The organism is Bartonella sp. OT172YNZD (assembly GCF_042193725.1).
Taxonomy (GTDB): Bacteria; Pseudomonadota; Alphaproteobacteria; order Rhizobiales; family Rhizobiaceae; genus Bartonella; species Bartonella grahamii_A.
Genome location: NZ_JBHILZ010000008.1, coordinates 57,672 through 115,342, shown reverse-complemented (window position 1 = coordinate 115,342; position 57,671 = coordinate 57,672). Strand labels below are relative to the sequence as shown.

The 57,671-nt window shown below is 36.3% G+C and carries 47 protein-coding genes (2 of these 47 cut by a window edge); 19 read left to right on the top strand and 28 right to left on the bottom strand.

Going from position 1 to position 57,671, the window contains the following annotated elements; translation table 11 throughout:
• Positions 1-1,108: the 5' portion of a S9 family peptidase gene (locus ACFIJS_RS05085; protein ID WP_375650433.1), read on the bottom strand. The gene continues 986 nt to the left of window position 1, outside the view; the window shows 1,108 of its 2,094 coding nt (coding positions 1-1,108); the start codon lies at positions 1,106-1,108; the stop codon falls past the left edge of the window.
• Positions 1,109-1,950: 842 nt separating this feature from the next.
• On the opposite strand from ACFIJS_RS05085, the gene ACFIJS_RS05080 reads away from it, so the two are divergent.
• Complete coding sequence (locus ACFIJS_RS05080; protein WP_375650432.1) at positions 1,951-2,388, top strand: MucR family transcriptional regulator; 438 nt, start codon at positions 1,951-1,953, stop codon at positions 2,386-2,388.
• 98 nt (positions 2,389-2,486) lie between these two features.
• On the opposite strand, the gene ACFIJS_RS05075 is transcribed toward ACFIJS_RS05080, so the two are convergent.
• Together ACFIJS_RS05075 and ACFIJS_RS05070 are read right to left on the bottom strand one after the other, a co-directional pair.
• Positions 2,487-2,897, bottom strand: a complete 411-nt coding sequence (locus tag ACFIJS_RS05075) for a SufE family protein (RefSeq protein WP_273724544.1) — start codon at positions 2,895-2,897, stop codon at positions 2,487-2,489.
• A 165-nt stretch (positions 2,898-3,062) separates the two neighbouring features.
• Complete coding sequence (locus ACFIJS_RS05070) at positions 3,063-3,380, bottom strand: DUF5330 domain-containing protein (RefSeq protein ID WP_375650431.1); 318 nt, start codon at positions 3,378-3,380, stop codon at positions 3,063-3,065.
• Between the two features lie 1,081 nt (positions 3,381-4,461).
• Here ACFIJS_RS05070 and ACFIJS_RS05065 point away from each other — a divergent pair.
• Positions 4,462-5,295 carry a peptidoglycan-binding domain-containing protein gene (locus ACFIJS_RS05065; protein WP_375650429.1) on the top strand — a complete coding sequence of 278 codons (834 nt, stop codon included), beginning with the start codon at positions 4,462-4,464 and terminating at the stop codon, positions 5,293-5,295.
• 1,763 nt (positions 5,296-7,058) lie between these two features.
• Here the strand turns inward: ACFIJS_RS05065 and ppdK are convergent.
• From ppdK to ACFIJS_RS05050, 3 genes are all read right to left on the bottom strand, one after another.
• Positions 7,059-9,725 (bottom strand): pyruvate, phosphate dikinase, encoded by a 2,667-nt coding sequence (gene ppdK / locus ACFIJS_RS05060; protein ID WP_375650428.1) that lies wholly within the window; start codon positions 9,723-9,725, stop codon positions 7,059-7,061.
• Positions 9,726-9,903: 178 nt separating this feature from the next.
• The gene (locus tag ACFIJS_RS05055; protein ID WP_375650427.1) at positions 9,904-10,560 is read right to left on the bottom strand and encodes a DsbA family protein; all 657 of its coding nucleotides are present in this window, start codon (positions 10,558-10,560) and stop codon (positions 9,904-9,906) included.
• Between the two features lie 82 nt (positions 10,561-10,642).
• A complete protein-coding gene (locus ACFIJS_RS05050; RefSeq protein ID WP_375650425.1) occupies positions 10,643-11,143 on the bottom strand; it encodes a DUF721 domain-containing protein in 501 nt (166 codons plus the stop codon).
• Between the two features lie 142 nt (positions 11,144-11,285).
• Here ACFIJS_RS05050 and mutY point away from each other — a divergent pair, with 142 nt between their 5' ends.
• Positions 11,286-12,344, top strand: a complete 1,059-nt coding sequence (mutY, locus tag ACFIJS_RS05045; RefSeq protein ID WP_375650424.1) for an A/G-specific adenine glycosylase — start codon at positions 11,286-11,288, stop codon at positions 12,342-12,344.
• A gap of 724 nt (positions 12,345-13,068) precedes the next feature.
• On the opposite strand, the gene ACFIJS_RS05040 is transcribed toward mutY, so the two are convergent.
• Positions 13,069-14,157 carry a site-specific DNA-methyltransferase gene (locus ACFIJS_RS05040; protein ID WP_375650442.1) on the bottom strand — a complete coding sequence of 363 codons (1,089 nt, stop codon included), beginning with the start codon at positions 14,155-14,157 and terminating at the stop codon, positions 13,069-13,071.
• Between the two features lie 371 nt (positions 14,158-14,528).
• On the opposite strand from ACFIJS_RS05040, the gene ACFIJS_RS05035 reads away from it, so the two are divergent.
• From ACFIJS_RS05035 to ACFIJS_RS05005, 7 genes are all read left to right on the top strand, one after another.
• Positions 14,529-15,224 (top strand): HAD family hydrolase, encoded by a 696-nt coding sequence (locus tag ACFIJS_RS05035; protein WP_375650423.1) that lies wholly within the window; start codon positions 14,529-14,531, stop codon positions 15,222-15,224.
• Positions 15,225-17,073: 1,849 nt separating this feature from the next.
• Positions 17,074-17,430: a hypothetical protein gene (locus ACFIJS_RS05030; RefSeq protein WP_375650421.1), complete on the top strand. Its 357-nt coding sequence runs from the start codon at positions 17,074-17,076 to the stop codon at positions 17,428-17,430.
• Between the two features lie 179 nt (positions 17,431-17,609).
• A complete protein-coding gene (locus ACFIJS_RS05025; protein ID WP_375650420.1) occupies positions 17,610-17,957 on the top strand; it encodes a hypothetical protein in 348 nt (115 codons plus the stop codon).
• A gap of 206 nt (positions 17,958-18,163) precedes the next feature.
• The gene (locus tag ACFIJS_RS05020; RefSeq protein WP_375650419.1) at positions 18,164-18,529 is read left to right on the top strand and encodes a hypothetical protein; all 366 of its coding nucleotides are present in this window, start codon (positions 18,164-18,166) and stop codon (positions 18,527-18,529) included.
• Positions 18,530-19,124: 595 nt separating this feature from the next.
• Positions 19,125-20,522 (top strand): threonine synthase, encoded by a 1,398-nt coding sequence (thrC, locus tag ACFIJS_RS05015; protein WP_375650418.1) that lies wholly within the window; start codon positions 19,125-19,127, stop codon positions 20,520-20,522.
• A gap of 83 nt (positions 20,523-20,605) precedes the next feature.
• Positions 20,606-21,880: a M16 family metallopeptidase gene (locus ACFIJS_RS05010; RefSeq protein ID WP_375650416.1), complete on the top strand. Its 1,275-nt coding sequence runs from the start codon at positions 20,606-20,608 to the stop codon at positions 21,878-21,880.
• Between the two features lie 400 nt (positions 21,881-22,280).
• Positions 22,281-25,166, top strand: a complete 2,886-nt coding sequence (locus ACFIJS_RS05005; protein WP_375650415.1) for an EAL domain-containing protein — start codon at positions 22,281-22,283, stop codon at positions 25,164-25,166.
• A 41-nt stretch (positions 25,167-25,207) separates the two neighbouring features.
• Here ACFIJS_RS05005 and ACFIJS_RS05000 read toward each other — a convergent pair whose 3' ends face one another.
• Positions 25,208-25,792, bottom strand: a complete 585-nt coding sequence (locus ACFIJS_RS05000) for a YqgE/AlgH family protein (protein WP_375650413.1) — start codon at positions 25,790-25,792, stop codon at positions 25,208-25,210.
• 71 nt (positions 25,793-25,863) lie between these two features.
• Between ACFIJS_RS05000 and ACFIJS_RS04995 the strand changes: the two genes are divergently transcribed.
• On the top strand, positions 25,864-26,742 hold the full coding sequence (locus tag ACFIJS_RS04995; RefSeq protein ID WP_375650412.1) for a protein-disulfide reductase DsbD domain-containing protein: 879 nt from the start codon (positions 25,864-25,866) through the stop codon (positions 26,740-26,742).
• Between the two features lie 27 nt (positions 26,743-26,769).
• On the opposite strand, the gene rnhA is transcribed toward ACFIJS_RS04995, so the two are convergent.
• The 4 genes from rnhA to cyoE all read right to left on the bottom strand — a co-directional run bounded on the left by rnhA (position 26,770) and on the right by cyoE (position 30,366).
• The gene (rnhA, locus tag ACFIJS_RS04990; protein WP_375650411.1) at positions 26,770-27,237 is read right to left on the bottom strand and encodes a ribonuclease HI; all 468 of its coding nucleotides are present in this window, start codon (positions 27,235-27,237) and stop codon (positions 26,770-26,772) included.
• A gap of 5 nt (positions 27,238-27,242) precedes the next feature.
• Positions 27,243-28,202, bottom strand: coding sequence for a homoserine kinase (locus ACFIJS_RS04985; protein ID WP_375650409.1), 960 nt, complete (start codon positions 28,200-28,202; stop codon positions 27,243-27,245).
• Positions 28,202-29,248 (bottom strand): 4-hydroxy-3-methylbut-2-enyl diphosphate reductase, encoded by a 1,047-nt coding sequence (ispH, locus tag ACFIJS_RS04980; protein ID WP_375650408.1) that lies wholly within the window; start codon positions 29,246-29,248, stop codon positions 28,202-28,204. Before ispH ends, ACFIJS_RS04985 begins: the two co-directional genes overlap by 1 nt.
• Before the next feature lie 182 nt (positions 29,249-29,430).
• Entirely contained in the window at positions 29,431-30,366 is a 936-nt protein-coding gene (gene cyoE, locus ACFIJS_RS04975; RefSeq protein WP_375650407.1) for a heme o synthase, read from the bottom strand.
• Between the two features lie 310 nt (positions 30,367-30,676).
• Between cyoE and ACFIJS_RS04970 the strand changes: the two genes are divergently transcribed.
• Both ACFIJS_RS04970 and tldD read left to right on the top strand, forming a co-directional pair.
• A complete protein-coding gene (locus ACFIJS_RS04970; RefSeq protein WP_375650406.1) occupies positions 30,677-31,252 on the top strand; it encodes an invasion associated locus B family protein in 576 nt (191 codons plus the stop codon).
• A 110-nt stretch (positions 31,253-31,362) separates the two neighbouring features.
• Positions 31,363-32,787, top strand: a complete 1,425-nt coding sequence (gene tldD, locus ACFIJS_RS04965) for a metalloprotease TldD (protein WP_375650405.1) — start codon at positions 31,363-31,365, stop codon at positions 32,785-32,787.
• A 547-nt stretch (positions 32,788-33,334) separates the two neighbouring features.
• Here the strand turns inward: tldD and ACFIJS_RS04960 are convergent.
• The 8 genes from ACFIJS_RS04960 to ACFIJS_RS04925 form a co-directional block, all read right to left on the bottom strand.
• A complete protein-coding gene (locus ACFIJS_RS04960) occupies positions 33,335-34,357 on the bottom strand; it encodes a class I SAM-dependent RNA methyltransferase (RefSeq protein WP_375650404.1) in 1,023 nt (340 codons plus the stop codon).
• A 228-nt stretch (positions 34,358-34,585) separates the two neighbouring features.
• Positions 34,586-35,329: a TlyA family RNA methyltransferase gene (locus ACFIJS_RS04955; RefSeq protein ID WP_375650402.1), complete on the bottom strand. Its 744-nt coding sequence runs from the start codon at positions 35,327-35,329 to the stop codon at positions 34,586-34,588.
• A 16-nt stretch (positions 35,330-35,345) separates the two neighbouring features.
• Positions 35,346-37,253 (bottom strand): 1-deoxy-D-xylulose-5-phosphate synthase, encoded by a 1,908-nt coding sequence (dxs, locus tag ACFIJS_RS04950; RefSeq protein ID WP_375650401.1) that lies wholly within the window; start codon positions 37,251-37,253, stop codon positions 35,346-35,348.
• A gap of 234 nt (positions 37,254-37,487) precedes the next feature.
• The gene (locus tag ACFIJS_RS04945) at positions 37,488-37,742 is read right to left on the bottom strand and encodes an exodeoxyribonuclease VII small subunit (RefSeq protein WP_375650400.1); all 255 of its coding nucleotides are present in this window, start codon (positions 37,740-37,742) and stop codon (positions 37,488-37,490) included.
• Between the two features lie 7 nt (positions 37,743-37,749).
• Positions 37,750-38,853, bottom strand: coding sequence for a 3,4-dihydroxy-2-butanone-4-phosphate synthase (ribB, locus tag ACFIJS_RS04940; protein ID WP_375650398.1), 1,104 nt, complete (start codon positions 38,851-38,853; stop codon positions 37,750-37,752).
• 15 nt (positions 38,854-38,868) lie between these two features.
• Positions 38,869-39,957: a chorismate synthase gene (gene aroC, locus ACFIJS_RS04935; RefSeq protein ID WP_375650397.1), complete on the bottom strand. Its 1,089-nt coding sequence runs from the start codon at positions 39,955-39,957 to the stop codon at positions 38,869-38,871.
• Positions 39,958-40,105: 148 nt separating this feature from the next.
• On the bottom strand, positions 40,106-40,924 hold the full coding sequence (gene fabI, locus ACFIJS_RS04930; RefSeq protein WP_375650441.1) for an enoyl-ACP reductase FabI: 819 nt from the start codon (positions 40,922-40,924) through the stop codon (positions 40,106-40,108).
• Positions 40,925-41,052: 128 nt separating this feature from the next.
• Complete coding sequence (locus tag ACFIJS_RS04925) at positions 41,053-41,955, bottom strand: DnaJ C-terminal domain-containing protein (protein WP_375650396.1); 903 nt, start codon at positions 41,953-41,955, stop codon at positions 41,053-41,055.
• Positions 41,956-42,270: 315 nt separating this feature from the next.
• Between ACFIJS_RS04925 and pdxH the strand changes: the two genes are divergently transcribed.
• Positions 42,271-42,894, top strand: coding sequence for a pyridoxamine 5'-phosphate oxidase (pdxH, locus tag ACFIJS_RS04920; protein ID WP_375650394.1), 624 nt, complete (start codon positions 42,271-42,273; stop codon positions 42,892-42,894).
• A gap of 236 nt (positions 42,895-43,130) precedes the next feature.
• Here pdxH and ubiA read toward each other — a convergent pair whose 3' ends face one another.
• Positions 43,131-44,135: a 4-hydroxybenzoate octaprenyltransferase gene (gene ubiA, locus ACFIJS_RS04915; RefSeq protein ID WP_375650393.1), complete on the bottom strand. Its 1,005-nt coding sequence runs from the start codon at positions 44,133-44,135 to the stop codon at positions 43,131-43,133.
• Positions 44,136-44,225: 90 nt separating this feature from the next.
• Here ubiA and purD point away from each other — a divergent pair, with 90 nt between their 5' ends.
• Positions 44,226-45,500 carry a phosphoribosylamine--glycine ligase gene (gene purD / locus ACFIJS_RS04910; RefSeq protein WP_375650392.1) on the top strand — a complete coding sequence of 425 codons (1,275 nt, stop codon included), beginning with the start codon at positions 44,226-44,228 and terminating at the stop codon, positions 45,498-45,500.
• 848 nt (positions 45,501-46,348) lie between these two features.
• On the opposite strand, the gene ACFIJS_RS04905 is transcribed toward purD, so the two are convergent.
• The 7 genes from ACFIJS_RS04905 to ACFIJS_RS04875 all read right to left on the bottom strand — a co-directional run bounded on the left by ACFIJS_RS04905 (position 46,349) and on the right by ACFIJS_RS04875 (position 53,292).
• Entirely contained in the window at positions 46,349-46,876 is a 528-nt protein-coding gene (locus tag ACFIJS_RS04905) for a DUF6101 family protein (protein WP_375650390.1), read from the bottom strand.
• Positions 46,877-47,020: 144 nt separating this feature from the next.
• Positions 47,021-48,430, bottom strand: a complete 1,410-nt coding sequence (locus ACFIJS_RS04900; RefSeq protein ID WP_375650389.1) for an FAD-binding oxidoreductase — start codon at positions 48,428-48,430, stop codon at positions 47,021-47,023.
• 2 nt (positions 48,431-48,432) lie between these two features.
• Positions 48,433-49,395, bottom strand: a complete 963-nt coding sequence (locus tag ACFIJS_RS04895) for an L-threonylcarbamoyladenylate synthase (RefSeq protein WP_375650388.1) — start codon at positions 49,393-49,395, stop codon at positions 48,433-48,435.
• The gene (locus ACFIJS_RS04890) at positions 49,392-50,066 is read right to left on the bottom strand and encodes a ribonuclease HII (protein ID WP_375650386.1); all 675 of its coding nucleotides are present in this window, start codon (positions 50,064-50,066) and stop codon (positions 49,392-49,394) included. Before ACFIJS_RS04890 ends, ACFIJS_RS04895 begins: the two co-directional genes overlap by 4 nt.
• A gap of 250 nt (positions 50,067-50,316) precedes the next feature.
• Positions 50,317-51,225 carry a 4-(cytidine 5'-diphospho)-2-C-methyl-D-erythritol kinase gene (locus ACFIJS_RS04885; RefSeq protein WP_375650385.1) on the bottom strand — a complete coding sequence of 303 codons (909 nt, stop codon included), beginning with the start codon at positions 51,223-51,225 and terminating at the stop codon, positions 50,317-50,319.
• A gap of 238 nt (positions 51,226-51,463) precedes the next feature.
• On the bottom strand, positions 51,464-52,312 hold the full coding sequence (locus ACFIJS_RS04880; RefSeq protein WP_375650384.1) for a S49 family peptidase: 849 nt from the start codon (positions 52,310-52,312) through the stop codon (positions 51,464-51,466).
• Between the two features lie 191 nt (positions 52,313-52,503).
• A complete protein-coding gene (locus ACFIJS_RS04875; protein ID WP_375650383.1) occupies positions 52,504-53,292 on the bottom strand; it encodes a tRNA1(Val) (adenine(37)-N6)-methyltransferase in 789 nt (262 codons plus the stop codon).
• A 180-nt stretch (positions 53,293-53,472) separates the two neighbouring features.
• Between ACFIJS_RS04875 and ACFIJS_RS04870 the strand changes: the two genes are divergently transcribed.
• The 4 genes from ACFIJS_RS04870 to glyS form a co-directional block, all read left to right on the top strand.
• Complete coding sequence (locus tag ACFIJS_RS04870) at positions 53,473-54,549, top strand: polyprenyl synthetase family protein (protein ID WP_375650381.1); 1,077 nt, start codon at positions 53,473-53,475, stop codon at positions 54,547-54,549.
• Between the two features lie 95 nt (positions 54,550-54,644).
• Positions 54,645-56,336 carry a tetratricopeptide repeat protein gene (locus tag ACFIJS_RS04865; protein ID WP_375650380.1) on the top strand — a complete coding sequence of 564 codons (1,692 nt, stop codon included), beginning with the start codon at positions 54,645-54,647 and terminating at the stop codon, positions 56,334-56,336.
• A gap of 95 nt (positions 56,337-56,431) precedes the next feature.
• The gene (locus ACFIJS_RS04860; RefSeq protein ID WP_375650378.1) at positions 56,432-57,373 is read left to right on the top strand and encodes a glycine--tRNA ligase subunit alpha; all 942 of its coding nucleotides are present in this window, start codon (positions 56,432-56,434) and stop codon (positions 57,371-57,373) included.
• A protein-coding gene (glyS, locus tag ACFIJS_RS04855) for a glycine--tRNA ligase subunit beta (RefSeq protein ID WP_375650377.1) crosses the window boundary here: on the top strand, positions 57,373-57,671 show its beginning. 1,924 nt of this gene lie beyond the right edge of the window; the window shows 299 of its 2,223 coding nt (coding positions 1-299); the start codon lies at positions 57,373-57,375; its stop codon lies off the right edge, out of view. The genes ACFIJS_RS04860 and glyS overlap by 1 nt, the downstream gene beginning before the upstream one ends.

Sequence of the window (57,671 nt, the reverse complement as noted above, 5' to 3'; positions counted from 1 at the left end):
TAAAAGCAATGGAATTAACTTGTTTAGTGGTACGTTCCATTACTTTTATACGTGGAAGCCCCTCAAAATATTCGATCCAGACAAGAAAATCTTGATAAGCATCATGGGATAATATTAGGCACCCAAGCTGATGTGGGACAAACTCAGACCAATTTTCTGATTGTGGTGATGTATATGGCGCTACCATAATTTTGAAATCTTTTGCATTATCTAGATTGGTCAGAATATAAAAGACATCACCACCTTCTGTAAGTGAGTATTCAATACCTTTTTGTCGTTTCCGTACACATTGGGGAGTAGTAAAAGGTGCCTCAGCAGGAATCAACCAGATCTCTGATGTTTCATGATCATGGATATTAATATAAATAATATCATTAAGCTTAGAGCCGCTTACATCTAAAAAAAAACCTGGATTATCTTCGTGAAAAATAAGCTTATCTTGTGATTGATCAGTGTTTAATCGGTGATAATAGAGCTCTGAAGGTCGGTGATTTTTATCCATCTTAGTATAGAAAAAACCTTCAGATCTAGCATCCCATACAATTTGACCAGATGTATCAGTAATTGTGTCCATACAGTCAGACAATGTCTCAAAATTACGAATTTTAACTGTATAGAATTCTGAGCCTTTGTCATCATAGGTCCATACCACATGTATATGGTCAGGAGATTCTTGAACTGAACCAAATTTGAAATATTCTTTGCCTTCTGCCAAGACATCACCATTAAGGTAAACGTTTTTTTCTCCGCCATTCCTTGGTGTCCGAAAATAATGTGGTTGTTGACCTCCGGTAACATAAGAGAATCCGTAAGCAAAAGGACCATGTTTTATAGGAACAGAACTATCATTCTCTTGGATCCTGTTTTTCATTTCGGTAAAAAGCAAATCTCGGAATGGTTTTGTATCAGCCATTTGAGCTGATTGATAAGCATTTTCTTTTTCAAGATAATGTCGAATATTTGGATCAAGACAGTTAGGATTTTTAAAAACATCTTGCCAGTTAGACGCACGTAGCCAATGATAGGGGTCATCACGAAAAATACCATGATATATTTCCTTATGAGTGATTCTAGACGCTTTAGGAGGAGTTATAGAAGTACGGGTCATACACAATCCTATATTAAAATATGTTAACAGCTTCGTTTATATGTTAGAATCACAATTATTGATGCAAGTGTAAAAATCTATAAGTTCTATTCACTTGCAAAAATAGCGCCATGATAATTTTTAAAACTAATACCTTTCTGTTCATTACATATCACAGCTATTGTTTTCTAGGGGAACAATACCACTTTTACAATGAAAGTGACTGGTAAGACAATTAAACTATGAAAAAAAGAATTGATTTTTTTTGAAACAGTATAATCGTATAATTTTATAGAACGGTATAAATATATCTAAATTATTGTCATTCCCATATAAAAAAATAAAAATATTCTATGTCGTTTTAATGAATAGTTTTATATTATAAATAATACTATTATGTAATAATATATTATGTTTTTTATTATTAAATTTAATAAAATAAATAATAAAAATAAATTTAAAATTTATTAAAGAAACTTACTAAATTATAAGTATTAAAAACAAAAAATAATAATTTATATATTATTTTTTATAATTAATAATTTTATTTTTACGTTCTCAAAAAAAATAAATAAATTTTATCCTATATTTTTTATATTTATGATGTATTGTATATTATGTATGATATGTTATAGGATAAAATATATTTTACTATATAATAACTTCGTTTTTCTTATTGTATATTATGACAAAAAAAGGGTATTTATTTGATTTTTTTGTGTTTTGGCAGTTTTATAGAATAATTGAATTGACAAAAAAGATTTTTGTACAATATGAAACTCATGTGCATGAGATCTTTATATCATGAGTATATGCACTATATCTCGATTTTGAATTACTCAATTAAATTAAAGGAAACAAGAATGGAACATCGTGCAGTCTTAGAGACTGAAAGCAATTTAATTATTACATTGGTTGCTGATATTGTTGCTGCCTACGTGAGTAATAATTCTATTCGACCGACTGAAGTGCCAAGTTTAATTGCTGATGTCCATGCTGCTTTTCGTAAGGCAGGAAATCTAGAGTTAACAGAAGTCGAAGTTGAAAAACAAAGGCCTGCCGTTAATCCAAAGCGTTCAGTATTTCCTGATTATCTCATTTGCCTTGAAGATGGAAAGAAATTTAAATCTCTAAAGCGTCATCTCATGACACATTATGGAATGTTGCCAGAGGAATATCGTGAAAAATGGCAGTTAGATAGTTCTTATCCTATGGTGGCGCCTAATTATGCAAAAACACGATCAGCTTTAGCCAAAGAAATGGGTCTTGGACGCAAAAGCAAACGGAAAAAAACTAAATAATCTTATTTTGTGAAAAAATGGTTTCGCGTATAAAGTTGATTTTATTATACATGTTTTGTGTGAAACTTTTGTATATATAGCAATTTCTACCAAGGGGATTATATATAGCTTTCGTTACGAATCCGTTTAATCATTGATTTTAGACCATTTGATCGTTGTGGCGTAAGATTTTCATTTAAACCAAGTTTTTCAAAGAGCTCTTGGGCATCAGAGTTGCGAATTTCAGAAGCTTTTTTGCCTGAATAAAAAGCAAGAAGTATATAAATGAGTCCACGCACAATATGAGCATCGGAATCACCTTGAAACGTCAATATTGGATCTTCTGAGTTATTACGTGAAGATAAAAGCCACACTTGGCTAACACAACCAGGAACTTTATGAGCATCGTTTCGAGCGCTTTCCGGAAAAGGTGGCAATTCATGGCCAAGCTCAATGACATAACGATAACGATCTTCCCAATTATCCAAAAGCGAAAAGTTCTCTATGATATTACCGATTGTTTCCGCCATTATTTTAGTCCTGTTTCGTTTGAATAATCATTCTTGAATACACTTATAAAAAATAAATATTTATTTTCCTAACATAAATAACACGAAGAACGTTAAAAATCCTTATTTCAAGATAACATTGTATGGTTTTGTAAGAACTCTTGTATTTTGATTTTGTAAGAAACATTAAGGGAAGTCTCTGATATTATTTTTGTCCCCTAAGATGTTTCCTAAATATTCATAAGCAGCTCTTGCACCATAATATGCGCGTTCACCAAGTGAACTTAAAAAAGATTTTCCTACTTTGCAGGCTTCTATATTACGGTCACAAAATGCTCCTAAGTCATTTAAAGCTTCTTTAAAAGCAATAATCGCATCGCTCGTTGTTATCTCATTATTTTGAGGGCTAGAAGAATGGTTACTGCTTTGATTTGCTACAAAAAATGAAATAATGACAAAAATAAAAAATAAAAAAAATGATAATTTGATTAAAAAATGTATCATGGGCAATCAATGTACCACAGTGGTAAATACAATAAAAGAAGCATTTTATACACTGTTTCTTTATAAAAAATTTATAAAATGTGCTTTTTATAAAATTGAGTATTCATTTATTCGATCTATATCATTGGCTTTTTTATAAATATGGCACAATGCCGCTGTACAAAATGGGATACATTGTCTGTTCAGTAAAAAATTAACATCCCAATTATACACTTATAAGCTGATTATATTAATGGACATACTATGATAAAAAATGAGAGATATAATCATGATCGTGCATAAAAGTTAGGAAATGTACAACTCACATTTGTAACCTTCTATTCCACAAGAAAGTGTAGCGATAAGATAAGGATTAAACAAAGAGTTCAATCTCTTTTTCGTATTGTGTACATACTTATTTTAAATAATAACTCACCGTCTTATTTTAGTTGAAAAAGCTAAAAAAGTCAAACTCTATTATTCTGACTTTAGTGTCGATAAAGTATTTATATTATCTATAAAATTTTTACTGAAACGTCATGAAAATGATCAACATGTCGATAAAAATATTAAAAAAATAGATGCATCTCTTATGATTAAATCACAAGCCAATTTTTTTCTATAACATTATAAACATCAATTTAATTGATACTTATGAAAATTATTGAATAGAAGAAATTTATACAAAAATATAATAATATTAAGAGATAATTATTATTACCAAACCGTTTATGAATAAGTAACCCTCTACATGTAACTTACAAAGAATAGGTAATGATTGTTATCTTTTTAGCGTTATAGGAAAATATTTTCAATTTTATTTTAAATAATAGGTAAACATATGCACCAAAAATGATCTTAAATGTTAATTATTTGGTGCTTTCTTTGTACATATTGAAGATTTGTAAAAAATGAAATGAATAAAAGTTGACAAGAACTCTTGTTGATTTATCAAGTTATAAATTGATATAATGGAGCTGCGCATTTTAGGAGTTTGAAAGGAAAAAGTAACAATGTCTAACGCACTTCCCTCTGACTGGAAGTGAGAAATAATTTATACTTGTTTCTTTGTAAAGAATAAACGCAACTGAAAATAAAAGTAATGACAACAAAACGAAAGAAATCCCAAAAAAAAACTGTAAAACACCGTAAATACTATAGTAGTATTGTTATAACACTTCTTCTGATAATTTTTCATTTTATTTTTTGGATAGCAAAAACTCTTTATTTCTATACACAAAAAAATACTTTATTTTTTGTTGGATCTCTTATTTTTAGCATTAGTTTTTTATTTATTTCATTTAATGCTTTATTTTCGCAAATGACACCGCATCAACATATTTTAACTCAAATGAAATCTTCCTCCGTTCAAAGTATAGGGAAGAGCTCTACTTTATCGGAAAAAAAAGCAAAATCACAAGAACTCTCTCGTGTAACTTCTGTATATTCTCCAAGTCATCACCACACAAATTCACCTTTACCCCCTCAATCAGCAAGCATGCTGGAAAAGCAAAAAGAACTAGCAAAATTACGACTTTATGATGGACCTTTAGATGGATTGGAAGGACCTAAAACACGCCGAGCCATTACTTTATGGAAACAACAAACTGCTCAGAAAATGCAAAAGAATGTTCTATCTAATCCTGCAACAGATGAAATTGCAATATTAATTAAGCAGAGCGAAATAGAAACAACAAATACAAAAAATATGACACACTTAAAAGAAGCTATTTTAGAGCCTTCTGTTGAAGATATTATACAAGTGCAAAAAGCTTTACATATTTTTGGGAATGAGGAGGTTATCGTCACAGGAATAGAAGATCAAAAGACGATAGAAGCCTTAAAACAGTTTCAACAAATGTTTGATCTTCCTGTAACAGGTAAAATTAATCACACAATTTTAATGAAAATGCGTGAAATTGGTTTATTAAATTGAAGCTAATCATCTATACTATAAAAATAATCTCTTAATTTATAATGATAGTTCATCTTTCGCTTGTTTAATGCTCCCCAAACATTCCTTCATCTCAAGCCCTCTTATATCCAATTAATCAGAATGGTTTTCTTACACATTACATATTGAGCCATACAATTTGCTGTAAGAAAACCACAACCGATTGCAGAAAAAAGAAATATTGCAAAATAGCAACCACGCTTGTTCTAGCATTTTTATTGCTTCTGATGATAAAAGGACACGAAATTTTGTTGTAGTATCACGTAAACCTTTCATATTCTCGAGCTACGAATTGTCCATATATTATCGTCAATTTGATCTTTATAAATATGACGCAAAGAATTTGTGCAAACACCTGTAAGGATAAGTAGATGTAAAGCTAGTTGTGTTATGGTTGTTGTTTCGCAAAGTGTCTGATAAAAACCGGCACTTCTCTCCAATCTATTGCTGGAAAGTTTTGTGTTTTATGACGTTGTTTTCCTAAGAGAGCGTGTGCTCTTGGTGTTGCCTATAAATCAACATCCAAACCTAACGCAGCAGTATGTTTGAAACAAATGTTAAGACACTTTAGTACTTTCTCAGCTGTTATAGCTTGTGTATGCCGAATAGAAGCAAGGATATTGCGCATCTCTGTTTGTATAATCTCTAAAACAGGGAGACAACCTAATTTGAGAAGAATATGAAGTTTTAAGGGTAGAAACCTGTTTTCATCCTTGCCATTTCCTTTTAATCTAGCTTTACGACTTTCAAAGACATCTAAAGCAATGTCTTTAAAAGAATGGAGATTACCTATTGTATCATGCTTTTATTTAACACTTGTCTTTTTTGGCTCACGCCCCCTCACGTAAAACAAAATATCCCAAACGGAATATACTTGGATTGCCATTCACAGGTTTTCTTAAAAAAACATCTCTTAAAGAACCCAAGCCCATTTCGCAACAACGCCTGTGAATAATAATAGCAGCCCCACTTGTGCACTATCATCTTTACGCTTGTGAAGAAGCAAGCTAGCACCATTAAACCACTGTACCTACCTTCAATTTGTGATAGCTCTTGACACTTGAGACGATTCATAAGAAGCATATCCTTACTTTATTTTTTTATCCACAGACGCTAATTCCGCCTGTAACATACAAAAAACATGGTTTTGATTGATTCATTATCAAAGAAGTTGAAATAAGAAAATCTTATGATATTTGCAGCTTTCGTTCAATATGAGAAATAAAAAATTATCATTATAAATCAATATATTGTATAACTTTGATATTCCTTCATAAATGTAAAGATGGTAGCGCATAGTGAAGTTTATAAACTTTAGGAAAATTTTAATAAACTTACGAGGATTTTTAAATAATCCCCATTCCACGAATGTCAATGTAAAATGAGGCATCCACTGAGAGATGTCTATCTCAAACAGCATGATGTGCCAAAAAATGCATTTGTTTGGAGCATTCTATTTTGCGTGAGGAGTTCATTTCTCTATAAAAAAGCAAACGCATAAATTGACTGCACAATAAAACGTTTCTCTCTATCAAGAGGTTTGTTAATAGAAAGTGTATTAATAATACATCTTTGTCTATCCTGCCTTATATTTTCTCTCATAAACCTCTCAAAAAAACACTTTCTCGCATAACATAACTTACCGTGCATTTTAGAAGCACTTTTATTTCCTTTATTAAAGAAAATAAAAGAATATATAAAAATTTATTTCAGTAATAACTATACAACAAGAAAATATTAACCCATTATATCCTTTTTGCTATCGCGGCTTGGGCTGCTGCTAAACGAGCAATTGGTACTCGAAAAGGAGAACACGAAACATAATCTAAGTTATTTTCTTCGCATAAAGCAATAGAGGCAGGATCGCCCCCATGTTCACCGCAAATTCCCAATTTTATTTTTGAGCGCTTTGAGCGTCCACGCTGTGCAGCAATGTTAATAAGTTCTCCTACTCCATCACGGTCAATAGTCATGAAAGGATCTTGCTCTAAAAGACCTTTTTGAAAATAGGTTGCCAAAAAAGGAGCAGAATCATCACGGGAAATTCCAAAAGTGGTTTGTGTCAAATCGTTTGTTCCAAATGAAAAAAATTCAGCAGTTTCAGCAATTTCATCTGCTCGAAGCGCTGCCCTTGGAAGCTCAATCATCGTTCCAACCATATATTGAATAGTGCTTCCCTTTTCTTTCATCACTTCCTTAGCAACCTGATCAATACGCGCTTTTACAAAATCGAGTTCAGATTTAAGCGCAACCAGTGGCACCATAATTTCAAGCATAACAGAAGATCCAGATTTTTGGGCAGCTTCTGCTGCTGCTTCAAAAATCGCCCGCGCTTGCATTTCTGCAATTTCAGGATAAGTAATAGCTAAACGGCATCCGCGTAATCCAAGCATAGGATTAAATTCGTGCAACTGCTGAGCACGTTCAGCAAGCACTTCAGCAGAAACACCCATAGCTGTTGCAACATCAAGAATTTCTGCTTTCGTTTTAGGCAAAAATTCATGTAATGGTGGATCTAGCAAGCGGATAGTAACAGGTAAACCACACATAATTTCAAATAATTCACTAAAATCTGAACGCTGCATTGGCAAAAGCTTATCTAGTGCTTTACGACGACCACTTTCATCATGACTTAAAATCATTTCACGCATAGCAACGATACGTTCATCAGAAAAAAACATATGCTCCGTACGGCAAAGACCTATACCTTCAGCCCCAAAAGAGCGCCCCATACGGGCATCAGATGGTGTATCAGCATTAGCGCGAACTCTTATACGTCGCATCCCATCAGCCCATTCCATTAATTTTGCAAAATCTCCGCAAAGCTGAGGCTGCAACATTGCAACTTTCCCTTTGAAAATTTCTCCACTTCCACCATCAAGTGTGATAACATCACCTTTTTTAAAACTTTCTCCTGAAGCAAACAGCGTATTTGTATTATAATCAATCCGCACACTGCCAGCACCAGAAATACATGGTTTCCCCATCCCCCGCGCAACAACAGCAGCGTGACTTGTCATACCGCCACGCGTTGTTAAAATTCCTTCTGCAGCATGCATACCATGAATATCTTCTGGACTTGTTTCTACACGGACCAAAATAACCTTGCGACCTTCCGCCGACACAGTTTCTGCCTCTTCTGAAGTAAAAACAATTTCACCAGTTGCGGCTCCAGGAGAAGCAGGTAAACCACGTCCTATAACAAAACGTTCTGCTTTGGGATCAAGTGTTGGATGCAAAAGTTGGTCCAGCGACTTTGCATCAATACGCATCACAGCCTCTTCCTGGTTTATTAACCCCTCCTCAACCATTTCAATTGCCATCTTGAGAGCCGCACGAGCCGTGCGTTTTCCTGAACGAGTCTGAAGCATCCATAATTTACCTTTTTCAATGGTAAATTCGAGATCTTGCATATCCCGATAATGCTGCTCAAGCTTCTGCGCGATCTGACATAATTTCAAAAAAGCCTCAGGCATAATTCTTTCTAACGACGGTCTATTTGAACCAGCAACAATACGCGCATTTTCTGTAATATTTTGAGGCGTTCGAATGCCCGCCACAACATCTTCCCCTTGCGCATTAACTAAAAATTCACCATAAAGTTCTTTTCTCCCTGTCGATGGATTGCGTGTAAAAGCAACACCTGTTGCCGAATCTTCACCCATGTTGCCAAAAACCATAGCTTGCACATTAACTGCCGTTCCCCAACTTTCAGGAATACTATGTAAACGGCGATAAGTAACTGCACGTGCTGTCATCCAACTTGAAAAAACGGCTCCAATTGCTCCCCATAACTGCTGCTCAGGATTTTGAGGAAAAGGTTTTCCTAATTTTTCTTCAACATATGCTTTATAAGAAGTAATAATATTCTTCCAATCATCTGCTGTCATTTCTGTATCAATAGTGTAACCATTGCGTACTTTTGCTTCATCAAGAATCTCTTCAAAATACGAATGATCTAACCCCAAAACAACGTTAGAATACATTTGGATAAAACGCCGATAACTATCATAAGCAAAACGTTCATTATTAGCTTGTAAAGCAATGGCTTTTACAGTCTCATCATTCATGCCAAGGTTAAGCACTGTATCCATCATTCCTGGCATAGAAGCCCTAGCCCCTGAACGAACAGACAGCAAAAGTGGCTTTTGCTCACTCCCAAATTCACGTCCTGTTTGTTCACCAACGCGTCTTAGTGCTTGCTTAACAGATTCCTGTAGCTCTTCTGGATATGATTTGTCATGGGCATAATAAAAATTACAAACTTCTGTTGTCAGCGTAAATCCGGGTGGTACGGGCAAACCAAGATTACTCATTTCTGCCAAATTAGCTCCTTTACCTCCGAGAAGGTTACGCTCACTTGCACTTCCTTCTGCCTTTCCATCTCCAAAACTATAAACCCATTTTTTCATTATACAAATCCTCCCATATCAGCATCAAAATATCATTCAACCTAGGCTTACTTAAAAGCAATGATTTGATTCAAAATCGGCTCAACAAAAAATATCGCTTCATAAATGCACAGTATTAATCCTTCCAAAAGAGATAATGACCAAAAGTATCACTATCCATCTTCTGGAAGATTAAGATTCAGTTTTTAAGAAAACTATCAATCACCGAAAAAAATTCTTCTACTTTCATGGCACCTTCATATTTACTACCATTAATAAAGAAAGTAGGCGTTGCTGTAACACCCAGTTTTTTACCACGCTCAAAGGATGCATTCACTTCATCTAAAATAGCTTGATTTTTCAAACATGCAGTAAAACTTTCATCTGTAAAACCAGCCATTAAGCCAATTTTTTTCAATGGTGTTAGAGCATCTTTGCCGAAAGCCCATTCATTTTGTTTTTGAAATAAAACTTCTATCAAAGGAAAATAGCGATCTTCTGGTGCACACTGTGCCAACATAAAACCTGCTGTTGCCCGAGGATCAAAAGCATAATCGCGGAAAATCAGTTTTACTTTTCCTGTTTTGATATATTTTTTACGAATTTGAGGAAGTATATGATTATAAAAATACGCACAATGTGTACAGGTCAACGAAGCATACTCAACAATGACGACTGGCGCATCTGCCTCTCCCTCAAAGCGGTCCTTTACTTTACTCGATTGGAGAATCTCTGCCATATCAACAGTTGCCACTGGTTTGGGATCACGCGCTAAAGCAACTGTTACACTGTTTTGTACAATCGTTATGAAGAGAAAAATTATCCCGAAAGATAAAAAAGAACGATATTTTACCATAAATAATACTTTTCTGTTGTTATTAATGAATAGGAATCCAATGCTTTCTCATATATTAAAGAAAAATATATAAAATATCTTTCTATTTATTATTTTTTTCCAAGAAAATGCAACAGCCAAGTTTATAAAGTGATTGGCGCAAGCTTTTATCTTCAATTCCTTCAAGCATTTTTTCTACGCATTTTTTGTCTTGTTCACTCAAAGGCGGTTTTAGAGGCAAGTGATTCATAAAAACCGACATACTCCTTTGCTCAATCTTAATGCGATCAATAGCAATATAGCCAAAAAATCCGTTAATTCTATGAAGTAATTCCTCTGTTTCATGCATCAATTTTAACGCAGAAAATCCTTCACATGCGACAACAAGTGTTGCTGGCTGAAAAACTTCATCTTGATCTGCACGACGTTTCCAAATAATTTTAAGCGGCATTGTATGTTCACTAATATCATCGCCTGCAATTTGTGGCCAATGTTCTATAAGCGCTACATTAAGCCCTGTCCGTTTACGTAAAACTGGATCAAGTATTTTGTATACCGTCTCAGAAAGAGAATAAAAGATACGTTTTTTTAGTTGTTTTCTCATTTTTAGATCATTGTTCAACAGCTTACTAAATTAAAATCATTTGTTTCACCTAAAAATTGTTGCCTCCTCAATTTATGAAATGTTAACAAAATAAATAATTTTTTCTTTTGCATTTTATATCTCCTTATGCTTGAAAACAATCATGTATGAAATTCCTTCGCACCTCCTTGCTTGGTACGATCAAAATCACAGACACCTTCCATGGCGGATTACCCCCGAAAAGCAAAAACAAGGTATCCGTCCTGATCCTTATCAAGTTTGGCTTTCTGAAATCATGCTTCAACAAACAACCGTTGAAACAGTTAAGCCTTATTTTAAAAAGTTTCTAAAACTATGGCCTGATCTTTTCTCTTTAGCAAAAGCCTCACAAGATGACATCATGAAAGCATGGGCTGGACTTGGTTATTATTCACGCGCACGTAATCTTAAAAAATGTGCGCGACAGCTTGTTGAAAACTACGCGGGACAATTTCCACAATCTGTAAAAGAATTGCAAACTCTAGCCGGTATTGGAGATTATACTGCCGCAGCCATTGCTGCAATTGCTTTTAACCACCCTGTAGCAGTAGTTGATGGTAATGTCGAACGTGTGGTAGCGCGCCTTTTTGCTATCACTTCAATATTACAAAAAGCAAAAGCTGAAATTAAAGAAAAAACACAAAAAATTACTGCTTTAAATCGTCCTGGTGACTTTGCTCAAGCAATGATGGATTTGGGAGCAACAATTTGTACTCCACGCAAACCATCTTGTTATACCTGCCCTCTTCAATGTTTATGCAAAGCAGAAAAGATGCAACAACCGGAATCTTTTCCAGTCAAAGCCCCTAAAAAAGAACGCCCTTCAAAAACAGGTATTGCTTTTGTGGTCCTTAATAAAAAGAGACAAATTTATTTGGAAAAACGACAAGAAAAAAAGCTCCTTGGTGGAATGACCCAAATTCCTAACAATATTGGCATAAACAACGAAAATGGGCTCCAAAACGCACCCTTTACTGCCAATTGGAAATTCAAAGGACAAATTACGCATGTTTTTACTCACTTTTCTCTAAAACTCGATGTTTACTATACTGAGGATGTTCATGAAATGAATTGTAAAAATGGTTGGTGGTGTAACATTCAACATCTTGCCGAAGAAGCATTACCTACTGTTATGAAAAAAGCCATTTCCGTAGCACTTCCTAATTCTTTCAGATTTAAATAACCTTCCCTATTCGTAAAAATGTTTTCTAACGGAGACTTTTGTATCTCTAGCGATCATTTATTAATCTGTAAAAGAAAAATTTAAAAAAATGAAATAACCAATTTTTTCTACAGATAAGAATTAAGGAGGGATAGAAAAGCTTAGAAATCTTAGATTTAAATTTCAGGATCTATCCTTTTTTCGCTTATGACGGAGCAAGCCGTCACCATCGTTATATTTACCAGCCCCTTACAACAACTCTTGACACTTGAAATAGGTTCGTAAGAGGTACTTTTAGTTCTTTCTTTAACAATTTTTATTCACACGCCAACCCCGCTTATGACATGCAAGCAAGTAATTTTCATTGATTCAATATAGAACAGGTTTGAAATAAGAAAATTTGACGATATTCGGGGGAAACTCAATATGAATAAAACTAAATTAGCTTTATAAATCAATATATTGTACGTACTTTATAGATGTACATATTCCCTTAAAAAAGTATTTAATTTTGAACTTCTGAATGAACCTTTTAATTCTGTTATTTCATTTTTATAAAATTATAGTGAAATTTTACTGTTTTGGAACTAAAATCAGAACATAGAGTGAGAATTTCTCATTTTAATTTCTTTTATAAGAAGCATAAAAATACTTGCTTGCCGCTTACAAGCGAGATTAGTGTGTCAATAAAAAACATCTAAGACAGGTACATTGGTGGTCAATAAAATGAAGCGATCAGCTTAGTTCATAAAACACCCGTTTTTAACATTTGTGAACGTATGATCATTCTTAAATGATCTATGGACTTCAACCGTCCATTTTCCTCATAATACCAAAAGGTCCAACCGTTACAACTCTGCGAATCTTGAGCCTTTCTTCCCATTGCGTGAATTGAGCCCGCTTCACCACCATGCATAATCGTACCATCAGCTCTTACAATAGCAGATACTTGCTTCTTGCGATCATAAAGAACTTCTCCAGGATAGAGTAAACCTGCTTCAAGTAAACTGTTGAATGCTACGCGCGGTTCTGCTTTTTTTCTATCCAAAATCGCTAGTTCTGGTTGCGCTAAAGGTTTAACTGCCGCAATTCTCTCACATGCTGCATCAATGTAATCTTGCTCGCGTTCAATCCCAACAAAATCACGCCCTAAAAGCTTGGCAACAGCACCCGTTGTTCCCGAACCAAAAAACGGATCGAGAATAACATCACCAGGTTTACTAGAAGCCATAATAATACGCGCTAATAACGCTTGCGGTTTTTGTGTTGGATGTAATTTACGCCCTGAATCATCCTTTAAACGTTCAGCTCCAGTGCAGAGAGGGAAAAGCCAATCTGAACGCATTTGTAGATCTTCATTTGCCGCTTTTAAGGCATCATAATTAAATGTATACTTTTTATCTTTTTGATCTCGCACAGCCCAAATAAGCGTCTCATGAGCATTTTGAAAACGGCGCCCTCGAAAATTAGGCATCGGATTATTTTTGCGCCAAATAATATCATTCAGCATCCAAAAACCTAAATCTTGTAATGCTGTCCCAACTCGAAAAATATTATGGTAAGATCCAATAACCCAAAGTGTTCCGTTGGGTTTTAATACACGACGACAAGCAAGCAACCATGCACGGGTAAAAGCATCATAAGCAGCAAAACTCTCAAACTGATCCCATGCATTATCAACCGCATCAACAAGCGAATGATCTGGACGGTATAAAGCTCCATCCAATTGCAAATTATAGGGTGGATCCGCAAAAATCATATCAACGGAATGTTTTGGAAGTTTTTCTAGAACGGAAACACAATCTCCTTTAAAAATTTTATTGCGCCATGGCATCTGTAAGGGAGTACGAAGGAAATCTTTTTGTAGCTGAATAACTGTCATGAAAAACCCAACAAAATTAACTGAATTTGCCCTATAATCAACCAAAATAGTTTATAGGCCCGCATTACCAATCCATATTTACAAAATAGCGTAAACGTATCGTTAAAGTTCTACAAAATTGATAATTGTTTTTGTTTTTTTAAATAAAAAAACTTTCATATGAATGAAACCTTATTTTTCTTTTTTTCAATGTACTGTTCCCATATCTTTTATTTCGTAAAAGAATTAAGAATCATTTTCAAAGCGTATTTTTATGAAATAAGATCCTCTCAATGTCGTTTTCATGAAAGTTATCCATCTCGTAACATGTAAAGGAATATCTTATGCCTCAGATAGATCTTATTATTTTTGATTGTGACGGAGTTCTCGTCGACTCTGAATATCTTGCAGCAAAAATTGGATCTCAATTGCTCAAACAAACAGGATATGAAATATCACCAGAGGAATTGAGTGAGCGTTTTTCAGGGCTTATCTTTCGCGATATTCTTAAACACGTTGAACAGGAAATAGAAAAACCAATTTCTGCTCATCTCATAGATCAGATGACTAATATTTTTCGTACACAAATGAAAACTAAATTACGGGCTATTGATGATGTAAGAGAAGCCGTAGAAATTATTCAAACACACTATCCCTACTGTATCTGCTCTAATGCAAAAAGCGTAGATATAAAAGAGATGCTCACCACGGTTGATCTCTATGACCTTTTTGAAGGTAAAATATTTTCAGCACCTGAAGTTGGAACAAAAAGAACAAAACCGGCCCCTGATGTTTTCCTTTTTGCCGCACAACAATTACAGGTAGAGCCCCAAAACACTATCGTTATAGAAGATTCACTTAATGGTGTACACGCAGCCATAGCAGCAGGCATGCGTGTCATCGGCTTTACGGGAGGATCACATAGCTATCTTGGCCACTCTAATGCACTTGCAGAAGCTGGTGCAGAAACAGTTATCGCAAAACACGCTCATTTAGGAGAAGTCTTAAAAGCAATGGCAGTATGGCGAGATCTATTATAAAAAAATCTCTTCAATATATCAGTTTGTGAAGTCTTGTAAGAAACATTTTTACTCAAATGTCCTTCTCTTCTCGCTGCTTCTTTATATAACTTTAATAAATGCGTAATTCACAACACGGGTGAATTGCATTTCAATGTGAAGGAAAAAATATAGCACCTCGTTGAGCAATCATAAGTCAGTTAACCATGCACGTGCTTAAAAAAGCAAAAAACAGGGGTGCAAACTCATAAAAATCAAACCCTGCTTATCTATCTCAAACACTCCCAACCTCAACAGTCCATCCTGATCGATTATTCTATTTGTCAAAAAAGAAATATTACGATGCCTTGCTCGATAAAATGTGAAAATTGCTAGCCTCTTTCATCTGATCAAAAAAAATCATAGACTATGGTAAAATTGTAGGGTATGTGCGTATTGATTATGGAAAAATATATTAAAATTCGCGGAATCTATAGAACACAAGAGTTTATTGAAAACAACAAAAGCATCTTTGTTGAGTTACAAGGGCTTATATTTCCTCAATCCAAATCTCGTAAACTTGTTGAAGGCTTATTTACTTTGCTGCTTAAATAGTATTTTAACTGCATCAATTGGTATAACCTCCCTAAAATTACAAAAGACAAAAAGAATACATTCTTATGAAGATGTACATTTTATAAAAAAACATTTCACACCAAGTAATTTACAGACAACATATTGATTTATAATCATAATTTATCATTATTCAAATTAAACAAAAAAACCGAATATTGTAAGATTCTTTCATTTCAAATCCGGATATACTGAATTAAATAAAGAAATAAAAATGCCTCTTCATGACTCATCTCAAGATGCAAAAATTGTAGCAACATTAGGAACGAGCAAAGTGTATGGCAATGCCATCTTTCTTCTTTACAAACGTCAAAGATTCTGATGCCCTAAGAATTTTATATTATAGGGCTTTATCATCATATCTATCATTACAAAATAGGCTTAAGTACCTTGAGAAGGGTTTCTTAAAAAAGCACATAAAGATGAAACATATAATAATGTTAAACAACGTAAAGAGATACCAGTAGTTGCTCAAAACTTTCCGAAAGCACTTAATAGACTTTTTAAATAAGCAATGAAATAAAAGTAATCCAACTTTAGGAAAAACACCCTTTCTAAAAATAGAAGCGGATTTTCAGTTTGGAAAGAAGAAAATATTGAAAAATATTATCCAATGCTGATCTTTCGGCACTCATAAATGTGTCTGAATTGATATTCTTCTATACACTGCTTTACATCATAGTCATATGCTGTTCATATTGGCGAAAAAAGATAATATCACTTATCTCTATCCAATTCGATCTCTACTTTATACTATAGAGAGAAAACTGTAATTTTTTTAATAGCTATAACATAAATGTATATAATTAATATTAAAGTAAGCAGTAGAATTATTCTATCATTATACAATTAATAACCATTGAATAATAAATTAAATAATATTTTTATAAACACATCATAATCTTCATGTTTTTATTATAATATTGATACTAAATAATTTTTTGTATTTAATATGTAAAAAGTTTTATCAATTTTATTATATATATAAATCTATTTTAAAAAATAATATTTATATCATTTTATAAAAATTATACGATAACCACATATTATTTTATATATAACACATAATAAAATTATTTTATAAATTTTAAAAAATATTTTTGTAATCATTACTGTTGTTTTTTTACAATAATGTTCATAAAAAAATATATATATATTTCTATATGTATTTTTATTATTGACTAAAAATACATATAGAAATATATATATTGTATATAGTATGAGATATATAAAAATTATGTATATTTGAGGTAACATTATGGTGAAAATATTTAAAAATTATATCTTAAGCATTTTTATAGCGAGTGCTTTTTTTATTTCACAAACTGTAAATGTTAATGCAAACTGTTTGAAAAACGATATTCCAAAAGAGAAACTTTCTGTCTTACCAATGGAACAAGTAAAGTATGCGAAATCCAATGTAGTTTCTAGGACTGCTTTCTATGTTCCATCTGTAAGTTATCAAACAGAAAATGGAACAACAGGTGAAGGGAAAATTGAAAAGGTCGTTGAGCCTATAACTATCGGAATAGGAGTATTGTCTGCTGGATATGCAATAAGCCTTATAGGATCAATAATAAGTTGGATAAAGGACATAATGTTGATGTTCAAATAATTCAACCTCGTCTAGAACTCTAGGATAATATCTTCATTATGTATCTATGATTTATTGTAAATAATTACATAATGATGCTTCTATTGCTACAAAATATAAATGTTATAGATTACATCCGAATATCCAAAGTATAAATTTATGCATATATATTGAATAGTATAAAATATTTGAGGTAAATTATGATTAAAGTGTTTAAAAATTATATGTTAAATATTTTTATAGTGATTGCTTTTTCTCTTGCACAAGTTGTGAATGTTAATGCAAATCATTCGAGCAATAACTTACAACGAGAAGATGCTTCTGTAATCAGTCAGGTAAAAGAGAAAGTAACCCATATCGCATCTCTCTACGTTCCCAATTTAAGCTATGAAGCAAAAAATGGGACTACTGTTGAAGGAAGAGTTGAGAAAGTAGCTGAGACCGTCATAATAGGAGATTTCGGTTTGTCATTTTTAATAGGATATTTAGCACCCCTAGTGTGCTTTGTCATAGCGGCGATAATAAATTATATAAAAGGACCTAGATAACTCTGTATTTAAATTGAAACTTATAAAAACAAAATTTTCTAATTTCTCAAGTATATCCACACTTGTTCATTGTTATTGAACAAAAACAATAACCCTCACCACAGAAAAAAGAGCTGCACGCACTTATATCTCCTTAGTGTGTTCACCAGCTCCGCTGAGGCGTTAAATTATCCACGCTGAAGTCAGAAAGAATTTGAGGTGAAATTATGACAAAAGTGTTTAAAAATTACGTGTTAAATATTTTTATAGTGATTGCTTTTTCTCTTTTACAAGTTGTGAATGTTAATGCAAATCATTCGAGCAACACCCCACAACAAAAAGATATTTCTCTTTTTGTAATGAAACAAGGAAAAAAAGAAGCAATGCCTATGGATACTCTCTATGTACCAAATTTAAATTATGGAGTGGGAAATGAAGCTCCCATTGAAGGAAAAATTGAGAATGTGTTTTTCGAACCCATTACAATAGGAACTTTTACTATAACGGGATCTTTAATTTTTGGTATACTCTCTGGCGCTTTTATGTCCATATTCAGCGGAATAATCGGGATAGTAGTAGGTCTAACCAGATAATTCCAAAATAATTTAAAGCAATGTTTAAATTACATCCTGCTTCAAATAATTGGGGCAGGATTTTGTTGTGCTTTCTATAGAGGCTTTGTTCATTACTAATAATACCGCGTGGGATAAATATAATATCTCTTAGCATGAAAACGCATAATTTAGTCTGAATAAAGATCTCTCTCAATACACAGTTTGTGCACGAAATGCCAAGAAATCACCTCATAAATCCTCCAACATGAGTCATAATATGCAATAGAGATTAATGATAAATGCGTTTTTGATTACACAAAGTTAAGATCAGAAAATAAACATTAGCAATTAAGTTTTTGTAAAAAATTCTTCAAGAAATACTATTCTGTGCATTTATCCAAATATTTAAAAAGTAACACAAATTTAAAATAAATTAACGGATGACAGAGCTAAGTTTTAAGAATATAAAAACTTTTCTTGATGTTATATTAAAGTGTTTAAAAATGCCATTGATTCTTCATTATTTATGAGCATAAGCAAACAAACTTTCATTCATTTAATAATTTTAATATTGTTAAAAACATGAAATATAGAATTTTATCAGTTTACTGAAAATAAATGAAAGAAAAGATTCATGAAATATATCAGCACAAGAGGTGAAGCCCCTGTTCTAGGCTTTACTGAAACGATCATGACTGGGCTGGCTCATGATGGGGGACTTTATCTGCCAGATAAATTTCCTCAGCTATCATTTGATGCGTTACGAGCACTTCGTGGTCAGTCCTATACAACAATTGCTAAAACTATTCTGTGGCCCTTTGTGAATAACGAAATCGAATATACAGCTTTTGAAAATATGATCGCTGAATCTTATGCAACCTTTCACCATCCAGCAATCTGTCCGTTACGACAAACTGGAGCAGATGAATTTATCCTTGAACTCTTTCATGGTCCTACTTTAGCTTTTAAAGATGTCGCAATGCAGTTTCTTTCTCGACTGATGGATTATGTTTTGACTGAAAAAAATAGATGTGCAACGATTATTGCTGCAACATCAGGTGATACAGGAGGGGCTGCGATACAAGCTTTTGCTGGAAAAGAACACTCAGATATTTTTATTTTATTTCCTAAAGGACGTGTATCACCTGTTCAACAACGACAAATGACAACCAATCAATGTTCAAATGTTCATGCCATTGCCATTGAAGGAAATTTTGATGATTGCCAAGCTCTTGTCAAAGCAATGTTTAATGACCACAATTTTCGTAAAAAAAGAGCGCTTTCAGGTGTTAATTCTATAAATTGGGCGCGTATCATGGCGCAAATTGTTTACTATTTTTCATCTGCACTTTCCTTAGGAGCTCCTGATAGAGCTGTTTCATTTACTGTTCCTACTGGAAATTTTGGTGATATTTTTGCAGGTTATGTCGCGGCCCGTATGGGATTACCCATTGCTCAACTGGTCATCGCAACGAATGATAATGACATCCTTGCACGTACATTGGCAAGTGGTACTTACAAAACACAACCAATAGTTCATACAACATCACCTTCTATGGATATTCAGGTCTCTTCTAATTTTGAACGTTTGCTCTTTGAAAGTGGCAATCGTGATCCAATCTGGATTCGCAATGCAATGGAAAACTTGAAACAATCACGACGTTTTACTCTTAATGAAAAGCAACTCAAAAATATTCGTTCCCTATTTTCCGCTGGGAAAAGTGACATGGCTGCAACAGCTCAAACAATTGATAGTGTCTATAAGGAAAGTGGCTATCTTGTTGATCCACATACAGCTGTCGCTCTTCAAGTAGCGCGTGAAAACAAAAAACCGCATATTCCAATGATCGTCCTTGCCACAGCTCATCCAGCTAAATTTCCTGATACTATTAAAAGTGCTTGTGGCCTTCATGCCCCATGGCCATCTCATCTCAATGATGTAATGAAACGCGAAGAACACTTTATAAGTCTTGCTAATGATGAAAAAATAGTAAAAGATTATATTTCTTTAAAATCGCGTGCATCTTATTAAAGTTAGCTGCATTAATTTAAATCAAGAATATTCTAATACCCTTACAATGAGGTATTTAGCTTATTTAATGGAGTTGTAAATACATGGATGTAGATATATGTCGCCTTAGTAATGGTTTGACTATCGCCACACATACAATGCAACAAATTGATAGTGTTGCCCTCGGAATATGGGTTAAAGTAGGCTCACGCAATGAAACCTCCACACAGCACGGTATTGCTCATCTTCTTGAGCATATGGCTTTTAAAGGAACCGAAAACCGCACTGCTTTTCAAATTGCAACCGATATTGAAGATGTTGGCGGTGAAATCAATGCCACAACTAGTATTGAAACAACAGCTTACTTTGCACGTGTACTTAAAAGCGATATCCCACTTGCTATAGACATTTTAGCCGATATTTTAATGCATTCAAAATTTGACGACGATGAACTAGAGCGAGAAAAACAAGTAATCTTTCAAGAAATTGGTGCCGCCCATGACACTCCTGATGATATTGTTTTTGATCACTTTACAGAAACAGCCTTTCGTCATCAATCCCTTGGACGCTCTATTTTAGGAACAGCTGAAACTATTCAATCATTTACATCTACTGATCTCCATGATTTCATCAATAAACAATATAGTGCAGATCGTATGATTGTCGTTGCTGCAGGAGCTGTAAAGCACGAAAGTTTCTTGCAAGAAGTTGAAAGTCGTCTTGGTACTTTTCGCTCCCATTCAACCGCACCTCTTACTAATCTTGCAAATTACGTCGGTGGCGACTTTCGTGAATATCGCGATTTAATGGATACACAAGTTGTTTTAGGGTTTGAAGGGCGTGCTTATCACGCGCGTGATTTTTATGCGGCCCAAATTCTTTCAATCATTCTTGGTGGTGGTATGTCTTCACGTCTTTTTCAAGAGGTAAGAGAAAAACGTGGATTATGCTATTCTATTTATGCTTTTCATTGGGGATTTTCAGATACTGGGCTTTTTGGTGTTCACGCAGCTACCGGTCAAGAAGGACTCAAAGAACTTATTCCTGTGATTCTTGATGAACTTTCCAAGGTCAGCAAAAATATTCACGCCAATGAACTGCAACGAGCACAAACGCAATATCGTGCGAATCTTACAATGTCACAGGAAAATCCCTCTAGTCAAGCACATCTCATTGCTCGCCAAATACTCCTTTATGGTCGACCAATTCCAATATCGGAAACAATTGAACGCCTCAATCTCATCACTCCTAAAAGATTAACTGATTTAGCACATCGTCTTTTTACAAATTCCACTCCAACACTAACTGCTGTCGGACCTGTAGGTCCCCTCATGAATTTTGATGATTTAACGTCAACTCTTTCATACAAGCTAAAGTAAAAAACTTCTTTTCAAAGCAGCATCACAATAACATACACATATTTTATCATAAAATTTACCACAAAAGCTCTCCTCATTAAATAAGTTTTGGAAATATTGGGCAAAGAGGCGTACAAAACTACCCAATTCATGCTTCATATGATAAAGATTCTAATTAGTGAAGGTATATCCGTGAAATCTGGAAATTCACGGTTTAACTTTGCCCTTTTAAAAGATAAAACTTCATTCGCTTCAAATTCCATTGAAGCAAATGAGTATGTGGTTTATTTGTATATAAAATCACATAACTTAAGAAAAAGTGATAACAGTTTATTATGTAAATAAATTATAAAAGGTGGACGTTTTTTCTCAAAAATCGAAATGAAAATTAAACGTCCTAAAATATTGAGAGTGGGACATTGTGAAGAGTTTGCGTAAAATAATTGACATCATTTTCATTGTAGTTGTTAGTTCTCTTGTCCATCTTACATCAGCACAAGCAATTGAGCCAGTTAAAATTTCTTCTCAGGATGCTGCTCTTGATCTCTCAAAAGCAATTGAAATTCACCATACAAACAACTCTATTTTTCAAACAAGTACAGCGCCAGGACCAGATGGTATTGTATGGCGTATTGAAGTGCAGGCAAAAAATGAAAAATTTTCGGGAGATTGGGCAGTTTTTTCTCTTGCAAATCCAACAGATGAACAAGTCGATCGTCTCATCGTTGCCCCCCATTACCGCATGGCACGTTCTGGATTTTTTTGGCCAGACCTTGGATCATCAAGGATTCAATCCATAACGCCAAGCGAAGGTTTTTCCCTCGATCGTCAACTTAGTGCAAACTCTGATATCTTCCGTATTACCCTTAACCCTGGTGCTGTTGTTACATTTGTGGCCGAACTTAACTCTGCAAATCTACCGCAAATCTATTTATGGCAACCTGAAGCTTATAAAGATGCAATTAATTCTTATACGCTTTATCATGGTATTCTTCTTGGGATATCAGGTCTCTTAGCGCTTTTGTTAACTGTTCTCTTCGTCGTCCGTGGAACAGGGCTGTTTCCTGCAACAGCTGCTGTTGCCTGGGCAGTGCTTTTTTATATTGGTATTGACTTCAACTTTTTAAATAAATTCTTTGCAGTTACACTCACAACACAACCAATCTGGCGTGCTAGCACAGAAGTAGCACTTACCGCTACGCTCTTCATTTTTCTTTTTACCTATCTCAGCCTTAACCGCTGGCATTATCATTTTAGTTACGGTGCTATCGCTTGGACCATTGCCTTTTGCAGTCTAGAAGCCTTTGCTATTTATGATCCAATCAGAGCAACTGGAATTGCGCGTTTGTCTTTTGGCCTTACAGCTGTGCTTGGTATAATATTGATCATCTATTTCTCAATCAGAAGCTATGACCGCGCCATTATGCTTATTCCCACATGGTTGCTCATTAGCTTTTGGTGTTTTGGAGCCTATGCCTGCATAGCAGGATATTTAAACAATGATATTATCCAGCCAGCATTAGCGGGGGGATTAGTGCTCATTGTTCTTCTCATCAGCTTTACTGTCCTGCAACAAACTTTTTCTAATGACGCTTTCCATGAAGGAATATTTTCCGACCTTGAACAACAAGTACTCGCAGCAAAGGGAGCTGGAAATATTATTTGGGATTGGAATATTGAGCGTGACCGTATTGTTGTACATCCAAACATGGCAACCCTTTTTGGTACTGAAATTCATAACCTCAATGGACCTATGCGCAACTGGATTTCAGCCTTGCACCATGATGATCGTGAACGCTTTCAAGCCGTATTGGATATCATTCTTAAAAATAAAAAAGGGCGCATCGATCAAACTTTTCGACTTTCCTCCGGTGGTGGTTATTATCATTGGTTTTCTCTTCGTGCACGTCCGGCTATGCAAAAAGATGGAAAAATCACACGTGTCATTGGAACCATTGTCAATATTACTAACCATAAAAAATCCGAAGAACGCTTATTACATGATGCAATCCACGACAGCTTAACCGGACTTCCTAACCAGCAAATTTTCTTTGATAGATTACAAAATTATACCTCTTTAGCGAAAGCAAATATCAAAATTAGACCGACTGTCTTTATGATTGATTTTGACAATTTTCGCCAGATTAATCGCAAATTAGGCATAGCAGTTGGGGATACTGTACTGCTTATAATCGCACGTCGTTTAAATCGTCTCATTAACTTTCAAGACACCTTATCGCGCCTTTCAGCAGACCGCTTTGCAATTATTTTACTCAGTGAAACTGAACCACAAAAAATTGCAGCATTTGCAGATCATTTGCACAAAACAATTTCAGCACCTATTTCACTTTCAGAAAACAAAATAATCCTTTCAACCTCTATCGGATTGGTTACATGGAGTGAAAGCCGATCGACGGCTAAAGATATTTTTAATGATAGTGAATTAGCGATGATTCGCGCAAAACAAATGGGTGGAAACCATATTGAACCTTTTCGTCCTAATTTTCGCACTTTGGGTCTCGAACATAATACCCTGGAGAAAGATATTCATTATGCCATAAAACGTAATGAGATGAAAATCCTCTACCACCCTATTCTTAATTTATCAGACGGACATATTATTGGTTTTGAAACAATTGTAGAATGGCATCATCCCACGTATGGAAATTTAAATGTCTCTGATTTCATAAAAATCGTAGAAAACGAACAAATTGTTATGGATTTGTTACAATTTATCATCGATAATGCCATTATCGATCTTATAAACGTACAAGAAAAGTTTTCCCAACAATCTTTCTTTATTTCAATTAATTTACCAAGCGCAGAAATGATTCATCCTCGTTTTGTCAGTCAATTACGTGCCGCTTTGCTTCGCCATCCGCTCCACAAAGGGCATTTGATGATTGAAATATCTGAATTTGTCTTAAGAACTAATCCTGAACAATCAGCACACTTTCTCGAACAAATTAAAACTCTTGGAATGAATCTCGCACTTGATAATTTTGGAACAGGTTTTTCGTCTCTGACCTATCTCGTACGTTATCCATTTGATATGGTTAAACTTGATCGTTCACTTATCTCAATCGACTCTCTTAAGAAGAAAATTGTTCTCAAGTCTATCATTAATATGGCAACAGATCTTAATTTGCAAATTATCGCAGAAGGTGTTGAAAATGAAAAAGAAGCAATCTTCCTCCGTCAAGAAGGCTGTAAATACGTTCAAAGCACACTTGTAACGAAACCGATTGCCATAGAAGAATTAATTACCCTCGTTCAGAGCCATTTCTCTTATAAAATAAAAACATAAGGGATAAAATAAGGTGTAAAGTTAAAAAGCTTAGAAAAAGCCTACGCATGTCCCATTTCAGAAGCAAGATAAGTTGGATCGATACCCATGCGTGTTAAACTTTTATCATACTTGCAGCTTAAATTGCTTTCAAAAAGAAAACTAGGTGATGTAGAACTGATTAGCCAACCATTTGTAGAAATTTCTGCCTCAAGTTGCCCCGCTTTCCATCCAGCATAGCCTAATGCTACCAGTGCATGTTGCGGACCCTGTTCGCAACTGATCGCTTTTAATATATCAATTGTCGCAGTAAAACAAACCTTATCTGCAATAAAAACAGTTTCTTCACAAGCATAATCATCTGAATGAAGAACAAAACCACGCGAAGGATCAACAGGACCACCATAGCGAACTGGAAATTGTTTTATTGGTTCAGAAAGACTTTTTTTTTGGCCGCTATCTATGACTCCCAAGTGAAGCAAAAGCTCTGGAAAATCAATATGATGCAATTGATTGAGAATAATCCCCATCGCACCGGCATCAGAATGCGCACAAATATAAATAACAGAACGAATAAAGCGTTTGTCATTCATCCCAGGCATTGCTATGAGTAATTGTCCACCTAAAAAGCCATTACACCGCTTCATTAATCCGTTATTCTCCATAATTTACATGATAAAAGTTTGTTCATTTAGCACACTAGGAAAATAAAACTCCAATGAAAAAAAGTCATATATTTACAAATTTACACAATATCGCAACTTTCTTTTATAAAAAGCTTTTAGTTACTTTAAGCTTAACATTCATAGTTTTAGAATTACTTAACATTCCTGTAAATGCCCAAACAGAACAAAAACTCCAGCTTTTCGCAACATCTTGGTATGAATCAGATGGTGGTCGTATCCGATTAGCGATCACTGAACCTTCTCTTTCTGAAATAAGAGAAGGCATTATTGAGATTGTGCTTAAACCAGGATGGAAAACTTACTGGCGTAATCCAGGTAATTCTGGCATGGCACCATTTTTTAATTTCAACCAACAGATTTCTTATGAAATCTTTTATCCTACTCCACAGCTTTTTGAAACAGAAAATGATTGGTCATTAGGTTATAAAGATAAAGTAATATTGCCCTTCAATCTTTCTGGTTCAAGCAAAAATTTAAGTGGTGCTTTCACTCTTGGATTATGTAACAAAATCTGCCTTCCATTTACTGTTAACTTTGATTTTTCGCCATCTGCTCTTAAAAATAAACATCTTCCTGCTTCCTTCTTAAAAAATGCCCAAGATTCTTTGCCCCGCATGATGCAGAATGCACTAAAAATAAGTGCCGAAAAAAATAAAAGTACCCTCCTTATAAAAATACAAAATAACACCAAAACCACTCCTTGCTCTCTCTTTTTAGATGGAGGAGAAATGCAAATTGGAGCAGCAAAAAAAGTCCGTGATACCGCAGAATATACACTCTTCAGTGCTCCACTCTATTTCGCACCAGAAGAAATAAACCCAAAAATTTTTTATACAGTTTCTTTTAAAGATCACGCCTTAAGTGGAACATTCATACTCCATACGCAGTCAACCCCTCTTGCGACTCCGTAATAAAAGAAAAAAGCTCTCAAACAGCAATTATTCTGGAAAACGTCCATTTTCGCGATATTGAGTAATTGCTTTGCGAGCAAGAGCATCTGCGCGTTCATTTTCTGGATGTCCCGCATGCCCTTTTACCCAGTGCCATCTGACTGTATGGCAAGAACTAGCATCCTCAAGAGCTTGCCATAGCTCCATATTTTTAACAGGATTTTTTGATGCGGTGCGCCAATTATTCTTTTTCCAATCTTCAATCCACTTAGATATACCATTACGCACATAAACTGAGTCTGTATAAAGGTCGACCAAACAGGGTTCTTTAAGCGCCTTTAACGCACAAATTGCCGCCATGAGTTCCATTTGATTGTTTGTCGTATGGAGCTTACCGCCATAAAGCTCACGTTCATGACCATTCCAGCGCAAAATTGCTCCCCATCCTCCAATTCCAGGATTCCCTGAGCAAGCACCATCTGTATAAATTTCAACGACTTTTTGTTGAGTTGCCATAAAATTTAAAAACCTAATTCACTTAGCGAATTTACATTACTGAAAAAACAAAGCTTGTGCCAATACTCCCATGGATCTTTCTTAATAACAAAGCTATTAGGCGGTGTATTAAACCAATCATAAAGACGTGTGAGTAAGAAACGTAGAGACGCACCACGCGCTAATAAAACAATCTTGTCCAACTCTAAAGGAATCAATGGTCTTATTTTTTGATAATTTTCCAATAACTTATGTGCTTTGGTAAGATTATAGGAATGATCAGGCTCAAAGCACCAAGCATTTAAACAGATCGCTAAATCATAAGCAAAAAAGTCATTACAAGCAAAATAGAAATCTATCATCCCAGAAAGACGATGATTCACAAAAAAGACGTTATCAATAAATAAATCTGCATGAATAATGCCTATTGGTAAATTAAGCGGCCAATTTTCCTGTAAAAAAGCCAATTCCAGCTCAATTTTTTGTCCAAATTCTTTTAACAATGTATCTTCTTTGGTTTGACAACGTTGCCACAATACCTGCCAATCCATAACAGAAAGAGTATTTTTACGACTGAGTGTAAAATCCTTTCCTGCTAAATGCAATTGTGCTAACCCTGTCCCTACTTCGCCACAATGATCTATATTAGGCTGACGGATCCACTCTCCTTCCAAAAAAGTAATAATAGCAGCAGGGCGTCCTGCTAGTTCACAGATCATCATTCCATCATTTTGAATAACAGGTTGAGGACAAGGAATTCCACGCTGTCCTAAATGCTGCATCAAACGACAAAAAAAAGGTAAATCATCTTTTGAAATACGCTTTTCATAAAGTGTTAAAATAAATCGCCCTTGTGTTGTCTCTAACATAAAATTAGAATTCTCAATCCCCTCCTCTATACCTTGATAAGACAAAAGTGACCCTATTGCATAACGTGTTAAAAACACTTCTAAATCATTTAAATGAATATCTGTATAAACGGCCATTATTCTGCTTTCGTTGTAGACATGTCTGTATTCTGATTTTCATTTTTTGCTTGACCATTGACGAAAGCCATGTCTTGAGATGTTAAAAAGACGTCACGTAATTCACGACTCACTAAAAATTTTTCCATTTCTACCGCTGTTTCAGCTAATTCTATTGTAACATCATAACGCTCACGAAACGCTGAAATAATTTCATCAATAATAATTTCAGGAGCCGAAGCCCCTGCTGAAAGACTGACAATAGAAAGAGCTTTTAGGTTTTTAAAATTAATTTCATCAGCGCGCTGAACTAAAATAGCTTGCCGCGCACCAGACTTTTCGGCAACCTCTACTAAACGCCGGGAATTAGAAGAATTTGGAGCTCCAACAATCAAAAACAAATCACTCCCCTTTGCTGCTGCCTTAACAGCATCTTGTCGATTCGTTGTAGCATAGCAAATTGACTCAGCCGCTGGGGCTGCTAATGTAGGGAAACGTTGTTGTAATATATCGAGAATTCCTGCAGTATCTTCAACAGAAAGCGTTGTTTGTGTAACAAATCCTAATTTATCTGGATCATTGGGTTGATAATGCAAAGCGTCTTCTATCGTTTCAATAAGGGTCACAGCCCCTTCTTTAAGCTGTCCCATTGTCCCTATCACCTCAGGATGACCAGCATGACCAATCAATATAACATGACGACCATGACGTTGATGTCGTAGTGCTTGTTTATGAACTTTCGAGACCAATGGACATGTTGCATCGAGATAAAACAAATTATAGCATCGCGCTTCTTCTGAAACAGATTTTGGTATACCATGAGCAGAAAAAATAACCGGTTGATTGCGATATTCTTCTGGAATCTCATCAAGTTCTTCAACAAAAACAGCTCCTCGTTGCTGTAATCCCTCAACCACGTAGCGGTTGTGTACAATTTCATGACGAACATATACTGGACCACCATATTTTTTTAATGCAAGGAGAACAATCTGGATAGCACGATCAACCCCTGCACAAAATCCACGTGGACTACAAAGACGTATCGTTAAAAGGGGAAGTCCCAACATAAATCATCCTTAATCTCTATAGTTTTAGCTATATATTCAAACAACCTATTATTATAGACGAATAAGCAATGTAAAAAAACTGGCAATACCATCTTTTGCATAAAAACACACTCTATCGTGTTTTCTTACGACATTTCCTTGCAACAAAGCTCTTTTAAAATTTTCTCTTTCATTTTACGCGACTAAAGAGCGATAAAATACCAAACGAGAGATTCAATCAAAAGAACTCCAAAGATAGCTGCCAAATAAAGTAATGAAAAGAAAAATAGTTTTTTTGCCATCAAAATAGTTTCATCATGTGTATCAGCTTTCCATAAACAATAGGCAAAATAAACAAAGATAATGCTTAAAATTGTTGAAAAAATACCATAAAAAATTCCGCCAAGACCAGTAAAACAAGGAGCAGCAGCGCATAATGCCATAAAAATAGTATAAAATAAAATCTGTTTTTTTGTTGAATGTTCACCTCGTACATTAGGCATCATAGGGATACCTGCAGCCTCATAATCAAGAGATGAAAATAAAGAAAGAGCCCAAAAATGAGGGGGGGTCCACATAAAAATGATTAAAAATAATAAAAAGCTATCAATACTCACTGTCCCTGTTGTCACGGCCCATCCAATCATTGGTGGAAAAGCCCCAGAAGCACCACCAATAACAATATTTTGTGGTGTGATACGCTTTAACCAAATTGTATAGATAACGACATAAAAGAAAATCGTAAATGCAAGAAAAAATGCCGCAAACCAATTAATGAAGCCCCCCATAACCAATACCGAAAGCATAGAAAGAACCATGCCAAAAATAAATGCTTTTCGGGAACTAATTTTACCTATAGGAATAGGACGCTTTTTGGTCCGTTCCATCACGGCATCAATGTCAGCATCATACCACATATTCAGTGCTCCCGCACCGCCACCACCTATAGCAATACATAAAATCGCTAAAAAACCATTCAACGGATTGATAGAAACAGGCGATACAAGCAAACCAACCAGAGCCGTAAAGACCACAAGAGACATAACACGTGGCTTTAATAATGTGATATAATCACCAATACCGGATTTTGGTGGGGTTGATTTACCATTCACAACCGATAACTCTCCTGAAACTGACATTCCGCTCAAAGCCCTTTTCTATTTCTGTCATTCACAAACCAATATTATCTAACAAATATTATCTGGCGTATGGAAATGACCAATTAAGACCAATCGTATTTTTGAGAAAATATGAAATATCTCTTTCGCACGTATCCCCTAAAAATAGATCGGAATATTGGCAATAAAAATACATTTTTTCAATCAACATTCTCTCCTACATTACAAATGTATCATAAAAATATATCCTATGGATTAATGTATTTGGTAAATACTGATTTTGTGTTATAGTTTTTATGTAAGAGTTCATTCTTTTTATGTAAATCTATGCATGGTTGTGTTTGTGTTGAGTCGGATAGGATTTTCTGTGATACTTTATAAATTACTCAAAAAAACTTTTTTTATTGGTGCTGTTCTTCATACACTTTATAGTAGTTTTATCAATTATGCATTTGCACAAACACCCTATGCGCAAAATATCCCTGCTCCACAAACCTATGGTGTATGGACAAAAGTTTGTGCTCTACCACCAGGTACACCTAACATGCAGTGTGAAGTTGTACAAAACGTTCATACACAAGGTCGTCATGATATTACCTTGCGTGTTACATTTTATAAACTTCCTCAAAAGCAAGGTGCTTTGATGCGTGTTTTTGTTCCGATTCGCGTTGAATTACGTCCTGGCGTTGGAATTAAAATTGACGATAAAAATATGGGCAGAATGGAATATCGTCGTTGTCTTGGTGATAATTGTGTTGCTGAAGCCTTTCTTAAAGAAGACATATTGCAGCTCTTTTTAAAAGGAAAAATGGCAACCTATTTTATCTTTACAACTCCTGAACAAGGAATTGGAGGTTTCGTTGACCTTCATGGTCTTGGCGACGCCTATGCAACCTTACCGACATGAATGAAATCGATACACTTTAGACGATTAAAAATCTTATCGTATATTTTGAAAACTTCTTAAATTAGATTAATAAAAATCTTCTAAGCCCCGATAAAAATAGGATAATTCTTATGAAATCGCTGATTGATCATTTTGATATTTCTTCCTCTAAAGTGCAATCACTTATACAGGAAACGCTTCATCATGCTGATGATGGTGAACTTTACCTTGAGTATACAGAAAGCGAAGCTCTTTTATTTGATAATGGGCAGCTTAAAAACGGCTCTTTCCATCAAGATATGGGGTTTGGTCTGCGTGTCGTTGCTGGAGAAGCTACCGGATATGCATATTCTAGCGAATTATCAGCTGCTGCACTCAAACGTGCCAGTGAAGCAGCTAAAGCTGTTACCTATAATAATCATGTAGGAACTTATAGCATAGCACCTCAACAAACAAATAAAAGACTTTATCAACCGCATAATCCCCTTGATGCTCCATCATTTGAAGAAAAAAGTGCTCTTTTGCAAAAAATTGATGCCTATTTACGTGCTAAAAATGATAAATTGCTTCAAGTGACTGCTTCTCTTTCCGGTTCGTTACAACATGTTGAAATTTTACGTGCAGATGGTTATTTGGTTCGTGATGTTCGTCCCCTTGTGCGACTTTCTATATCTGTGGTCGCAGCTGAAAGCAATCGACGTGAAAATGGTTTTTATGGATGTGGAGGGCGACAAGCATTTAACCAATTTATTCATGAAGACAATTGGAAAAAAGCTGCCGATGAAGCCTTACGTATGGCTTTAACAAATTTAGAAGCAGAAGCAGCACCTGCAGGATCTTTTGATGTTGTTTTAGCCAATGGATGGCCTGGCGTTATGCTCCATGAAGCCGTAGGTCATGGTTTGGAAGGTGACTTTAACCGTAAAAAAACATCTGCTTTTGCTGGACTTTTAGGACAACAAGTTGCGGCAAAAGGTGTTACAGTTGTTGATGATGGAACAATTCCACAACGCCGTGGCTCTCTCACTGTTGATGATGAGGGAACCCCTTCAGGATATAACGTTCTCATTGAAGATGGAAAGCTCGTTGGTTTTATGCAAGACAGGCTTAATGCACGGCTTATGGGAGGTAAATCAACTGGAAATGGACGGCGTGAATCTTATGCTTATGCACCAATGCCACGAATGAGCAATACAATCATGCTAGGAGGAGATAAAACACCTGAAGAAATCCTTTCTTCCCTCAAACATGGTATCTATGCTGTTTCATTTGGTGGAGGACAAGTTGATATTACTTCTGGAAAATTCGTCTTTGAATGTACTGAAGCATACCGAGTAGAAGATGGTAAAATTGTAGCACCAATCAAAGGTGCAACTCTTATTGGAAATGGACCGGATGCTATGAAACGTATTACAATGATTGGTAATGATAGTAAACTTGATGATGGTATCGGTATCTGTGGAAAAGCTGGTCAAAATGTCCCTGTTGGTGTTGGACAACCTCATCTTCGAATCAATAATATGACAATCGGTGGAACTGCGCTTATAAAGGAATAAGCTTTCTCACTCCTTCCCAATACTGCCTCCTTCTCATCTATTACGACCATTTTGTGAGGGAGTGTTTTTTGCAATACATTGATTTATAAAGATAATCTATCGTTGTCCATATTGAATTAGAACCTTGAATACCATAAGATTCTCTCATTTCAAATCTGTTCCATGTCGAATCAATCAAAATCATTCGTTTGTACGTTACAGGCGGGGAAAAACATATGGATAAAAACTGTACAAGAAAGGACTAAAGATTCCTCTTATGGACCGTCTCATGTACCAAGAATTGTAGCAACATTTGAAGATGGCAAATATAATCGATGGCACCGGTTGTTCAGACACATCTTCTTCGTAATACATTAATCTTTTGTGTGAGGTAACTTGTCTTTTATATTTCATAATAAAAAGTTTAAAATAAAAAACACTTTCTACATTCAGTGCTCTTAATTCAACGAGAAAAAGGTTATTATTATAGATAAATTTTGGAGAGATTTTATAATAATACTCAAGTAAACTTTTTAAAAAATCTTCATGGCATTAAAAAAATTTTAGGCTAAAGCTTCCAGCCTTTCTTTTTTTTCTTTTTGCTCAAAACAGCAACAATTTCGACATGTTGTGACCATAGAAATTGATCAATCGGTATGATTTTTTCTACTCTATACCCCCCTGCAACAAGAAGAGATAAATCACGAGCAAATGTAGTAGGATTACAGGAAATTGCCACAACACGTGATACTGTTGTCTTCGCTAATTCACGTACTTGTTTCTCTGCACCAGCACGGGGCGGATCAAAAACAACACTCTCAAAACACTCAAGTTCCTTTACAGAAAGTGGATGTCGGAAAAGATCACGTTTTTCACAAGTGACCGTTTTTAAACCAATCGCAAAACGTGCTGCTGTATTTAGATTTCTTAATGCATCTTCATTATTTTCTACTGCATGAACATTCATCTTTTTTGCCATACGCAAGGTAAATGTTCCTACCCCTGAAAACAAATCAACAGCCTTCTTTGTTTTTTTTAAATGAGTCAAAATAATATTGCCCATTATATTTTCAGCTTCGCAAGTTGCTTGAAGAAAACCACCAGAAGGAAATTCAACACGGACATCTCCAAAGTAAATCTCTGGTTTTTCTCGTTCAACCAAAACTTCACCGTCAACAGATAAACGTATAATCCCATATGAAAGAGCAGCACTGATTATTTTCTGACGAAGTGATTCATGGTGTACAATGCAACCGCTTAAAGCAACATCTAAACCATTTTCAACACGTGTTATCGTAACCTGAAACCGTTTGGCAGAGCTGCTTAGAAAAGCACAGAGCTCTCTGATATTATGCAACTGAGAAATAAGCTCTGGACGGCTTACTGGACATTCCTCAAGAGCTACAATCTCATGAGAGAGATAACGGTTCAAACCAACTTTTTGCCCCTGTGGAGTCATGGATGCTGTTAGAGTAATCCGCCGTCGGCTATAAGGTTTACATTCTATTAAAGGCTCAACAACATTATTAAGTCCATACTTTCTAAGCGCATCAACAACCAATTGTTGTTTCAATACGCGATAAGCATCCATATGCCAATGCTGAAGAATACACCCTCCACATTCTCCAAAATGCTGACAAAGAGTATCAATGCGTTCTAATGATTTTTCTTTTAATGCTATATATGTTGCATATTTTCCATGAACAGTAATTTCAGCGCACTTTCCTAGTAAAGTAAAAGGAACATAAACGAAGCTGTAAGACGTCTTAGAAGTACCATAACCATTTGCTCCGATATGGTCAATTATGACATTGTCAATTCACTCTTGTTTTTCTCCAAATAGTAAATATTCCACGTTACCATCACCACCTGTAATAGGGGAAGAAATTAAACCTTTTGCGCTCCACCCTGTTTGTGTATTTAACCAAACAAAAAGCGCCTCAGCAATTTCTTTAGCACTTGATGCATTTAATATTCCTCCCTTGCTAAAGTACTTACGACCAACCTCAAACTGAGGCTTTACCAGTAAAACAGCTTGGGCACCCTTCTTGGCTAAAGACAAAACGGGGGGCAATGCAAGTTTGAGAGAAATAAAGCTAACATCTGAAACGATAAGATCAATTTCTCGCCCACCTAAATGTTTCTGTTGAAAATTTCTAACATTCAAGCCTTCTAATAACGTTATAGCACTGTTGCCCAATAAACGTTTATCAAATTGATGATGCCCAACATCAACGGCAATTACATGAGCAGATCCACGCTCTAAGAGAACTTGTGTAAAACCACCTGTTGATGCACCAACATCAATGGCCGTCACTTTATCTGTTATAATCGGAAATGCATCAAGTGCAGCAATCAATTTTAATGCTGCCCGAGAAACATAATTCTGCGCTGGATCACAAACAGCAATCTCTGCATCATCAAAAACGATTTGCCCAGCTTTAAAAATGATTTCGCCGTTAACTTTAACAGTTTGACGCATAATAGCATCACGTGCACGTGAACGTGTCGTAAAAAAGCTTTTTTCAACTAAAAGAATATCGAGCCTTTTTCTGGCAGCCATATCATACTCAAATTTTTTATCCTGTTCGAATCTTGCGTCCCAAAGCAGTAAAAACCGTGTTGACAATACCCATAGCATCAAGCCCGATACGCGAAAGAACTTTTTCTGGTACACCATGATTCAAATATTCATCAGGAAGTTTTAGTGTACGAGCTTTCAAACCATGTTCTAAAAGCCCTTCTTGCGCTAAAAATTGTAATATGTGCGCTCCAAATCCACCGATTGCCCCTTCTTCAATTGTCACCAATACTTCATGCTCACGGGCCAAACAACGCATCAAATCCTTATCTAAAGGTTTTGCAAACCGTGCATCTGTAACCGTTGTAGATAATCCTTCAGCCTCCAACGCATCAGCAGCTTGCAACACTTCTAACATCCGCGTTCCAAAACAAACCAAAGCGATCCTATTTCCTTCACGTAGAACACGCCCTTTTCCAATTTCTAATAACTCACCACGTTGCGGTAAATCTATACCAATACCCTCACCACGTGGATAACGAAAAGAAATTGGCCCCTGATCATAAGCTGCAGCTGTACGCACCATATGCATCAGTTCAAGCTCATCAGAAGGTGCCATAACAACAAACTCAGGAAGAGTGGCCAAAAAAACAATATCAAAACTTCCAGCATGTGTTGCACCATCTGCCCCTACAAAACCTGCTCGGTCAATAGCAAAACGTACCGGTAACTTTTGAATTGATACATCATGAATAATTTGATCATAAGCACGCTGTAAAAAAGTAGAGTAAATTGCAACAAAAGGCTTATACCCTTCACAAGCAAGTCCCGCCGCAAAAGTTACGGCATGTTGCTCAGCGATACCAACATCAAACATTTTTGCAGGAAATTTTTTCGCAAAAGAATCAAGACCTGTCCCTGTTGGCATCGCTGCTGTTATGCCAACAATCTTATCATCATGGCGAGCTTCTTCTATTAAAGCTTTAGAAAATACCTTGGTATAGGGTAGAATATTACTTGATGCTTTAACCTGTTTTCCTGTCGTAACATCAAAACGATTAACACCATGATATTTATCAGACGAGGCTTCTGCAGGTGGATATCCCTTTCCCTTATGGGTTACAACATGCACCAAAACAGGACCATTAGGATATTCACGAACATTCTTTAAAACAGGCAATAAATGCCCCAAATTGTGCCCATCTATGGGGCCAACGTAATAAAAGCCAAGCTCATCAAATAAAGTTCCCCCAACCAAAAGTCCACGCGCAAATTCCTCTGAACGACGTGCCTTATCCAAAAAAAACTTTGGCAATTTTTCGCTCAACATCTTTACGCGTTCACGCAAATGACGATAAGAAGGACGAGATACTAATCGTGCAAGATGTGCACTCATAGCACCTGTAGGTGGTGCGATAGACATATCGTTATCATTAAGAACAACAATCAAGCGTGCATCCAAAGCACCAGCGTTGTTCATTGCTTCATAAGCCATACCCGCAGACATTGCACCATCACCAATGATAGCTATGATATTGCGTCTTGTCTCTGCTTTCAAAGCACTTGCCACCGCCATGCCAAGCCCAGCTGAAATAGAAGTAGACGAATGACCCGCTCCAAATGGATCATACACACTTTCTGAACGTTTTGTAAAACCTGATAATCCGCCCTCTTGACGTAATGTGCGAATCTTTTCTCTACGCCCCGTTAAAATCTTGTGTGGATAGGTTTGATGACCAACATCCCAAATAATTCTATCCTCTGGTGTATTAAAAATGTAATGTAATGCAACAGTGAGCTCAACAACACCAAGTCCCGCCCCAAGATGACCACCTGTTACAGAAACCGCATCAATTGTTGCGGTCCGCAACTCATCAGCTAACTGTACCAAATCAGACTCAGGAAATGTCCGCAAATCTTGCGGAAAACAAACACGGTCAAGCAATGGTGTTAAGATCTGAGACAAAAAAATCCTTTCTATTATCTGAACTGAAGAAAATGCAACAATAAAAATATATCTTCTCTACTCTTATTTACAGTTTTGCATCTTTTTTACTGAAAAATGTTATTTTCTATTTGAGATGAGCTATAATTTCCTCATTTTTAACTTATTTTATAAAAAAGAAATCAATAAATTTAATTTTCCAAAAAGGTTATTACATCTCTTAGTTTCACAATAAAGATCCAAAAATATTTAATATTATTTAGCATCAAGTGGTTCTACTCCTTCTGGAGAACCTTCTTCTGAAAGCTGGATTTTTTCAACTTTAGCTTCAGCAACTCTTAAGAGTTTTTCACAATGCTTTTTAAGAGCTTCACCGCGTTCATAAATATCAATGGATCGTTCCAAAGGCACATCGCCACGTTCCAAATTTTCGACAATAACTTCAAGTTGCTTAAGCGCTTGCTCAAAGCTTAAGGTCGTAATATCCCCCTCTTGTATCTCTTTTTTCATGTGAACCTCAAAAAATATCTGTTCTGGATATACGAATTCCAAAACTTTCTAAACCCACATATTGATGCTTTTTAGAAGCATAAACAATAACAGAGCCTATTCCTAAATATTTTAAAATTTGTGACCCTAAACCAATTTTGCGCCATTCTTCTTCGCGTTCAATCGCCTGCATATGGTTTTCTGAACTGTCTCTTGCCATATTTTGAATATCAATAGTTGATTGTATAACAGATCCTTCACGCAAATAAATAAATACGCCACGTTTTTCTTTTTCCATCATACGCCGCATCATCACCATAATATCTGAAGATTGACAAAAAACGTCACTTATAATGTTTTCATGATGTAAATGCACAGGAATATTCTCACCCTCACGGACATCACCAAAAACAATTACAATATGCTGAACGACTTCCCAAGGGAGTTGATAACTTTGAACAATAGCGGGACCTATAGATGTTTCAATAGGCATTTCTCCAACATGCTTGATTAATATTTCCTTACGTTGACGGTAAGCAATTAAATCTGCAACCGTTATAATATGCAATCGATGTTCTTGTGCAAATTTCATAATCTGATCGCCATGCTTAACGCTTCCATCATCATTGACTAACTCACCAATAACACCAACTGGCGGCAAATTAGCTAATTTACATAAATCAACAGCGGCCTCCGTGTGACCTGAACGCATAAGCACCCCCCCTTCATGCGCAATCAAAGGAAAAACATGCCCAGGACGAACAAAATCATCCGCGCTTGCATTTGAATTCGCAAGATTACATACAGCTAATGTACGGTCATACGCTGAAATCCCTGTTGTTATGCCGTGTTTAAAATCAACAGTAACCGTAAATTGCGTCCCATGTACAGAGTTATTATCTGGTACCATAGGAGCAAGATTAAATCGTTGTGCTTCTTTTTTTGGCATAGGCGTGCATACAATACCTGTTGTGTAACGAAGAATAAACGCCATCTTTTCTTCTGTACAATGCACTGCAGCAACAGTTAAATCACCCTCATTTTCACGGTCATCATCATCTGTCACCACAACAATCTCACCGCGTTCAAAAGCTTTAAGTGCAGAAACAATTTTTTTTTCATCATACGCCATTGTTCACCTTCTCAATCACCCAACTTGACCGCGATGTCTTAGATAATGGTCAGCAATAGCACAAGCAACCATCGCTTCACCCACAGGAACGGCACGAATCCCAACACATGGATCATGACGTCCCTTCGTTATAACATCTATATCATGACCATCAACATCAATAGAACGACAAGGCGTTAAAATTGATGAAGTAGGCTTTACAGCAAAACGTGCAACAATTGGCTGTCCACTCGATATTCCCCCTAAAATACCACCAGAATGATTGGATAAAAAAAGCGGTTTTCCATCATTTCCCATTCGCATTTCATCGGCATTTTCTTTTCCTGTCAGGCGGGCTGCCGCAAAACCATCACCAATTTCAACACCTTTTACCGCATTAATCGACATAAGTAACGAGGCAATATCTTGATCAAGCTTTGCATAAATAGGGGCTCCTAAACCTGCCGGAACATTTTCTGCAACGATCTCAACAACCGCACCAACAGATGTTCCCTCTTTACGGAGTTTACTAATATAATCACTAAAAATGTGAACCATCTGTGCATCAGCTGTAAAAAAAGGATTATTATCAACCTCTGACCAATCCCAACGATCACGATTAATATTATGAGGACCAATTGCCACCACTGCTCCTCGTACAATCAAATCAGGAACGATTTTACGAGCAAATGCACCAGCCGCAACGCGTGCTACCGTCTCCCGTGCCGAAGCACGTCCCCCGCCTCGAAAATCACGAATGCCATATTTAATATCATAAGTATAATCCGCATGTCCTGGACGATACTGATGGACAATCGAGCTATAATCTTTCGAACGTTGATCTGTATTTCGAATCAACAGAGAAATTGGTGTACCTGTTGTCACCAATGTCGTCCCATCGTCTTGAACAACAACTCCTGAAAGGATCTCTACTTCATCTGGTTCTCGGCGCTGCGTTGTGTATTTTGACTGTCCTGGTTTACGTTTATCAAGATAAGCTTGAACTTCTGCAAGAGTAAAAATAATTCCAGGTGGACAACCATCAATGACACAACCAAGAGCAGTACCATGACTTTCACCCCATGTTGTTACACGAAACAAATGACCAAATGTATTATACGACATGAAAAAAGATCCGTTTCTCTGTCAAATATATACAACGACAACGTATATTGTGTGCTATACACAAGACAGCTCTTTGCTCCCAAATACTCTTGGCCACTTTAAATTTGGTCAAATTACTGCTGTCCAATAAAATCCTATAAACCAAACTTTATTCTTTAACGACAGAAATGTCTGGTGCATCAACTGCTTTCATACCTATAATATTATAACCTGAATCGACATGATGGACTTCACCGGTAACGGAACGAGACAAATCTGAAAGAAAATAAAGCGCAGAATCACCAACCTCTTCAATTGTTACCGTACGACGTAGTGGAGCATTATATTCATTCCATTTTAAAATATAACGAAAATCACCAATACCAGAAGCCGCTAAGGTTTTAATTGGTCCAGCAGATATAGCATTAACACGAATATTTTGAGGACCTAAATCTACCGCTAAATATTTCACGCTCGCTTCAAGAGCTGCTTTAGCAACCCCCATTACATTATAATTGGGAACAACCTTTTCTGCACCATAATAAGTTAGTGTCAAGATTGAACCACCATCTGGCATCAATTTTTCTGCACGCTTCGTTAGAGCTGTTAGGGAATAAACAGAAATATTCATGGTCATCATAAAATTTGATTCGCTGATATCAATATAACGACCACTTAATTCACCTTTATCAGAAAAACCAATAGCATGAACTAAAAAATCAAGTTTTCCCCATTTCTTCTCTATTTCTCTAAAGACTGTATCAATAGAGACACTGTCAGAAACATCACAATGTCCACAAACAGACCCCTTTAATTCTTCAGCCAAAGGCTCAACACGCTTTTTCATTGCTTCACCCTGATAGGTAAAAGCCAGCTCTGCTCCTGCGCTACTTGCCGCTTTAGCAATTCCCCAAGCGATGGAGCGATTATTGGCCAACCCCAAAATTAAACCACGCTTACCGTACAATAAACCATTACCCTTAGCCATCAGCACTGCCCCATTGTTACTTAAAATTAACATTATTCATCTGCCTATGACACAGGTCAACATTTTCTTCAAGTAATTGGTTTAAAATCAAACAAAAACTACGCTTTTGTATATAAAAATTTTTAAAATTAATCTTTTTGCATTTGCAAAAACTGTTCTAGTGCGGCATTTTCACCTTCCGGCAACATAATGCGAACATGCACATAAAGATCATCTCTTGTCCCATTTTTTAAACGAAGCCCTTTCCCCTTCAACCGTAAAACGCGATCAGAACTTGACCAAGCAGGTATCGTTAAAACCACACGTCCCTCCAACGTCTCAACTTCTTCTTTTGCTCCCAAAACAGCATGTTTAAGAGAAACTGGTAAATCAAGATGGAGAGCTCTTCCTTCAACCCGAAAACGAGGATGTTTTTGAATCTGAATGGTTATCAACGCATCCCCTGCTTTCCCATGAGGTACCTCTTCTCCCTGACCTTTTAAACGAATAATCTGTCCGTCTTCAATATAATCTGGAAGTTTAATTTTTAACTTTTTTCCATTTGGAAAAACAGCTTCCACCTTTTCTGCGCCAACCATCTGCTCTAATGTTATGGCAAGATTAGCACGAACATGTGCTCCTTGTTGGGGACGGTTATAGTGTGTGGAATTCGAAAAGCTACCTCCTCCTCCAAACAGATCCCGAAAAATATCACTCGCATCAAAATCTGTACCACCTGAAGAGGAAAAATCAAATCCCTTTGCTCTTCCTGAAAAAGGATTTTGTTTATTGGTAAAATTTTCACCAGCACCATAGGCTTGATAAAGCGGTTTTCCTTCCATATCAATTTCACCGCGGTCAAATTGTGCCTTTTTATCTTTATCACCTATAATTTCATAAGCTTGATTAATTTCAGCAAATTTTTCTTTAGCCTTTGTATCATCTTTATTATGGTCTGGATGATACTTCTTTGCTAATCTTCTAAATGCCGATTTAATTTCTTGCGATTTTGCGGTACGTGCCACACCCAGAATCCTGTAGGGATCACGCATATTGCCCTCTTTTCAATTTTTTCGTTGTCAAAATATCAACTGATACGTTGTTCAATATCCTTTATAGCTTCATCAGTCTATTCTAGAGAATATTTTTTTCATATGTCTATCAATAAACTAAAATACCAGATAAAATGAGACATTTATTTAATATAGCTCATTGTAGTCTATGCTAAAGTAAAAATAATTAAACTACCATAGAAATACACGATAGCATTCGCTTTTTGAAAATAAGAAAAAATGGGATTGTAACTTCTTGATAATAAAGTAAATGAGAAAATGCCTCACTCATGCTCACTGATATTTGGAGAAACTATGAGCAACAAAATACCAACAGATGATCATTTTATGCAAATGCAAAAACCTTTTGAACTTTTCGCAAAGTGGCTTGAAGAGGCAACGATAAGTGAAATAAATGATCCAAATGCTATGGCATTAGCAACAGTTGACGAAACAGGACTGCCTAATGTTCGTATGGTTCTCCTCAAAGACTACAGTCCCCAAGGCTTCGTCTTTTATACCAATTATGAAAGCTGTAAAGGACAAGAAATTTTAAAATCAATGAAAGCATCCTTAGGTTTTCATTGGAAATCGCTCCGTCGTCAGGTCAGAATTAGAGGAATTGTTGAAAAAGTCAGTACGCAGGAAGCCGATGCCTATTTCCAATCGCGATCACGTGGTAGTCGAATTGGGGCATGGGCATCTAAACAATCTCAACCTTTAGACAATCGTTTTGTGCTCGAAAAAGCAATTGCTCAATATACTGCGCGTTATGCTCTAGGCAATATTCCACGACCACCTTATTGGTCTGGGTTTCGTGTTAAACCCCTTTCTATAGAGTTCTGGTGCGACCGCCCATTTCGTTTACATGATCGTCTGCTTTTTACACGCGATTGTGTTGCACACAGCAATTGGAAAAGACAAAAACTTTATCCCTAATCCTTCAAACTTCATCGTTATGAAGATTTTTTCTTCCCAACAGTTAACCAAATATTTTTATTTGAAAATTTCTAAAAGAAGATGATTGGCTTTATTTAAATAGAAGAATTTTATTTTCACTGTAAAAGTTAATTGGTAATATTTTCTACTGTATCGCTTAAAAATAAATTAGCAACAAACTTATTTAAAAGAAAATACTGTATTCAGCAGAAACCATGATTTTAGCTAACTTATTTTTAGACCGCAGGATAAAATATCGTCCATATACCCCCACATACTAAACCAGCAAAAATCACAAAACCAATAAGCGAATTAGATTTGAAAAGCCTGAGGCATTGTGAACTGTCATCTATATCAATGACTTTAATTTGAATAAACATATGGATGCTTGCCACAAAAATCCCAAAAAAACTAAGAACAGGGACTCTAGCTAAATAAAATGCTAGACTAACGAACACCACAAAACCACCATACAAAAACACTAAAGCACGCTTGGTTCCTTTACCAAAGAGAAGAGCCGTAGAACGGACACCAACAGTAGCGTCATCTTCTTTATCTTGATGTGCGTAGATTGTATCGTATCCTATGGTCCACAAGATTGATCCCACATAAAGCAAGATTGGTGCCCAGCTTAAACTTCCAAAGACAACAGCCCACCCCATTAATGCCCCCCAATTAAACGCAACGCCTAAAAAAAACTGCGGCCAATATGTTACGCGTTTCATAAAAGGATAAAATGCAACAGCTATCAATGACGAAATACCTAGAAAAAAACTAAACCTATTAAATTGTGATAAAACGACTAAACCAACCAAACATTGCACAAATATAAAAACTCTTGCTTGAAATCTACTCACATGGCCTGTCGGCAATGGACGAGAACGTGTCCTTTCTACCTGAGCATCAATTTTATGGTCAATAAGATCATTCCAAGTACACCCTGCCCCTCGCATAGCAATAGATCCTAGAAAAAAAAGAAAAAGATACCAAACCCAATGAAAAAACATTGATAAAAGAGTATCGTAATGCATGTTATAAGAAAAAAAAGCCATTGTTGTTGACCAAAAACAAGGCCACATCAACAATTGCCATCCGATAGGCCGATCCCAACGCGCCAATTGCGCATAAAACCATAAAGAACAGGGAAGGAAATTGTAGACCCATTGTTTGGAAGATGCATCCATAACCCGTCCTTGGTTATCATAGGACTGAACATGCGCGATATTTTTATTTTTTTTCATCAAATGATTTACCTTTAGTCTTGCGATAGAGACATTTCATTCTTATGAGAAGGAGATGAGATTAATCATCTTTTATGAGAGGAGCAAGCAATGAATATTCTTCTTATTGGCTCAGGTGGACGAGAACATGCTTTAGCATGGAAAATAGCTGCATCACCATTGCTAACAAAGTTATATTGTGCTCCTGGAAATCCAGCGACAACAGAATTTGGTGAAAATATTAATTTAAACATTGATGACCATTCCCTTGTTATTGATTTTTGTAAAGCACATTCTATTAATCTTGTGATTGTAGGACCAGAAGCACCGTTGGTTGCGGGTATAACAGACTCTCTTAATAGCGCTAACATCTGTGTATTTGGTCCTACTCAAAAAGCTGCTCAACTAGAAGGTTCAAAAGCTTTTACAAAAGATTTATGTCGTAAGAATAACATTCCTACAGGGAGTTACCAATGCTTTAATGATGCCTCTAAAGCTAAAGCTTACATTCATCAACAAGGTGTTCCCATTGTTATTAAAGCTGATGGCTTAGCAGCTGGTAAAGGTGTCGTGGTTGCAACAACTATGGAAGAAGCATTTAACGCAGTCGATGCCTGCTTCAAAAGTGCATTTGGAGATGCAGGAAACAAAATTGTTGTAGAATCTTTTCTTGAAGGTGAAGAAGCAAGCTTCTTCTGCCTTTGTGATGGTAAAGTTGCTCTTCCTTTTGGATCTGCCCAAGATCATAAACGTGTAGGAGATGGGGATATTGGAGCAAACACCGGCGGTATGGGTGCTTATTCACCAGCGCCCATCATGACCAAAGAAATAGTGAATCGTACCCTCAAAGAAATTGTTGAACCAGCTTTAAAAAGCATGAAAGAAATGGGCGCCCCCTTTAAAGGCATTCTCTTCGTCGGATTAATGATAACGCAAAAAGGACCTGAATTAATTGAATTTAACGTACGATTCGGTGATCCTGAATGTCAAGTTTTAATGATGCGTCTCAAAGATGACATTTTGCCAATTTTTCTTGCTGCAGCTCAAGGAAAACTTGAAAATAAGCCTCTTCGGTGGTCTGAAAAAACTGCTCTCACCGTTGTTATGGCGGCTAATGGTTATCCAGACTTTCCCCAAAAAGGTACTGTTATTCGTAACGTTGATAAAGTAAACACTCTTCCCGATGTGAAAGTTTTTCAAGCTGGTACAGTATTGCGTGATGGAGAACTCATTGCAAATGGTGGACGTGTTCTCAATATAACAGCAACAGGAAAAACGATTACGCATGCACAAAAACGTGCTTATGAAGCTGTTGATTGTATTGATTGGCCAGAAGGTTTTGTTCGTCGTGATATCGGATGGAGAGCCATTGCGCGAGAAAACTAAATCCTTTGAATATTCTTTTTTACGATTTGATTATTTTATATAAGAGCATGATACACAAATTTTCTCACTATTTTACATTGACCATAATTTTGAAAAAATGAGTGTTCTTTCCTTTGAACAATCAAATATTATAAATAGGATACCTACTCATGATAAAATAGAAAAATTTTCTAAATATGAAACTGTAATATAAACTGATCATTTTACTGTTGTATTTACTTTAAACGCATTTTCTCATCACTTTTATCAATACTTTCTTTCTTATAAAACCCTGAAGAAAAACATATATACTATCATTTATTTTGTTCTTTAATGAAATTTCGCTTTTACGAAAAATAAAATGCCTCCCCAAAAAAGATACTGGTATTATTCACGTACAAATTCTTAAACAATATCTCTCATGCTCGTCACTCCCATTTTACGACACTACCTGTAAATAGTATAAATCCATTCTGCCATCTTTCTGGAATAAAGATAAAAACCGATACCATCATTGTATTTTCCAACTCTCAATATTACGATAACCCTTTCTATCTAAATGATTTTGATTATAAGAGGGAGATGAAATAAGAATATATTGACTTCCTCTTTGCCTTAAAGAACCAAAAGTCATACCAAATCCCGTCTGTAAACGTCTGGATTCTCATTAAGCGGGTTCCTCTTGGTTCCCACTCATATACTTCAATTCCACAAAAACCGACAAGAAAACTTAAGAATATTCGCCATGTCCTCTAAAAACACTTCATGTGTGAAGTTTACATGCCTTATATTACCGCCCCAAACAACGATATTTTAGGGCACAACAAGATAAATGCTTACGGTAGTACAAAAATGAATGCATATTAATATTACTGGAGTGCAATTCGATTCGCAATCACCAAACGCAAGCCTAACGGATTGCTATAACGAAGTAAAAAACGCTTTTGTCTAGAATGTGCTGTTTTACCAAAAAATCGATGTAAATCAGAACGATCTTTTACAACCAGAATGCGATTATCTTCATTGATCATAAGCATGGGGAGGCCATAAGTATCCGCCCATAATCGCCAATCCAGAAGAACATTATTCAAATCTCTGGAAACCAAAAGCGGTATACAAGCTTCCTCATCGGCATGAAGTAACTCTAATGCAACAGCTCTTTCTCCTGAACGCGTTTTTACGGTACGTGCTGCAATTCCTTGGAAATGATAAGGAGGTATTAAATGCGATAAGCTTGAAGGCATATCCGTTTTAAAAGAAACACCACGCTCATTTAATGAACAAATAACCTGATTACCCGTTTTGGATGAAAAATATGTCGTCGTTTGTGGCAAATGGCACGGATCTAACCGAAATTCAAGCACCGCTTTTGCCTGATTAAAGCATTGATTAGCCATATACATTATCCCAATTTATCTTAAATAACATACACCCTTTAGCAGCTTTTTTTCATTGGATTATTAAAAGTTTGAATAACAAACAACTGGTTTCTTTTTTGGTTATTAAAATCTAAACAAAAATACATGATCACCATTCTTGAATTATAATACTTTTCCGGGATTCATTATCCCTAAAGGATCGAGCATTTTTTTAATCCCTTGCATAATATCCAATGCGACAGGCGATTTAAAAAAACGAAGTTCTTCGCGCTTAAGCTGACCAATTCCATGCTCAGCAGAAAATGCACCTCTATAGTCCATCACTAAACTATGAATGCGATGATTCATTTTTGACCATAACTGCAAGAACACTGTTTTATCAGCTCCAACAGGTTGTGTAATATTATAATGTAAATTTCCATCGCCCATGTGTCCAAAACAAATCACCCGTGCTCCTGGAGCAATATCTTCAACAATAAGCGCTGCCTCAGCAATAAAATCAGGAATAGATGCAAGTGGGACTGCAATATCATGCTTAATGGACCCTCCTGCTAACTTTTGTGCTGATGATATACTTTCTCGTAATTGCCAAAAAAAATCTTGCTGTTTTAAAGATTGCGCAATAACTGCATCTTCTATCACTGCATTCTTTAAAGCTTCTTCTAAAATAATACTCAATACTGATAACGCCTCATCATTGCCTTGCAACGATGAAATGTTCATTAATACATACCATTCATGTTTCCGCTGGAGAGGAGGCTTCTCACACATCTTATAATCTAAAGCCATTTGCAAACTGAGATTTCCCATGAGCTCAAAACCTGTCAACATCCCTCCTCCATACTCTTGAGCCAGAGATAAAAACTCTAAAGCCTTCCTCGGACTATACAATCCCACCAAAGCAACAGCTTTTCCTTTTATTTTTGGAAACATCTTCAAAACGGCTGCGGTTATAACACCCAGCGTACCTTCTGCACCAATAAAAAGATTTTTCAAATCGTAACCGCTATTGTCTTTTTTAACAAAACGCAAATCATCTAAAATACGGCCATCCGGTAAAACAACTTCCAAACCAAGACAAAGATCACGCATATTGCCATAGGCTAAAACAGCTGTCCCTCCAGCATTCGATGAAAGATTTCCTCCTACTTGGCAAGAACCTTCAGATGCCAAAGAAAGAGGGAAAAAACGAGCTGATTCATCCACTTTTTTCTGTAAATCCTGTAAAATAACACCAGCCTCTACAACAACAAAATTTCCTTCAAGATTTATAGTTCTAATCTTATTTAATCGCTCCATGGATAAAAGAACGCCCCCTCCTCTTTCATCTGGTTGTTGTCCCCCCACAAGCCCTGTATTTCCACCCTGTGGCACAATCGGTGTGCGTGTTTTGCTCGCTAACTGCATAATCGATGAGACCTCTGCACAAGAAGATGGACGTAAAAGTAAAGGTGTTTTTCCATGAAAAAGCCCACGCTCTTCAAGCAAATACGGTGCAATCAACGCTTGATCTGTTATAGCATGCTTAGCACCAACAATTTCCCTAAATCCCTCAATTAATTCCTGCTCCATGTTCATTTCTCCTTTGGAGCCGCAGCCCGTATAAGACGATCATTGATAGCCTCCCCTAATCCGTATGATGGAATAGGTTCTACTGCGATACATCTCACTTTAAATGAATCTAATTCCTTCATATATTGAAATAAATGAGAGGCTGCCTCTTCCAACTTTCCATCTTCGCTAAGGTTTAAAATAGAAACGGCATTTTCAGCTCCCATAACGCGCTTTGAACCAAATGCTAACAGCGCTTCACCATTTTCTACCTTTACTACATTCAAACGAATCGTGGCATTGGGAGCATAATGCGACTTTAACATCCCTGGAGCTTCAATCGCCGCCCTTTGATCTATCCGTTTTAAAGACTTCCCCACAACTTCTTCAATTTTATCAGCCGCAAGCCCCCCTGGACGCAAAAGATAAATATTTTTACCACAAATTTTAATAATCGTTGATTCAAGGCCTATTCTAGCAGGTCCTCCGTCCAATATCAAAGGAATAGATTTCCCCAAAGATGCAAAAACAGCCTCAGCTGAAGTAGGGCTAAGACGCCCCGATTGATTTGCACTAGGAGCAGCAAGTGGGCGGCCAAAATGTTGTACCACTTCCGCAAAACGACTGTCTGGAAAACGAACAGCCAAGGTATTCAAACCAGAGGTTGTTAAAGGATGGATATTATGCTGTTCCTTTAAAGGCAAAACCAATGTCAAAGGACCTGGCCAAAATTCCTCCATTAATTGGCGTGAAAGAAAGTCAATTTTAACATAACGTTCCGCCATTTCGATGCCGCTGACATGCGCAATAAGAGGATTAATTTGCGGACGACTCTTTGTAGAAAAAATAGAAGAAATTGCCCTCCCATTGGTTGCATCGCCCGCTAATCCATAAACAGTTTCCGTTGGTAACGCTACTAACTTCCCTTGTTCAAGAAGCGCTATTGCCTCTCTTATCGAAGCACTATTGAGTGGTAGAATCGTCATGACACACCATTTCTATAACACTCTTTAAGTGGTGCAAAACTATAACGATGTAATCCTCTAATTGGTCCATATTTACCAAGAGCTGTACGATGCGCTAGCGTTGCATAACCTACATGCTTCTCTAAACCATACCCTTTATAAACTTGTCCTGCACATTCCATCATCCGATCACGCGTTACTTTCGCAATAATGGATGCAGCTGCAATTGAAACAGAACGCTGATCGCCCTTAATCAACGCCATTGCAGGACAGGACAACTCAGAAGGAATATCACGTCCATCAACAAGGACATAGTGAGCTGGAATGGCTAATCCTATAATACAGCGATGCATTGCTTCTAAAGTTGCTTTTCTAATATTAGATTGATCAATTGTACGAGCACAAAGACTAGCGACTGAAACCGCTAATGCACTTTGCAAAATTTCGTGATAAAGTCTATTTCGTTGGAGAAAAGAAAGTTTTTTTGAATCATTTAACCCATTAGGAATATGATCTTTATCCAAGATAACTGCTGCCGTTACCACAGGTCCAGCGAGAGGCCCCCGTCCTACTTCATCAACACCTGCTATATGAAAAAAACCCTGTTTTTGCAAATCCAATTCGCACGAAAAATTTGGTTGAAGTGGAAAATTAAACATCTTTGATAAATCACAAATACAACCAACATACATCTATTTCTGTATCCTGACCATTTTTTGCAAGCATTACAGTTTTAAATGGCTCTTCAAACATTCTGCAAATTCTTGCACAAAAGGTAAAAAAAACAAAATAAAAAGTATTCTGTTGTCTATTTTCTTTTCTCAAAAACCATTTTAGCATGTATTTATTTTATCTAAAAAACAAAAAATACATTTCTTTGTTTACTCTCTTTTATTGTGTATAATAAAATCATGACGAAATAAAAGCTTTTATATTTATTTATCAAATATTTCCTAAAGTCATGATAGGTTTTACAAACCAATTTGGGTGCATTGATTTGATAAAAAGAGCTGCTTGTTGCGCCGTTTGTTTATTTTTAAAGATGCCAAAGCAAGTTGCTCCCGTTCCAGACATACGGGAAAAAAGAGCCCCACATTCATCTAATATAGATAACACTTCAGCTAACTGAGGTGCTATTTTTAATGCAGAAGAAAAAAGATCATTACGCGTTTCTTGTAAAGCTTCAACCAATGAATCAACACTCTTTAAAGCGTCTGTATTAATTTTTAAAGAAGGGTTATGATGCTTCTCTAACGCTTTAAAAACAGTTTGTGTTGAAATCTCCTGTCCATGATTAACCAATACCATTGCAAGAGAACAGGCTCCTTTTAGTTGTATTATCTCTTGACCAATTCCTTTGACCAAAAGCGGCTGCTGATATTCTAATGCACAAAGGCACATGGGAACATCAGCACCAAGAACTAAGCTTATTTTTGCTAATTCTTCGTAAGAGCAATCAAGATTCCACTGTTGACGCAACATGTTTACAACCCCAGCTGCATCACCTGAGCCACCACCAATGCCTGAAGCAACAGGTAATGTTTTTACAAGCCGAAAAAAAGCAGGTTGAGCATATTCAGGAAAAGTCTTATGCATAAAATCCCGTGCACGAATAACCAAATTGTCTAAATGAGAAACAAGGCCTTTTGCAAACGGTCCCGTCAAAACAAACTGATTATTTTCACAAGGTGCATAGTGTAGACAATCGCCACTAAGACTAAAATAAACCAAACTTTCTATTAAATGATACCCATCAGCACGTTGCCCCACAACATGTAGAGCTAAATTCAATTTAATAGGTGTAAATAAATAGGAATGTCTTTGGAACGAAGCTGATACATTTGATATCATATGACGTAATATTCAGCTGCATAGGTTTTTTTACAAAATCCCCCCCTTTTATCCATACTTTTAGCACAACCCCTATAAACAGCTTGAAATATTCTTAATCGCTTTCTAAACAAACAATAAATATAAAGAGTTCTCATACAAAATAAACAACATGTTCTCATTAGTATCATTTCAAGCCTTTTTTCTTCTAGCATCTATTTTTAGATAAAAAGCCCTCTGGCTTAAATGATTTTTTCCATTACAAACCATAACGCTGCCAAAGCGCTCGCTCTTCTGCTGCCATCAATGCACTATCAACGACTGTATAAACCGTATGTGCCGCCACTCCTGAAGGCGTTTTAGGTCCTAAAAAACTTTTTGGAGGCATAATAAGTCGAAGTTTTGCATCATTACCAAAGCGCTCCTTAATAACAGAACGTACATCATTCAATCCATCAACCAGACCAAGCTCAACGCTTTGTTTTCCACTCCAAAACATTCCTGTAAAAAGATTCGAATCATCTGATAATTTTGCAGCACGCCGTTCTTTAACCAAATCGATAAAAGTTTGATGCACTTCAAGTTGGAGAGATTTCAAATGCTCAATATCCGCCTTTTTTTCTGGCTGAAATGGATCTAATGTAACTTTGTTCTTTCCTGCCGTGTATACACGCCGTTCGATACCAATTTTCTTCAAAAGTTCCGGAAAACCAAAGGAAGCTGAAACCACTCCAATGGAACCAACAATTGAAGAAGGATCTGCAAAAATTTCATCCCCCGCACAAGCAATCATATAACCACCAGATGCTGCAATATCTTCAATAAACACAAGAACCTTTTTATTTTTTTCTTCTGCCAAGTCACGAATACGCTTGAAAATAAAACGCGACTGTACAGGTGAACCACCAGGAGAATTAATAATAAGTGCAACAGTCGGTGACTTTTTGTGTGCGAAAGCCTTCTCTAAAAGATTTGCACACCTACTGAGGGAAAGGGTACGAGATATAGAGGCTGATGAATCCATAATTGCTCCTTGAAGGCGCACCACAGGAATTTCCAGTTTATCAGAAGAAAAACGGCGTGGAATAAAACTTTTAATAACATCCATCAAAACAAAATCTCCTTATAAATTAAGAACAATTAAATAGGCAAGGACAACAAAAAGGAAGAACGCGATAATATCCAAAAGCGCCAATCAATTCCCACATTACAAGCAGAAATATAACTTCACCCAAAGTCAAACCTCCCTAATAACAAAGTTTGGACTCTAAATAATAAACTAAAAAACACAAGATACTATTAGAAAAGTTCCCACAAGCTTATATATCCATTATTAATTGCATCAACCCGTGGCGAAAAAGTATGCTCATCCCCTTCATGTATAACCAATGCCGGTAAAATAGATAAAGCTGCTCTGCTTCCTCGTTTTGCGTAAAATAAAAGACGAATTGCTGCTGTTTTCGCACGTGCATGCACAGGAATTATACAAATCCCACCAAAACGCCCTTCTAAAGCACGCAAGATATCTGTCAGCGATTGTGGACGCGCAATGAGCCCTAAGTATCCACCTGGCTTAACAATGGCTGCTGCACTCCGTAACCAGTTATCAAACATCGCTTCAGACATAACATGCGCTTCAGATTTTTGTTTATCAGGTGTCTTGCGATCACTAGGATTATTAAAAGGTGGATTCATAATCGCAAAATCAAAGCTATTATCTATCAAACCTGCTTTTATACGGGCATTCCCTTTGAAGGTAACATCTGCTTCTAGCAAACAAATTCGGCTAGCAAATTGTTTATTTTGTTTTAGCATGAGCGTTTTTTGAGCGTAAGATACCATAAAAGCTGAACGTTCAACTAAGGTAACATGAACTTTCAGACAACGCGAAGCAACAGCCAACCCTGCAGCTCCAGCACCTGCACCTAAATCAACAACCTTGCCCTTTAAATTACTTGGAACCAAACTAGCCAATAACATCGCATCCACTCCAGAACGATGACCATATTTATGGGGTTGAACCAAATAAAATTTCCCGCGGTGAAAACTGTCAATTGTTTCACCGCTCTGATTCGCTATTTTATCCATTTAAAAGCCTAATGTTCATCTTTATAAACTGCATTTTTGCTATTCAGCCGCTATTTTAAATTTTTTTATTATTTCATAACAACAACATTACACTCGTTAAAGAACATTTCTTGCCAATAACATTCCAAGCTTACACTTCAAAGCGCCATCAAAAGCTTGAGTCAAAACCAAACCCCCTTTATGCTAGTAAATAAAGTAAATTTTATATATGTCCATTGCAACACTCTAGGAGTAAACACATTGAGTGCAGCTATCAAACCAGAACAAATAAGAAATAATCAAATTTCTCTTCAATCTCTTGTCAATCTTACTCAAAAAGATATGGAGCGCGTAAATCAATTTATTCTCTCTATGGCCAAATCAGAGGTTGAGATGATTCCTGAAATTTCTAACCATCTTATTTCATCAGGTGGAAAGCGGTTACGCCCAATGATTACGCTCGCTTCTGCTCATATGTTCGGTTATCAAAGTGACGGGCATATAAAACTCGCAACAGCTGTTGAATTTATGCATACAGCAACATTACTACACGATGATGTGATTGATGAAAGTAATTTGCGACGTGGAAAATCCACGGCACGGATGATTTGGGGAAATCAAGCAAGTGTACTTGTTGGTGATTTCCTGTTGGGTCAGGCTTTTAAAATGATGGTCGATGTCGGTTCCATAGAAGCGCTCTCTGTCCTAGCGAACGCTGCTGCAATTATTGCTGAAGGAGAAGTTATGCAACTTTCTGCTGCAAAAAATATCAAAACCAGCCCTTCAGACTATCTCAAAATCATCAATGCAAAAACAGCCGCACTTTTTTCAGCAGCCGCTGAAGTAGGACCGATTGTTGCTGGCTATGGACATAAAGAACGTTCTTCATTACGTGAATATGGAACATCTTTAGGTTTAGCTTTCCAATTGATTGATGATGCACTTGACTATAACGGTAGTGCTCAAAACTTAGGAAAAAATATAGGGGATGATTTTAGAGAAGGAAAAATAACAATGCCTGTTATTATCGCATATGAACGTGGGAATATGGTAGAAAAAAAATTCTGGAAACAAGCACTTGAAGATGGCAATAACAATAATGAAGCCTTCGCATACGCGCAATACTTAATAGAAAAGTATGATAGTATTACAGATACAATAGAACAAGCACGCATCTATGGAAAACATGCAATTGATGCTCTGGTTCTCATGAACAAAAATCTTGCTTACAATGCTCTCGTTGAGACTGTTGAATTTTGTATTGCGCGCATAAACTGAATTCTTTGCAAAAATCGCAGTATTTCTCAACAAAGTAATGAGATATGATCTATAAACAATACCATCGATTGATTATCTTGAAAAGGATTAGCTCCATGTGCTCTGCAACGGTATCTCGACTTTTTACCCTCTTTATCGTGGGTATCATGCTGATGCCATCCTTCACCTACAGTAAAATAAGCAACGCAATTCATACAAGTTCATTTACAGGTGCTTATTTAGCTGGAAGGGTTGCAAATCATGAAAATAAAACAGAACTTGCTATCAATTACTTTAAACAAGCACTCGTTTATCAACCTGATAACATTGAAACACAAAAAGAGCTCCTTGAAGCTATGCTCTCGGTCGGAAACTTTAAAGAAGCTGTCCAACAAGCCCAAAAACTCAAAGAGCAAGATGTTATAACTCCCTTTGTTTCCTTAACTTTGTCAGTAGAAAGTCTCATCAAAAAAAACTATAAGAATGCCAATTTTTTTCTGAAATCAAAAGAACCTTCGCCATCCAATAATCCAATACCTGAACTCATCGGTGCTTGGATTAAATTTGGATCTGGACAAAAATCTCAGGCAATCGCTGATCTTAAGAAACTCAAAGGTCCTGTCTGGTATGACCTTTTTATATCTTATCATCTAGCACTTATGAGCGACCTTGCAGAACAGCAAAAGGATGCAAAAAAATATTTCATTAAAGCACTTAGTAACAAACAGGGAACTCTTATCGCGCCTAATACCTATGAACGTATTATCATAGCCTATGCCTCATTCCAATTGCGCCATAATATGCGCAACCAAGCTCTTCAAACAATCCAACATGGCGAACAAATGTTGTCAGGTCGAGAAGTCCTTAAAAACTTTCGAGAAAAAATTGAAAAAAAATCTTTCTTAGAGAGAGTTATTAAAACACCTCAACAAGGAGCAGCCGAGGTATTATATAATTTTGGAACAGCCCTCAACCACAAAAACTCAGGGCGAATTGCACGTATTTTTAAGCAATTATCTTTCGCCTTATACCCTCAAAATGACGCAACACTGTTTCAGCTTGCACACATTTCTGCTAAATTGAGTGATCCTCATCAAGCAATTAAACTTTATCGCGCTTTATCCCCTAAATCCCCTTATTATAAAGATGGACAACTTCATCTTGCATTCCTTCTTGCCAATAACAACAATTACAAAGAAGCAATAAAATTACTCACATTGTTAAATGAAAAATTTCCCAATGATCGTAATATTTTGATAACGCTCGTTGCTTTTTATATGCAGGACAATAAATTTCTTGAGGCCATTAAAACTCTAGACTACGCTCTTGCCCAGATAAAAAACTTTCAGCAGGACGATTGGAAACTCTTTTATCAGCGTGGTATCGCTTTTGAACGTTTAAAGCAATGGCCAAAAGCAGAAATTGACTTGCGAAAATCACTTGAACTTTTCCCAAACCAACCACAGGTTCTTAATTATTTAGCCTATTCCCTTGTAGAACGTGATGAGAAGCTTGAAGAATCGCTCCGTATGCTGCAAAAAGCTTCTGCTTTGCAAGCTCACAACAGTCATATTCTCGATTCTTTAGGGTGGGCTTATTATAAACTAAAAGAATATAATAAAGCAGTGCAAATATTAGAAAATGCTGTCAGATTACAACCTGAGGACCCAACACTGAATGATCATTTAGGAGATGCTTATTGGAAAGTTGGACGTAAACGTGAAGCAATCTTTCAATGGAACCACGCAATTGACGGAAAACCAGAAAATTCTGAACAAATTCAAGAAAAGTTGAAATTTGGTTTGTAATAAACGATGCTTAACCATAAACCACATGAAATAATAAACAGAGAAACTAAAATTACTTTGGTTTTTTGTTTCGTCCAATATAAAGAGTATAAAGTGTGAAACTGCCTGAACATCTTAACCCCAAACGTTCTTTTCAGGGACTAATCTTAACTTTGCAAAATTATTGGGCACACTATGGATGTGCAATTTTGCAACCTTACGATATGGAAGTAGGAGCTGGGACTTTTCATCCAGCAACAACATTACGCTCTCTAGGTCCACGCCCTTGGAAAGTTGCTTATGTTCAGCCTTCTCGGCGTCCAACAGATGGCCGATATGGTAAGAATCCAAATCGTCTACAACACTATTACCAATTCCAAGTGCTTCTCAAACCCTCTCCGCTCAATCTACAAGAACTTTATATAAAGTCGCTACAAGCTATCGGGCTTGATACAAAACTGCATGATATTCGCTTTGTTGAAGATGATTGGGAAAGTCCCACCCTTGGTGCTTGGGGGCTTGGATGGGAATGCTGGTGCGATGGGATGGAAGTCTCTCAATTTACTTATTTTCAACAAGTTTGTGGCATTGAATGCGCTCCAGTTTCAGGGGAACTCACATATGGTCTTGAGCGTCTAGCGATGTATATCCAAGGGGTTGAGAACGTCTATAAGCTTAACTTTAATGGTTTGGAGGGAGAAAACAAAATAAGTTATAGAGATATTTTTTTACAGGCAGAACAGGAATACTCATATTACAACTTCGAATTTGCTGATACAAAACTGCTACATCAGCATTTTATCGATGCAGAACGTGAATGCAGCGCACTTCTTGATGCTGGAAAACCAAATAAAGAAAATATATTACATCGCTGTGTTTTTCCTGCCTATGATCAATGTATTAAAGCGAGCCATATCTTTAATCTTTTGCAAGCACGTGGCGTTATTTCTGTAACAGAACGACAAAATTATATTCTTCGCATTCGTGATCTCGCGCGCCGTTGTGGGGAAGCCTTCTTGCTCACAGAAGCTGGACAAATATACACTGGAGAAGCCTAATGTCTGATCTTCTTCTTGAACTTTTCAGTGAAGAAATCCCCGCACGTATGCAACGAAAAGCTGCTGCTGATCTTAAAAAATCTGTTACAGATCAACTTGTGAATGCTGGATTGATCTATGAAGCTGCTCGTGAATATTGGACACCTCGTCGGCTAACATTAGACATACGCGGACTTTCCATACGCTCAAAAGATATCCATGAAGAACGCAAAGGTCCTAGTATAAAATCACCACAGCATGTAATTGATGGTTTTCTACGTGCAACAGGATTAAACGATATTTCTGAAGCACATATTGG

Bases quoted from the DNA above. Each gene is read 5' to 3' on its own strand.
- ACFIJS_RS05080 (WP_375650432.1), top strand. From the start codon at position 1,951: ATGGAACATCGTGCAGTCTTAGAGACTGAAAGCAATTTAATTATTACA.
- ACFIJS_RS05075 (WP_273724544.1), bottom strand. From the start codon at position 2,897: ATGGCGGAAACAATCGGTAATATCATAGAGAACTTTTCGCTTTTGGAT.
- ACFIJS_RS05070 (WP_375650431.1), bottom strand. From the start codon at position 3,380: ATGATACATTTTTTAATCAAATTATCATTTTTTTTATTTTTTATTTTT.
- ACFIJS_RS05065 (WP_375650429.1), top strand. From the start codon at position 4,462: ATGACAACAAAACGAAAGAAATCCCAAAAAAAAACTGTAAAACACCGT.
- ppdK (WP_375650428.1), bottom strand. From the start codon at position 9,725: ATGAAAAAATGGGTTTATAGTTTTGGAGATGGAAAGGCAGAAGGAAGT.
- ACFIJS_RS05055 (WP_375650427.1), bottom strand. From the start codon at position 10,560: ATGGTAAAATATCGTTCTTTTTTATCTTTCGGGATAATTTTTCTCTTC.
- ACFIJS_RS05050 (WP_375650425.1), bottom strand. From the start codon at position 11,143: ATGAGAAAACAACTAAAAAAACGTATCTTTTATTCTCTTTCTGAGACG.
- mutY (WP_375650424.1), top strand. From the start codon at position 11,286: ATGTATGAAATTCCTTCGCACCTCCTTGCTTGGTACGATCAAAATCAC.
- ACFIJS_RS05040 (WP_375650442.1), bottom strand. From the start codon at position 14,157: ATGCCATGGCGCAATAAAATTTTTAAAGGAGATTGTGTTTCCGTTCTA.
- ACFIJS_RS05035 (WP_375650423.1), top strand. From the start codon at position 14,529: ATGCCTCAGATAGATCTTATTATTTTTGATTGTGACGGAGTTCTCGTC.
- ACFIJS_RS05030 (WP_375650421.1), top strand. From the start codon at position 17,074: ATGGTGAAAATATTTAAAAATTATATCTTAAGCATTTTTATAGCGAGT.
- ACFIJS_RS05025 (WP_375650420.1), top strand. From the start codon at position 17,610: ATGATTAAAGTGTTTAAAAATTATATGTTAAATATTTTTATAGTGATT.
- ACFIJS_RS05020 (WP_375650419.1), top strand. From the start codon at position 18,164: ATGACAAAAGTGTTTAAAAATTACGTGTTAAATATTTTTATAGTGATT.
- thrC (WP_375650418.1), top strand. From the start codon at position 19,125: ATGAAATATATCAGCACAAGAGGTGAAGCCCCTGTTCTAGGCTTTACT.
- ACFIJS_RS05010 (WP_375650416.1), top strand. From the start codon at position 20,606: ATGGATGTAGATATATGTCGCCTTAGTAATGGTTTGACTATCGCCACA.
- ACFIJS_RS05000 (WP_375650413.1), bottom strand. From the start codon at position 25,792: ATGAAGCGGTGTAATGGCTTTTTAGGTGGACAATTACTCATAGCAATG.
- ACFIJS_RS04995 (WP_375650412.1), top strand. From the start codon at position 25,864: ATGAAAAAAAGTCATATATTTACAAATTTACACAATATCGCAACTTTC.
- rnhA (WP_375650411.1), bottom strand. From the start codon at position 27,237: ATGGCAACTCAACAAAAAGTCGTTGAAATTTATACAGATGGTGCTTGC.
- ACFIJS_RS04985 (WP_375650409.1), bottom strand. From the start codon at position 28,202: ATGGCCGTTTATACAGATATTCATTTAAATGATTTAGAAGTGTTTTTA.
- ispH (WP_375650408.1), bottom strand. From the start codon at position 29,248: ATGTTGGGACTTCCCCTTTTAACGATACGTCTTTGTAGTCCACGTGGA.
- cyoE (WP_375650407.1), bottom strand. From the start codon at position 30,366: ATGTCAGTTTCAGGAGAGTTATCGGTTGTGAATGGTAAATCAACCCCA.
- ACFIJS_RS04970 (WP_375650406.1), top strand. From the start codon at position 30,677: ATGGTTGTGTTTGTGTTGAGTCGGATAGGATTTTCTGTGATACTTTAT.
- tldD (WP_375650405.1), top strand. From the start codon at position 31,363: ATGAAATCGCTGATTGATCATTTTGATATTTCTTCCTCTAAAGTGCAA.
- ACFIJS_RS04960 (WP_375650404.1), bottom strand. From the start codon at position 34,357: ATGGATGCTTATCGCGTATTGAAACAACAATTGGTTGTTGATGCGCTT.
- ACFIJS_RS04955 (WP_375650402.1), bottom strand. From the start codon at position 35,329: ATGGCTGCCAGAAAAAGGCTCGATATTCTTTTAGTTGAAAAAAGCTTT.
- ACFIJS_RS04945 (WP_375650400.1), bottom strand. From the start codon at position 37,742: ATGAAAAAAGAGATACAAGAGGGGGATATTACGACCTTAAGCTTTGAG.
- ribB (WP_375650398.1), bottom strand. From the start codon at position 38,853: ATGGCGTATGATGAAAAAAAAATTGTTTCTGCACTTAAAGCTTTTGAA.
- aroC (WP_375650397.1), bottom strand. From the start codon at position 39,957: ATGTCGTATAATACATTTGGTCATTTGTTTCGTGTAACAACATGGGGT.
- fabI (WP_375650441.1), bottom strand. From the start codon at position 40,924: ATGGCTAAGGGTAATGGTTTATTGTACGGTAAGCGTGGTTTAATTTTG.
- ACFIJS_RS04925 (WP_375650396.1), bottom strand. From the start codon at position 41,955: ATGCGTGATCCCTACAGGATTCTGGGTGTGGCACGTACCGCAAAATCG.
- pdxH (WP_375650394.1), top strand. From the start codon at position 42,271: ATGAGCAACAAAATACCAACAGATGATCATTTTATGCAAATGCAAAAA.
- ubiA (WP_375650393.1), bottom strand. From the start codon at position 44,135: ATGAAAAAAAATAAAAATATCGCGCATGTTCAGTCCTATGATAACCAA.
- purD (WP_375650392.1), top strand. From the start codon at position 44,226: ATGAATATTCTTCTTATTGGCTCAGGTGGACGAGAACATGCTTTAGCA.
- ACFIJS_RS04905 (WP_375650390.1), bottom strand. From the start codon at position 46,876: ATGGCTAATCAATGCTTTAATCAGGCAAAAGCGGTGCTTGAATTTCGG.
- ACFIJS_RS04900 (WP_375650389.1), bottom strand. From the start codon at position 48,430: ATGGAGCAGGAATTAATTGAGGGATTTAGGGAAATTGTTGGTGCTAAG.
- ACFIJS_RS04895 (WP_375650388.1), bottom strand. From the start codon at position 49,395: ATGACGATTCTACCACTCAATAGTGCTTCGATAAGAGAGGCAATAGCG.
- ACFIJS_RS04890 (WP_375650386.1), bottom strand. From the start codon at position 50,066: ATGTATGTTGGTTGTATTTGTGATTTATCAAAGATGTTTAATTTTCCA.
- ACFIJS_RS04885 (WP_375650385.1), bottom strand. From the start codon at position 51,225: ATGATATCAAATGTATCAGCTTCGTTCCAAAGACATTCCTATTTATTT.
- ACFIJS_RS04880 (WP_375650384.1), bottom strand. From the start codon at position 52,312: ATGGATGTTATTAAAAGTTTTATTCCACGCCGTTTTTCTTCTGATAAA.
- ACFIJS_RS04875 (WP_375650383.1), bottom strand. From the start codon at position 53,292: ATGGATAAAATAGCGAATCAGAGCGGTGAAACAATTGACAGTTTTCAC.
- ACFIJS_RS04870 (WP_375650381.1), top strand. From the start codon at position 53,473: ATGCTAGTAAATAAAGTAAATTTTATATATGTCCATTGCAACACTCTA.
- ACFIJS_RS04865 (WP_375650380.1), top strand. From the start codon at position 54,645: ATGTGCTCTGCAACGGTATCTCGACTTTTTACCCTCTTTATCGTGGGT.